Origin of the sequence: Caballeronia zhejiangensis (assembly GCF_000698575.1) — a bacterium.
Lineage (GTDB): Bacteria > Pseudomonadota > Gammaproteobacteria > Burkholderiales > Burkholderiaceae > Caballeronia > Caballeronia zhejiangensis.
This window is the reverse complement of record NZ_JFHD01000004.1, coordinates 1-57019: the sequence shown is the minus strand read 5'-3', so window position 1 is coordinate 57019 and position 57019 is coordinate 1. Positions and strand designations below refer to the sequence as shown.

Here is a 57019-nt window from a genome sequence, read left to right as displayed (position 1 = left end):
TCGGCGCGCAGCCGGATCGACGTGAACGCGGCATACGCGCGGCCGCCTTCGTCGGAGATGAAGTCGCTCGCCGTTTCGCGTGCGAGCGCGTCCCAATGCCGGTCGCCGCACTCTTTCAGCAGCCAGTTCTCCGAGAGCCCCGCGCAATTGAGCTGCGGCATGCCGGCGCGATACGTATCGTCGTGACGAGGCATGAGCTTCCTTTACGCGCACGCGATCGACGCGCGCTCCGGCGCGTTTGCCCGCTCGGCGCACACCGCATCGACGATGTATTGCGCATCGCGCGCCACGCCGGAGAAGCGGCCCGAGCCCCACGTATGCAGCCACGGCAAGCCGACGAAATAAAGGCCCTTCACCGCCGTCACGCCGCGCGTATGCGATGGATAACCGCGTCCGTTGAACACCGGCGCATCGAGCCACGCGAAGTCCGGCGTGAACCCTATGCACCATACGATCGATGTGATCCCGCTCGCCTGCAGGTCGAGCTCCGCGCGCTCTTCCTGCGGCTGCCAGATGGGTACATAAGGCGCGGCGGGAGGCGCGTCGATGCCGTGCTTCGCGATGAAACCGTCGATGCTCGCGTTGATGCGGTTATAGGTATCGTCGGCGTCATCGAGATTCGCGCGCAGGTTGGTCGCGAAACGCAGCTTGCCGTCACGGAAGTCTTCGAGCCGGCCAAACAGTTCCATGCCTTCGAGCGCGAAGCGGCGCAGATCGATGTCGCGTCCGCCGTCGCGGCCCGTGACGTAATGATTGGTGTTGTCGCGCACGCCTTCGCGCAGCGGATGATCGGTCACGGGCATGTCGTAATAGCGCATGTCCGCGAGCCAGTCGACGACATCGCGACCGCGATGAAACCGCGCGCAACGCGGCGCCTCGCCGACCGCGAGATGAACCTTGCGTCCCGACAGATGCAGATCTTCCGCGATCTGCGCGCCTGACTGACCCGAGCCGACGACGAGCACCGCGCCGGGCGGCAGCGCACCGGCGTTGCGATATTCCGATGACTGCACCTGCACGATGTCAGCGGGCAGACGCTCGGCCATGCGCGGCACGATCGGCGTGTGATAGCCGCCCGACGCGACCACGATCTGATCCGCCGTGAACGCGCCGCGCGTGCTCGTCACGGCGAAGCGTCCTTGCGCGTCGCGCGTGACGCGCGTGACCGCCGCGTCCTCGAGCACCGGCGCATTCACCTTGGCGATGAACGCATCGAGATAGTCGATGATCTCGTCCTTCTTCATGAAGCCGTGCGGGTCCGCGCCCTGATACGGATGCCCCGGCAACGCGCATTGCCAGTTGGGCGTCACGAGGCAGAACGTGTCCCAGCGCTGCGTGCGCCATGTGTGCGTGACGCTGTGCTTTTCCAGCACGAGATGATCGATGCTGGCCTGCTTCAGGAAGTAGCTGGCCGAAAGCCCGGCCTGTCCGCCGCCGATGACGATCACGCTGTAATGCGCCGGCGCGGTCTGTGCTGAATCGATGTTCGACATATTCAATCCCTCTACCATTCGACAAGTGAGTCAATCGAGCGCCAGCACGGTGACGCGTGCCTCGTGCGCTTCGCTGAAGCGGCTCGCATCCTCTTCGATGCGCGCAAGCTGATCGAGCGCGGCCGAGCACGCGAAGCCGTATTTCTCCCGCACGCGCTCCGAGCCGATGTGCAGCGCCTCGCGCGAACGCGCGACGAAATCGCCGACGCTATAGCTTTCGCCTGCCGCGAAATACTCGCCGACGACCGTCGAAGGCGAATAGCAGTTCGCCTCGACGCCGTCGGGCCAACGAATCAGAAAATGCATCACTGGCATGGTGTAGCCTCGGTTGCGGGGTTCATCGCGCGCATATGAACGGCTCCTCGTGCAGGTTCCATAGCAACGCGGCATCGCCGTCGCGCGTCAACACGACTTCACGCGATGCATCCACTTGGCCGATCACCGCGCTCGCGAGGTCGCGCGAAGCAAAGCGCGCGAGCACTTCATCGACCTGTTCGGGACGCACGGACAGCACGAAGCCGAAGCTCGGAAACGCCGTGAGCCAACGCTCGAAATCGACGCCTTCGGGACAGGGCAACGCATCGAGATCGATGCGCGCGCCGGCCTTCGAGCATTCGAGCAACATCAGCGCGGTGCCGAGCGCGCCCGCCATGCTGATGTCCTTCGCGGCATCGCACAGGCCGTCTTCGGCTAGCGCGGGCAGCAGTTCGTAATCGCCGCGCGCGCGGCCAGCAGGCGCGCTCACCGATGCGTTCCAGAACGGATAAGGCTCCTCGAAACGGCCGCGCAAATCGACGGCCATCACGAGCGCATCGCCGGGGCGCGCGTCGAAGCTCGTCAAAAGCTTCCTGGCCCGCCCGACGATCGCCACCGCGAGCTGCGCGCGGTCGCTGCGCACGTTGCTATGGCCGCCGACGATCGGCACGCCATACGCCGACGATGCCGCCGCCATGCCCGCGAGCACCTCGGATGCCGCTTGCGCGTCGCCGCTCCACAGCGCATCGACGACGGCGAGCGGACGTCCGCCCATCGCGTAGATATCGCTCACGTTCACCATCACGCCGCTGTAGCCCGCGAACCACGGCATCGCGCGCACGAAGTCGCTCACCAGCCCTTCGATGGCGAAGAGCAGATAGCCGTCGCCATCGGGAATCGCGGCGCAGTCGTCGCCTATCGGCACGGCCTGAGCGCCTTCAGGCAGCCGCGACAACACGCCCGAGATATCGCTCTTGTGACGAAAGCCGCGACTCTCGCGCAAGCGTTCGACGAGACCGGCCAGCGCGTTCACGACGGCCTCCGCGCCAGCGCGACGAATCCGCTTTGCGGCGTGACGCACGGCGGATACGCATCGAGTTGCGCGCGCATCAGATGATGCGGGCGGCCGAAGAGCGTCTCTTCCCGCTGCGTGTCCCAGCGCAGACGCCGGAAAAGCGGCACGTTCTGCGCCTGCACATGCGCGAGAAAAGTCTCGCATCCGAGCGCGTGTGCGCTCGACACCGCGAGCCGGATCAGCGTCGAGCCGATCTTGCCGTGCGAACGGAAAGCGGCGTGCACGGCGAGCCGCGAGCCGAGCCACACGCGCGGCTGCGTCTCGTGGATGCGTACCGTGCCGACGACCTGCTCCGGCATGCCCGCGACGCAACTCAGCGCAACGAGCAGTTGCGCGCGTTCGTCGATCTCGTCGCGATCGTCGCCGACGAACACGCCCTGCTCGATGCAGAACACCGCGCGGCGCAGCTTGTACGCTTCATCCGCTTCCCACGGCAGCGTTGCCCACTTGACGCGATATTCGACCGGCGTATAGGCGAGATCGAATGCATCGCCCTCGATGGCTTCGACGAACATGTCACACCTCGTACGAAGAAAGCGACGAGCACGCGCCGCATTTGCCGCAGCCCGCTTTGATATCGGCGGAACGCATGTTGGCGTTTGCGAGCATCGCGCCGATGGGCGCCAGCACCGAGCGCATGAATTCGGGCGTGGGCGCGGGATGATCTTCGAGCGGCGTGCCGCTGATCGGCACGAAGGGCACGACGAACGGATACACACCGAGCGCGATGAGCTCGCGCGCCGTATCGACGATGGCCTGCGCGCTGTCGCCGAGCCCCGCGAGAATGTACGTGCTCACCTGTCCGCGTCCGAATACGGCGACCGCCGCCTCGAAGGCTTCCATGTAACGCGCGACCGGCACCGTCGCCTTGCCCGGCATGATGCGTTCGCGCACGGAAGGCGTCACCGCTTCGAGATGCATGCCGAGCGTGTCGATGCCGCTTGCCTTCATGCGCTCGAACCAGCGATCGTCGTCGGGCGGCTCGCATTGCGCCTGGATCGGCAGATCGACCGCGGCCTTGATCGCGAACGCGCTTTCGCAAAGGATCTGCGCGCCGCGATCGGATGTGGGCGGCGTGCCGGTCGTGAGCACCATATGCTTGACGCCATCGAGAAGCACGGCTGCGCGCGCGACTTCGGCAAGCTGCTCCGGCGTCTTGCGCGCGATCGTGCGCCCCGCCGCGAGCGACTGGCCGATCGCGCAGAACTTGCACGACTTGCGCCGGCTCTCGTAGCGGATGCAGGTTTGCAGCACGGTCGTCGCGAGCACGTCGGCGCTATGCAGCGTCGCGATGTGCGAGTAAGGCACGCCGTCGAGCGTCTGCATCGCATAGAAGCGCGGCGCCTTCGGAAAGCTGATGCTCGCGATCGGAATGGTGTTGCGCATCAGCGCGCTCTTGCCGTTCGCATCGGGCTCTCCGGCGACGAACGGCGATTCCCACGCGGTGCTCGTATGCACGGGCACCATGATGGTCACGCCATCGACCGTGACCGCCTTGTGATCCGACGGTCCCGCGCCGCCGCGCCGGCTCGACACGCCCGCGCGCGGATCGACGAGCCGCAGGCCCGTCGACTGAAGCTCAGTCATCAATTGCCGTGTCGATGCCGGCAGGTTCTCTCGGGCGCTCATCGTGTTCGGTGTCCTTGAAGGAGGTGACGGGCGATGCCGGGCGATCGTTGATCGCGAGGCTCAGCAGTTCGGGCCGTGCGTAATGACCGACCGAATCCATCATGCGTTTGCGCTTCGTGATGAGCGCCATGTCGAGATCGGCGATCACCATGCCCTCGCCTTCGCGCAAAAGCTCGGCGAGATGCTGGCCTTCGGGCGAGACGATCGCCGTGTTGCAGCCGCCGCGCAGCGCGCGTTGCAGATTCGGGTCGGGCGTGACGGCTTCGATCTGCGCATCGGTGAGCCAGCCCGTCGCGTTGACGACGAAGCAGCCCGATTCGAGCGCGTGATGGCGGATCGTCACTTCGATCTGCTCCGCGAAGATCGGACCGACCAGCGAGCCGGGGAACTGGCTGCAATGGATCTCTTCATGCTGCGTCATCAGCGCATAGCGCGCGAGCGGGTTGTAGTGCTCCCAGCACGCGAGCGCGCCGACTCGTCCGACGCCCGTTTCGACGACCTTGAGACCGGCTGCGTCGCCTTGTCCCCAGATCATGCGTTCATGAAACGTCGGCGTGATCTTGCGGCGCTTGAGCAGCAGCTTGCCGTCGGTATCGAAGATGAGCTGCGTGTTGTACAGGCTGCCGTGATCGCGCTCGTTCACGCCGAGCACGACGACCATGTTCGCGAGCCGCGCGTGTTCGGCCACCGCCTGCGTGACCGGCCCCGGCACCACGACCGCTTCCTCGTAGAGCTTCATGTGATCGGCGCCCGATGCCACCGGCGCGCGCACGAACGAGAAATACGGGTAATACGGCACGAAGGTCTCGGGGAACACGATGAGCTGCACGCCCTGCGCCGCGGCTTCGTCGATGGCCGTGCAGACGCGGTCGAGCGTGCCGTTCGGACGCTCGAAGTCCGGCGTGATCTGCACGGCGGCGGCGCGCACGATGCGCTTTTTCGAAAGGGCATCGGCCATGATCGTCACACGGTCCACGTATGGATGACGAGCGCATTCTCCTTGCGATGAAGCAACTGGAGATCGAGCACGTCGAGCGGGTTGATCGGACGAATGCCTTCGATCAGCGAGGCTTCGCCGTGTCCGTAAAGCGCCTGCAATGCGAAGCGGCACGCGTACACCTTGCCGCCTTCGGCCATGAACTTCTGCAGTTGCTTGTTGAAGTTGAGATGGCCGGGGAAGGCTTCGTCGCCGAGCGTCGGAAAACCGCGTTGCAGACCGAGCGTGACGCCGGGACCGTAGAGCAGCACCGACGTATCGAAACCCTTGCGTTGCAGACGCGTGGCCTGCAGCATGTTCACGAAGCCGATCGAGCCTTCGAACGCAACCGTATGAAACGTGACGAGCGCCTTTTCGCCGGGTTCGGCCTTCACATCCTCGAAGACTTTCTCTTCGTAGTCGACCAGAAAGTCGCCGTTCTTGTGAAGCGGTTGATTGACTGCGGGCATGGCATTCTCCGATGTATGGGTTCGCGAACGAGCCGTCGCTCTCGATCGTGGTCGATCGCATTCATCGCGACGGCGAACGCTAAAACGCAACGGATATGCCAATGATTGGCCCGCGAAATGCAATCACTTTGCAATCAAGCAAAACGATCTTGCATGCGCGAAGCGAAAATTTTTTGCGGAAGCCTTGATTCACGGGCCTTCGCGACGCGCCGCCTCGCTCATGCCCGCCTACCCCACGCACGATTTCAGCGCAGAAAAGCGTGTGCATGGTGCGCGGCACACCGAAGCCGTGCATCGATGCGATCAATGCAATCAAGTGCGATCAGCGCATGCGATCTCTTTTCGATCGATTGTTTTGTCATGCTAAGGTCATCCGAACCATCGCCGGAGACATCGCGGTCATGAATCAGCTTGCGCATCACTGGGTCAGGAAGCTTGAAGACAGCAGAAAGCCCGCTTATCTGACGATTCCCGATCTGATCGAGGAAGACTTGGCGAGCGGCCGGCTTCGTCCGAGAGACCGGCTGCCCGGTCTGCGCGACCTCGCCGATCTGCTCGGGCTCAACTACACGACCGTCGCGCGCGCGTATGCCGAAGCGCGCAAACGCGGCCTGCTGGATTCACGCGCGGGCAGCGGCACGTTCGTGCGCGGCAGGACGCAGACCTTGCCGCTCGCGGGCGGCAGCAGTGTCGAGATGTCGATGAACATGCCACCCGAACCGCCCGCGCTCGCGGCGCGGCTGCGTGCATCGGCGGCGAGTCTGATGGAACGCGCCGATCCGTTTCAGTTGCTGCGCTATCAGGACTTCGGCGGCACGACGGCGGATCGCGTTGCGGGCCGCGAGTGGCTCAAGGCGCGCATTCCCGATGTCGATGTCGATACCGTGCTCGTCTGTCCCGGCATTCATGGCGCGCTCGTCGCGCTCGTTTCGCAGCTTGCGCGGCCGGGTGAAATGATCTGTCTGGATTCGCTCGCTTATCCGGGGATCAAGGCGATCGCATCGCAACTGGGCGTGCGTCTGCAAGCCGTGTTGCGCGACGATGAAGGGCCGCTGCCGCATGCGTTCGAGGCATTGTGCCGAACGGAAAAGCCCGGCGGCTTCTATTGCAATCCGACCTTGCAGAATCCGAGCACGTTGACGTTGACGCGGCAGCGGCGCGAAGCGCTGGCCGATGTGGCCTTGCGTTATAACGTGCCGATCATCGAGGACGAGCCTTACGGCATGTTGCCTTGCGATGCACCCGCCACCCTTGCCGAACTCGCACCCGAACTGACGTATCACGTAACCGGCTTATCGAAGACGCTTGGCGCGGGGTTGCGTGTCGCGTATCTGAAGGCGCCGACGTCGCGGCAGACTCAGCGCATCGCGGGAGCGTTGCGGGCGACGTCGGTCATGCCGAGCCCGTTCACCGTGCTGCTCGCAACGCAATGGATCAACGATGGCACCGCCGGCGACGTGCTCGATTCCATTCGCGATGAAGCGGCGGCGAGGCAGGCTATCGCGTCGGCGGAGCTTCGAGGTCTCGCCTTCGACGCGGATCCGCAAGGGTTTCATCTCTGGCTGCCCGTGCCTTCGATGTCCGACTGGAGCGCGCCGGAACTCGCGTTGCAGTTACGCAATCAAGGCATCGGCGCGGTGGCCGGCGCCGCGTTCTCTACCGATGGCAATCCGCCGAATGCGCTGCGGCTGTGTCTCGGCGGGCCACAGGATCGCGAGGATTGCCGCGAAGCGCTAAGGCGCGTGGCGGACATGATGGCCGATCCGCATCATCTGCATATGCCGATGCTTTGAAGCGATGCGTACCCTCACGCGTCGGTCGCGTAACGGCGGCAATGCTCGAGGTAGCCCGCTTCGTGGCTGCTCACCAACTGCACGATGCTGTTCCAAAGCCATAGCGGCGCGTCGATGGTCTTCGATCGATTGCGGCCGAGTTCGGCTCGCCACTCGCGCTTCGTTGCGTCGTCCATCTGACGCGCATGCGCCTTGCCTACGACACCCGCGAGATAATGCGCGACGTGCATCGCGTCATCCTTGCCGAGTTGCTCGATCTCGAGTTTCATGTCCTGCGGCAACAACTCGCGGATCACCACGCCGCGATCGAGCAGGCGGGCCGCGCGCATGCGTTCACCGAGAAACGGCGACAGGTTTCGCGCGCCTTCGAGGACGCGCAAGGCGTTGTCGCGCGGCATCGCGACGTCGTCGTAACGGGGCGCGGCGGCCTTCACGCCTTCCTTGATGTCCATCAGACACAGGTCGTCGCCTTCGACGACGCCACCATCGACATCGAGCAGGACCGCATAACGCAGACGGCCGAGCGAGCTGCAACCCTTTACCCAGTACGCCGCGTCCAGCACGACGATCTCGCCCGAATCCTTGCGTCCCTTCAGGCTCGTCGGCAGGCTTGCGATGTCCTCATCGGCGAAGAGCGCTTCGATCGCCTTTCGCTCGTCTCCGGCAAGCGGCCAGAAGCGTTTGCCCAAGGGAATCGTCGGATGCAGGTCCTCGATGCGCTCGCGCGCGAGATGCTGCCACGATCGATGCACGGCTTCCTTCATCGTCACGTGAACGGGTTCGGGACGCCTGATGTCGATGACTTCATCCGCGAATGCCGATTCATATCCTGCGGCCAGCGCCTCGATCATTCGCACGACGTTCAGCCCCGACAACGATGATCCGCGCGCAGCCGTCGCAAGCGACAAGCCCAAACGAACGACGTCATGCACCGGGTTGCCGATCACCGTCTGATCGAGGTCGCGAATCTGGATTTCCACTTTGCCTTTGGCATTGGCAATCGGTCCGAGATTGCCCGTGTGGCAGTCGCCGCAAATCCACACCGCCGGGCCGCGAGGCAACGAATCGCCGTTCGCCTCCATCACCCACTCATAGAATCGTTCGGTATTGCCCCTGACGTACGCGTGCGGCGAGCGCGCCATTTTGCAACGGCGCAGTTCGGTCAGAAGCGCCTGCCGGTCATCGGGCGCGGGCATGCCTTTGTTCGCTTTGCTGTTCTTGCTCATATCCGATCGCCGTAGGTGGTCGGAAGACAGAGCAGATGGTGTGCCGTCGTCTTGCAAACGGCTTACGCGGATCGATCGAAGCGTGTTTCCAGCACGCCGGCGATATTCGCGAGATTCGCCTTGATCTGTTCCAGTGCGAACGACAGCGTCGACAACGCCTGCAACTGCCGTGAGTCGTTCGCGTAGCCGAGAATCACGTTCGCGATATCCGATTGGACGGCAGCGGACGCATCGTTCAGCGGCCCGAGGAAGCGTTCGGCAGGCGGCAGCGGTGCGCCGCCGCGCATCCATGCAGCCAGTGCCTGCAGATAGCCGCTTGCGCAATCGCGCACGGGTTCGATGCGCTCCGCGAGCGGCTCCGTTTCCTCGTTCGTCAGCCAGCCGCATTGCGATTGCCCGATGCGATCGAGCAGCACCAGTCCATGCCATAGCGTTTCGAAAGCGACGAGCGCGGCGCCGAGCGACGATCCGGTTTCGAAGCGCGCACGCACGCGCGTCTCGCCGCAGACCGCGCGCGCTTCGACGAGATGGCGCAGAAAGCGCTCATGCAGCGCATCGACGCGTTCGCGGTTTTCGAGCGGACCGAGGATCGGCATCGTCGCGAGCAACGCACGGCAGTCATCGAGAAGCTCGCCCATGATCTCGAAGGCGCGCGAACGCGACAGTTGCGGCCACACGCTCGACGACACACCGATGCCGATGGCCGCGCCCAGCGCGATCGCTTCGGCGCGCGACACCGCGCCTGCAACGCCCGCCGATGGTTCGAGCGCGAGCGCCGCCGCCACGACGATGCTGTAGTTCGTCGTCGGGAAGAGCGTCGACGCAAGGCATGTGACGAGCGTCGCGAGACCGAGCCGCGGGAAGGCATCGGCGGCATCGGGAAAGAAATGCAGCGTCGCGAGGCCCACCACGGTGCCGATTGCCGCGCCGATCATCTGGCCTACGCCGTACTTGAGGCTGCGGTCGAAGCTCACCTGCAGCGCGAACAGGCTGGAAAAAACGCCCCACGTTGTACTCGATGAACCGATGAAATTCATGCACGCATACGTCAGCACGCTCGCGATGAGCGATTGCACGCACATGCGCAGCGCATCGAACCGGCCGATGCGTCGGGGGCGTCTTCGTATGATTGTCAATTCGGCTTGAGTCGCTGAGAGGTTTGCACGATGCGAGCATCGCCTGTGCCCATGCCACGGCATTGCGATTGCTGAAATGGCGCATCCCCGAATCGGAGCCGATCATGAGACCGCTCGTCAAAACCCTCCTCGTTCTGAGCCTCGCCGCCCTCTCGCCGATGGCCAGCGCAGAGGAAACCGCCAGCCGACACGACCGGCAACGCGGCGATGCCAGGCTTCAGCTCGTCGCGACCTTCGAGCATCAAGTGACCGGCGTTACCGTGACGCCCGATGGCCGCACCTTCGTCAACTTTCCGCGCTGGACGGAAGACGCGCCGATATCCGTCGCCGAGCTCGGCAGCACCGGCGACCTGCGACCCTATCCCGATGCCGATTGGAATAGCTGGCGCAATTCACGTCGCGATGAAGTCACGCCGCAGGATCACTGGGTCTGCGTTCAGTCCGTCGTCGCGGACAAGCGCGGCAATCTGTGGGTCATCGATCCGGGTGCGCCGGCGCAGTCGCTCGTCGTGCCGGGCGCGCCGAAGCTCGTGCAGATCGATCTGGCATCGAACCGCGTCGCGCATGTCTATTCGTTCGATGAAACGATCGCACCGCAAGGCAGCTATCTCAACGATGTCCGCATCAGCCCGGACGGCCGCTTCGTCTATATCACCGATTCGGGCGTGCGCGGCGCGATCGTCGTTGTCGATACGGCGTCCGGCTCGGCGCGCCGCGTGCTCGACGGCGACCCGAGCACGCAGGCCGACAAAAGCGTGACCGTGATGGTCGACGGCAAGCCGCTGCAGCAGACCGACGGACGGCGCGTGAGCTTTTCCGCCGATGGCATCGCGCTGACGCCCGATGGGCGCTATCTGTACTGGCAGGCGGTGAAGGGCAAGACGCTGTATCGCATCGCGACCGACGCGCTTCAGAACGCGCAGTTGAGCGCGCAGCAGGTTTCGTCGCGCGTCGAAGCGGTCGGCATCGACGGTCCCGCGGACGGTCTCTGGTTCGACGAGCGCGGACGCCTTTACGTGTCGTCGGTCGAACATCACGCGATCCGCGTGCGTGACGGCGATCGCTTCACGACGCTGCTGCGCGACAAGCGTCTCGTCTGGCCCGACACGTTCTCGGAAGGCGCGGACGGCACGATCTACGTCACGGATTCGCGCATTCCCGACATGAACTGGTTCGATCCGCAAAGCCCCGTCGCGTTACCGACGCGGCTCTATGCGATCAGGGGACGCTAGCGAATGCCGTCTTCGTCGCTAGCTGACGAAGACGATCTCCTGAACATATGAACCGCTGCAAGTGAAATGGGCGATGCGTCCGATGCGCAAGTGAAGAAGCACTTGCTCGAGTCCGTGGACTTCCGTGCCGTCCTTCTGCTGGCCGACGACGTTCGCGCGGCTCGCCTCGGGCCCGTTGCGCTTCAGATCGATGATGCGGCGGATGGCGCCCTGCGTGTTGGTGAAGTATCGGTTCATGAAGGCAGCACGTGCGTTGTCGTGCTGCGATCGTAGCGTCGCTCACCTCAAGCGAATGTTATGCAGGATACGTAGCCGCGCGATCCGCGCAACGTCGCACGCACGGCGCCTCAGCAGCTTCGTATGACATCCGTGAGTTCCGATGCGGTAACGGGCTTGCGCAGATAGCCGTCGAATTGACGCGATGAATCCATGTCGAATCCGCGCGTACCGGTCACCGCGACGATGCACGCCTCCGTCGATGCGCCCGCGCAGCGCACGAATTCGCAGAGCTTGCGTCCGTCGATATCCGGCAAGCCGATATCCATGAACACGGAGTCGTAGCGAGTCTGGCCTGTCATGCGCAGCGCCTCGCCGCCGGTACGCGCGACGTCCGCGTGATGGCCGAGCGAGGCGGCCAGTTCGGCGAAAGCCGCGGCGACGTTTGCATCATCTTCGACGAACAGAAACAGCATTGTCGATTCCGGCCGATTGCGGCCGGCTCCCGGTGTTTGAAGGGACGCGCATCCTGTCGCAACGCGAGCAAATCCCGTACCGCTCGGACGGACTTCGACACGACGCTATTTCGGTTCATCGCGACTCGGCACGGACGGCGTCGATATCGCGCCGAGCGTCGACGCAACTTCGCCGTCCGACCATGTCGCGATATCTCCCAGCGCAAGCATCCCGACGAGTTGCTTTTCTCCGTTCACGACGGGCATACGGCGTATCTGCAACCGTTCCATCCGGCGCATCGCGTCTTCGATATCGTCGCTCTCGAAGCACCATTCCACCGGCTCGCTCGCCACTTCCTGCACGGCGCACGAAGCATCCTTGCCCGCCGATACCGCGCGAACCACGATATCGCGATCCGTCACGACGCCCTTGAGCCGCGTGCCGTCGCATACCGGCAGCGCGCCTACGTTCAATTCGTCCATCAGCTCGGCCGCGCGGCGAATCGTGTCGCCCGACGCGATCGCCTGCACGTCTCGTGTCATTACATCGGCTACCTTGGTCATGACATTCTCCCGTCTGAATCACGCTGTTCTCGCGATGAGAGAAACAGCATCCGTCATGCCCTCGTCTCGCGTCAGCGTGCGGCACGCCGATTGCTAATCAGGTCGCACGTCCGCTTTCTGTCCATAGAGACGATGCACCCATGCAAAGCGCATTGACGCCCGCGGGCATTCAAGCCAGCCGCATTCTCGACCTGTGGCATCTGACGCTGGCCGTCTGCTGCGTTGTGTTCGCGGCGATTCTGCTCGCGTGTCTCATCGCGATGATGCGCGCGCCTCGCGCGAATCGCGCAACGCCTGCGGATCTCTCCGCCGTCGGGCATCGCGAGCCGCGCGTGCGCTTCTGGGTCGTCGCCGCGACGGGCGTGTCCACGTTTCTGCTCTTCGGTCTCGTTCTCGCCGATGTCCTCACGGACCGCGCGCTCTCGCGCCTGCCCGTCGACAACGCGTTGCGCATCGAGATGACGGGTTATCAATGGTGGTGGCAAGTGCGCTACGCGAACGATGGCGACGCGCCCGGCTTCACGCTCGCCAACGAACTCCATGTGCCGGTCGGACGGCCGGTGGTCGTGTCGCTGAAAGCCGCCGATGTGATCCACACGTTCTGGGTGCCGAATCTTCATGGCAAGAAAGACATGATTCCCGGCCGCGATGCGACCATCGAGTTTCGCGCGGACAAGGCGGGCGTGTATCGCGGACAATGCGCCGAGTTCTGCGGTTACGAACACGCGTTGATGGCGTTTCAGGTCATCGCCGATCCGCCTGCGCAGTATGAAGCGTGGGCGGCCCGTCAGCGCCAGCCGTCCATCGCGCCATCGGACGACATCGCCGTGCGCGGCCGCGACGTGTTCATGAGCCAGGACTGCGCGCGCTGTCACACCGTGCGCGGCACCGAAGCGCAAGGCACGATCGGCCCCGATCTCACGCATGTCGGGAGCAGGCAGTTCATCGCGGCCGGGACGCTTTCCAACAATCGCGGCAATCTCGCCGGATGGATCGTCGATCCGCGCGCGCTCAAGCCCGGCACCGTCATGCCGCCGACGCGCCTGCCGCCCGCCGATCTGCAAGCGCTGCTCGTCTGGATGGAGACGCTCAAATGAGTGAAGCACCGCTGACAGACGGTCCGCACGCATCGCCCGAAGTGCGCGATGCGCTCGCGAAAACCTGGAGCGATCCGCCGGGCTTCATCGGCATGTTGAGCGCGGTCAATCACAAGACGATTGCGCGACGCTTCATCGTGACGACCTTCGTGTTCTTCGTGCTCGCAGGCTTGCTCGCACTCGCGATGCGCACGCAGCTCGCGCGTCCGGATCAGCGGCTGATCGGCCCGAACCTCTACAACGAACTCTTCACGATGCACGGCACGACGATGATGTTCCTCTTCGCCGTGCCGGTGATGCAGGCCGTCGCCGCGTACCTCGTGCCTTTGATGATCGGCGCGCGCAGCATCGCATTTCCGCGCATGAATGCGTATGCGTATTGGGTGTTCCTGTTCGGCGGCTTGCTGCTGTTCGCCGCGCTCGCCGTGAACACCGCGCCGAACACCGGCTGGTTCAGCTACGTGCCGCTCGCCGGTCCCGACTACTCGCCGAACAAGGGCACGGACATCTGGGCGCAGATGATTACCTTCACCGAGCTTTCCGGCCTGCTCGAAGCGGTGGTTCTCATCACGACGATCTTCAAGCTGCGCGCGCCCGGCATGTCGCTCAACCGCATGCCGCTCTTCGTTTGGGCGACGCTCGTGACGCAGTTCATGGTGATCTTCGCGATGCCCGCCGTCATGCTGTGCAGCACAGCGCTGATTCTCGACCGCCTCGTCGGCACGCATTTCTATAACCCGGCGAAGGGCGGCGACGTTTTGCTGTGGCAACACCTCTTCTGGTTCTTCGGCCATCCCGAGGTGTATCTGATCTTCATTCCGCCGCTCGGCTTCATCTCGTCGATCATTCCGACGTTCGCGCGCCGCCCGATATTCGGCTATCCGGCGATGGTGCTGTCGCTCATCGCCACGGCGTTCCTCGCCTTCGGGCTGTGGGTGCATCACATGTTCGCGACGAACATTCCCGAGCTCGGCAAGAGCTTTTTCACGGCGGCGAGCCTGATGATCGCGATTCCATCGGCGATACAGATCTTCTGCTGGATCGGCACGCTATGGACCGGCAAGCTCAATCTGCGTGTGCCGCTATTGTTCGTCCTCGCGTTCTTCTTCATCCTCGTGATGGGCGGCATGACCGGCATCATGGTCGCGTCGGTGCCGCTCGACCTCCAGGTTCACGATACGTACTTCGTCGTCGCGCATCTGCATTACGTGCTGCTCGGCGGCGCGGTGTTTCCGCTCTTCGGCGCGTTCTTCTACTGGTTTCCGAAATTCGCGGGACGCTTGCTCGACGAGCGGCTCGGCAAGTGGCAATTCTGGCTGTTCTTCATCGGCTTCAATGTGACCTTCTTTCCGATGCATCTGCTCGGACTCGAAGGCATGCCGCGGCGCGTGTGGACGTATCCGCACGGCATGGGCTGGGACGGCATGAATTTCACGGCGACGATCGGCGCTTACATGATCGCGTTGAGCGTGCTGCTTTTCATCGTCAATGTCGTGAAGACGATGCGCAGCGACGAACGCGCCGCCGCCGATCCGTGGGGCGCGGGCACGCTCGAATGGAGCGTGCCGTCGCCGCCGCCGCCGCACAACTTCGATGCGATTCCGGTCGTGCACGGACGCGATCCGCTGTGGGAGCCGTCCGCGCAACCGGCCTTCGTCGCGGGTCTCGCCGCCGATGCGCGCGAAGTGCTCGTGACGAGCGTGCTCGATGCGCAGCCCGATCATCGGCCGATGTTTCCGACGCCCTCTCTGTGGCCGTTCGCAAGCGCCGTCGCCACGACGATTCTGTTCATCGGCTCGATCTACACGCCGTGGGCGATCGTATGGGCGTCGCTGCCGGTCGCCGTGGCGATGATCGGCTGGTTCTGGCCGAGTCGCGGCGAGAACCGGCTCGCGGTCGCGCGGGAGCGCCGGCCATGAACGCCGAAACGCGCCGCGAAGCGCACGGCACCGGCGAGCTCGTGCTCGACGTGCGCGCGTTGCCGACCTTCGCCTTCAGTCACCGCAGCCTCATGTGGTGGAGCACGGCCGGCCTGATGCTGATCGAAGGCACGGTGTTCGCCATCGCGGTGATGATGGTCTTCTATCTGCGCACGCGCGCCCCCGCCTGGCCGATGGCGGCCGAGCCGCCGCGTCTTTTCTGGGGCACGCTCAACACGGTCGTGCTGCTCGCCAGCCTGTGGCCGAACCAGCTCGCGAAGAACGCGGCGGAACGTGGCGATCGCCGGAAAGCGGCGATCTGGCTCGCGGTGTGCCTGGGCGCATCGGTGATTTTCCTCGTGATACGCGGATTCGAATTCGCATCGCTCAACGTGAGCTGGTACGCGAACGCGTATGGCTCGGTCATCTGGCTGCTGCTCGGTCTGCACACGACTCACCTCATCACCGATACCGTCGATACGGCCGTGCTCACGGTGCTGCTCTTTACGGGGCCGTTCGAGGGCAAGCGGCTCGTCGATGTCAGCGAAAACGCGCTCTATTGGTACTTCGTCGTGTTGAGCTGGCTGCCGATCTACGGCGTCATCTATTGGGCGGCGCGGCTATGAAAACCTGGCTCGCGCTGCTCGGCGCTCCGTTCATCGTTCTCGCCTGTCTCAGCTTGAACTACGCGCTGGTGACGCCCGCGTGCCGGCTCGGAGGCCATGCGTTGCTCGACGGCGTGAGCGGCGCGAGCGCGATCGTCTGCGTGGCCGCGACGCTGCTCGCATGGCAGCGCTGGCGCGACGCGCGGCGCAAACTCGCCCTGCCGACGCCCGATACCGGCGACCGTCCGGCACGCGCCGGTTTCATCGCGGCGGTCGCAGCCGGTGTGGGCGCGCTGTCGGTGCTTTCCGTGATCGCGATTTCGATACCGCAATGGCTACTGTCCGCCTGCTGAAATGCGCGCTGCCTTGCGTGCTCCTGTCGTCCGCCGATGCGTATGCCCACGTCGCAGCGACGGAGGCATCGCCGCTCGCGTGGACGTTCGAGCCGTGGATCGTCGCCGTGCTGGCGGCGAGCCTGACGCTCTATCTCGCCGGCTATCTGAAGCTGAACAAGCGCGGCGCGCAAGGCCGTCGCGAGCGGACCGCGAAGCTGATCGCGTTCGCCGCCGGATGGTCGACGCTCGTCGTCGCGCTGGTTTCGCCGCTGCACGCATTGAGCGAATGGCTCTTCTCCGCGCACATGCTGCAGCACGAGCTCTTCATGCTCGTGGCCGCGCCGCTGCTCGTCATCGGCCGGCCGCTCGCCGTGTGGCTCTGGGCGTTTCCCGCGAACGCGAGAGCGCGCATCGGCGCGGCGACGCGTTCACGCTGGATCAAACTGCCATGGCGCTTCCTGACCTTGCCCGTCGTCGCGTGGACGTTGCACGCCGCCGCGCTGTGGTGCTGGCACGCGCCGCGCTTCTTCGAGGCGGCGCTCGCGCGCCCCGGCATCCACACGCTTCAGCACGCCAGTTTTCTGGCGAGCGCGCTGCTGTTCTGGTGGACGGTGTTCGGCCGCGCATCGGAGGCACAGGGCGCATCCAATGCCCACGCGATGCTTTCCCTCTTCACGACGATGGTCCACACCGGCGCGCTCGGTGCGCTGCTGACGCTCGCGCCGGGTGTCTGGTATCCGTCGTGCATCGAGACGACGCGCGCCCTCGGCTTCGATCCCTTGCAGGATCAGCAACTCGGCGGTCTGGTGATGTGGGTTCCGGGCGGGCTTGCGTATCTGATCGGCGGATTGCTCGTCGGCGCGCGCTGGCTGATGCGGCGGCCGCCGCCGCGCGCCGTCGCCGACGTGGCCAGCGAAGGATGAGCACATGCACACGACTCCAATCGCGCTCCTTCTGATCGCTACGCTCGCCGCTTGCCAGGGCAAGCCGCCTTCGGCCGACGCGATCACCGGCGGCAATCCGCGACACGGCCTCGATGCGATCCAGCGTTACGGCTGCGGCGCGTGCCACCGGATAGACGGCGTGCCGGGCGCTTACGGCAAGGTCGGACCGACGCTGCAAAACATCGGCGAGCGGGCTTATGTCGCGGGCAAGCTGCCGAACACACCGGAGAATCTGCAGACATGGATCCGTTTTCCGCAGCGCATTTCACCGCAGAGCGCGATGCCCGATCTCGGCGTCGGCGAAATCGATGCGCGTGACATCGCCGCATACCTGTATCACCAATAACGATGAACGTATCCCGCATCCTCTCCGTTCTGCTTCTGTGGCCGCTCGCCGTCATGGCGGACGACAGGGCGTCGCCATCGCCCGAACTGATTGCGCGCGGCGCGTATCTCGCCAAAGCCGCCGACTGCGCCGGATGCCATACCGCGCCCTCGAACGGCGCGCCGTATGCGGGCGGGCTCGAGATGACGTCGCCGTTCGGCACCATCGTCAGCAGCAACATCACGCCGGATCGCGAGACGGGCATCGGCACATACAGCTACGAGGACTTTGCGAAGGCGTTGCGCGAGGGCGTCGCGCCGGGCGGCAAGGGGCTTTATCCCGCGATGCCGTATCCGGCGTTCGTGAAGATCAGCGACGACGATCTGCGCGCGCTCTACGCCTACATGATGCATGGCGTGCCGCCCGTGAATCACCGGCCGCCGGAAACGAAAGTACCCTTTCCGTTCAACCAGCGCTGGGCGTTGCCTCTGTGGCGCATGGCGTTCGCGCCGAAGCAGCGGTTTGAACCGCACGCCGATCGCGATGCGAGCTGGAATCGCGGCGCCTATCTCGTGCAGTCGCTCGGGCATTGCGGCTCGTGCCACACGCCGCGCGGGATCGCATATCAGGAACGCGGATACGACGAGTCATCGAAAACGTTCCTCTCCGGCGGCGTCAACGACAACTGGTTCGCGCCGAATTTGCGCGGAGATTCCGGCTCGGGGCTCGGGCGCATCGCACAGGACGATATCGCCGCGTTTCTCAAGACGGGCCACGGCGCGGGCATGGCCGCATTCGGCAGCATGGTCGAAACGATCGAGGACAGCACCCAATACCTGACCGATGACGATCTGCGCTCGATCGCCGTCTATCTGAAGACGCTGCCCGCGACCGGCGCGGCGGACGGCGTGTTCGATCCGTCGCTTGCGTCGCCGGGACGTCTCAAGACGCGCGCGCCCGACGTTGCGCCCGAACAGGGCGCGGCGGTCTATGCGGGGTTTTGCGCACAGTGTCATCGAAGCGATGGCAAGGGCGTGCCGAATGCGTTTCCCGCGCTGGCGGGCAATCCCTCGGTCATCAGCGAAGATACGACCTCGCTGATCCGGCTGCTCGTCGAAGGCGGCAACAGCCCCGCGACGATCCACGGCCCGCCACGTCAGGCGATGCCGCCCTTCGCCGGACGCCTCACCGACGTACAGATCGCGCAAGTGCTCACGTATGTGCGCGCGTCGTGGGGCAACGACGCGCGCCCGGTCACGGCCAACGACGTGGGATCGTTTCGCGCGACCATCCACAAATGACGTGCGTTACTCCGGCGTGCCCGCGCCCTCGTTCGGCTTGACTTCGGAAAGGTCGTCCTTCCGCACTTCGGCTTCGCGCACGGTCGTGCCTTCGTCGTCCGTTTCGGAGACATCGGTGGTGAAGGTTTCGTCGTCGGAGGGCTTCTGGTCCTGTCCGCTTTGCTGGGATGGCGTGCTCATGTTCGATGCTCCTTACGGTTACGGCGGCCGCACCATACGGCCACTCTTGTTTCAACGCTTGCGCGCTATCGATTACTCGTTGGTCGGATCGCCCGGGTCTTCCACGCCCTTTTCGATGTTGTCCTTCTGATCGCCATAGTCCTTGCGATTGGCGCCGTTGGTAATTTCGACATCGCCTTTCACCTTGCGATCTTCATTGCCCGTCACGGTGCCGATGGCCGTATCGGTCCAGCCTTTGATCTGTTCCTTGATCCCTTCCCTTTGATCCTTGTTCATCGTGTGCTCCTGTGTGATGGACAAATGGCGATGACAGCCGATGCCTTCAGCGTGCCGCGCGTCCGCGAATCAGCGCCGCGATCGCGAAGCCTGCGCCGAGCGCGACGTAGGTCATCGCGAGCGAGCGCTTCGACAGATGAGCTTCGAAGCCGGGCGTGACTCGTTTGGGCACGGCGTGGTAATCGACGACATAGGCGACGAGCGCGGTCGTCGCGGCGGCGGCGACGATCGTCGCTGGCCGGGAACGCGGTCCGCATAACGACTCGAACAACACGCCCCAGAAAGCCGCGCTTCCCATGTGAATGGTTGCGCCGAACGCGCTGTATCTGAAGCTCGGTTCTTCATGCCAGATTGCTCTCGGCCATAAGCAGTGGGATACGGCGTTGATCGCCGCGTATGGCTCGTGTCCCGCGCGAACGGCCGCGGTCGACGCGGCGCAAGCCGAAGCCAGTCCCGCAGCGGAGCCTGAATAGATGGCCCGCTTCATCAGGTCGTCGAAATGCCCTTGCATGTGTGGCTCCTTGCCGAACGCTCACGCGTTTCGCAGCATCCGCCGTGCCGAAGTTGCTCAGGAACGTCTTTCCGTGTGATGTCGATGTCCGCCCCTCGCGAACACGAAGAGCGTCGCGCCTGCCGCGGCGATTGCGAATCGACTGGGGTTCGCTTTTACCGCACCGATTACCTTCGCGATCACGGGCGAACCGTTCGGCGCGACGCTCGGGCGCGTTTGCATCGCGGGCGCGGTTTGCGGACGTGTCGTGGCGGGCACGTTCGTCGCCGGCGCTGCATGAGGCTCGCGCTTCTCGTTCGATTCGTCGGTCTTGCCTTCGCGCGCCTCGACTCGCGTTGCAGCGGCTTCCGCGCCCAGCAGCATGACGGCTGCCGCGAAATACAGCCACATCAGGAGCACGGCGAGCGAGCCGGCCGCGCCGAATGCGCTCGCGGTCCCGGCATGCGTGAGATAGAGCGCGAACAGCTTCTTGCCGACCGAGAACAGCACCGCGGAGATAACGCCGCCTACGAGCGCATCGCGCCACGGTACGTGACCATCGGGCAGATACTTCAACAGCGCGGCGAAAGCGCACGAAAGGATCGCGAGACCGAGCACGAACTGCACGATGTCGCCGATGACGACGAGCGGCGATTCCCCGAACACCCATTTGCCCGCGGCCTGCACGGCGGTGTCCAGCACGAGCGACACGATCAGCAGGAACGCGACGCCCATCACGAGACCGAAGGAGATCAGCCGAACCTTGACGAGCGTGGCGACGCCCGATTTTTCTCTGCCGCTTTTCGGCCAGATGATCGATAGCGCCGTGTTCAACGATGAAAACGTCGCCGATGCGCCCACGGCCAGCAGTACGAACGAGATCACCGCGGCAATGCCGCTTCCGCCGCTCTGATGCGCGTGCTCGACGATCGCCTGCACGCTCGCGGCGGCATCCTTGCCGAGCATGCCGTTGATCTGATGAAAGAGCTGACCGCGAGCGGCCTCCGCGCCGAACACGAGGCCCGCGACGGCGATCACCATGACGAGCGTCGGCGCGAGCGAGAACGCTGAATAGAACGCGATGCTCGCGGCCATCGGCGCAGCACGATCCGCGCTGAAACGTTTGAACGTGCGTGCGGGCCACGCGAAGGTTCGTCCCATAAGCGACTTGACGTTCATGGTTGTCTCCGTTGATTCATCCGCTCGGCATCAAGCATCGTCGATGCCCGCTCCTTCGAAGTCAGTTGGATCGCGTGGCATACGCGTTGCTGATTCCCATTCAGGCCGATGCCGCGGACTTCGATCCGGACAGCCGGCCTTCCATTCCACGACGCGGCTTTCCCCCGCGATACGCCAGCGCGATGCATCGCGCTGAGGCTTGCAGCAGCATGACCGTAACCGACGCCTTCGACGTCCTCTTGGTCGCTGCGAGCATAACCGTCCAACCTTGATGATTCGCGCCGGGACCGTGAAGGGTTTCGTGCGCCCTAAAAGGAGCCATGCAATGTTCGTGCATAACAAGCGTCTGCAATACACCGTCCGCGTGAGCGCGCCCAATCCGGGTCTCGCCAATCTGATGCTCGAGCAGTTCGGCGGGCCGCAGGGCGAACTGGCTGCCGCGTGCCGGTACTTCACGCAAGCTGTCGGCGAAGACGATCCGGGCCGCAAGGACCTGTTGTTCGATATCGCCACCGAAGAACTGAGCCATCTCGAAGTGATCGGCTCGATCGTCGCGATGCTGAACAAGGGCGCAAAGGGCCAGCTCGCGGAAGCAGTGGAATCGGAAGCCGAGTTGTATCGCTCGCTCACGGGCGGCGGCAACGATTCGCACACCACCGCGCTGCTCTATGGCGGCGGCCCTGCCCTCACCAACTCCGCGGGCGTGCCCTGGACCGCTGCCTATATCGACACCATCGGCGAACCGACGGCCGACCTGCGCTCGAATATCGCCGCTGAGGCACGCGCGAAGATCGTCTATGAGCGTCTCATCAACGTGACGGACGATCCGGGCATCAAGGAAGCGCTGGGCTTTTTGATGACGCGCGAAATTGCGCATCAGAAGTCGTTTGAAAAGGCGCTTCATTCGATTCAGCCGAACTTCCCGCAAGGCAAGCTGCCGGGCGAGCCGGAGTTCACGAGCGTGTACTTCAACATGTCGAAGGGCAATGACGCGCGCGGGCCGTGGAACGAAGGCGGCGACTGGAAGTTCGTCGAAGATCCGCAACCGGCCGTCGATGGCGGCGACGGAGCGGCCACCGTGACCGTGACCGAACGCGATGTCGAAGTGCTGCAGGCGATGGCATCGCGCACGGCTTCGGATCCGTCCGCCGATCCGACCACCGGCGCCGACCTGGGCGCTGGAAAGGCGAACGAAGTGTAAGACCGGCGGCGCTGCTCCGGTTCGGGGCAGCGCCGCTCGAGCGTTATCGATGCGCCAACGAATCATGAGTGCCGTGAGCGAATACCTGGTACCGAAATGCGCGATCTGGACACGTAGAACGAAAACCGCGCCCGGCACGCCGCGCGTGCTCGTCGTCGACGACTATGTGGATACGGCCGACGCCATCAGCATGGTTCTGGCCGTGTGCGGATTCGATGCCGATGCCGTCTACGGCGGCCTCGGCGCAATCGACGCGACCACGCGATGCAAACCGGAAGTCGTCCTGCTGGATATCTGGATGCCCGACATGTCCGGGCTCGAAGTCGCCGCCCGCCTTCGCGCGGACGCGAACACGTCCGGGACCATTCTTATCGCCCATTCGGCGGCAGCAAGCGAGGCCGATCTGCAACGCGCGAAGCAAGCGGGATTCGACGCGTTTTGCGCGAAGCCGACCGACGCGATGACCTTCGCGCCGTTGCTTCGTTACTTCGTGCACGGGCCCGTCGCATGACGAGACGCGCGGCACGCTCGATGCGCGATGCGCGGAACATCGACATCACTGACGCACAGAGGAAAACATGAGCATCTTCTCGAACATATTGAACAAGATCTTTCCGCACGACCATCCGGCGGCGACCGCTTCCGGCGGGACCGTGCCGCCTGCGGCACCCAATGCGGCGCCGCCATCGAGCACGACCTCTTCGGGCAATCCGACCAGCACGCCTCTGGGTTCGGCGAGCGGCGCCGCCGGCACGCCCGCAACGCCCGGCGTCGAGCCTGCACGGCCAGCGGTCACGCCATTGCCCGAAGTGGACGTCATTGCGATCCTCACGCAAAAGCAGCAGCAAAACGGCGCGGCGCTGAGCTGGCGATCGTCCATCGTCGATCTGCTGAAGCTGCTCGATCTCGATAGCAGTCTCGAATCGCGCAAGGCGCTGGCGCAAGAACTGCACTACACCGGCAACACCGACGACTCCGCCACGATGAACATCTGGCTGCACAAGCAGGTCATGACGAAGCTAGCGGAGAACGGCGGCAAGGTGCCGGCCGATCTGAAATGAGAACCCGCTTTTCCCTGATCGATCCATGAACGAATCTCGACACAGCATGCGACGCGCTTCGTCACCGGCCGCCGCAAGCGTAACTTCTACTTCGATTCGTTGAACGACTTGGCGTAGAGCTGCGCGCTCCGGTCCAGATCTTCCGTCGCGGCATAGATCAACGGCTGCGCTTCGGGAGAAAGCACCGCACCGTCTATCACGCTGCCTGTCACGAGGCGATGATCCCCGGCTTCGATATCGCCGATAGCCTGACAGTCGAAATACGCCAGCGCATCGGGCAGTATCGGCGCGCCGCTTCGGCCGGTTTTCCAAGGCGTCGACGACAGCTTGTCGATCGTGCGGCCCGATTGTGTCCCGAAGTGCGCGGCCAACGTCTGCTGATCCGAACGCAGCACGTTGATGGAGAACGCGCGTCCGCGTTGCAGTATCCGATAGGACGCATGCGCCGGATTGATTGCGATCGCAACGAGCAGCGGGTCGAACGAGACCTGCATGACGGAGCTCGCCGTAAACGCGTTCTTCGTCGCGCCGTCCGCCACGCCGATCACATGGACGCCTGCCGTCAGACGCCGGAAGAGGTCGGCCATACCGTTTGTCATCGCGCTTTACCCTTGATGTCGGAGGAATCGTTCAAGCGTGCATGTGCATGTGCCATGCCTCGGCGGGAATACGCGTTGCGCAAGTCGAATGGCAGCGACGACGCACCTATCCGACAATCGGATCAATCCGCAGGAGGCGACCTTGAAGGCACTCATCTGGCATGGCAAGAAAGACATCCGTTACGACACCGTTCCGGACCCCGTGATCGAGCACGGCCGCGATGCGATCATCAAGGTATCGACTTGCGCGATCTGCGGCTCGGACCTCCATCTGTTCGATGGCTTCATGCCCGGCATGGAATCGGGCGATGTGATGGGTCATGAATTCATGGGCGAAGTGGTCGAAGTCGGCCGTGATAACACCGCCCTCAAAGTGGGCGATCGTGTCGTGGTGCCGTTCACGATCATCTGCGGCGAATGCGATCAATGCAAGCGGGGCAATTTCTCCGTTTGCGAACGCTCGAACCGGAACAAGGACGCCGCCGACAAACTCTTCGGTCATACGACGGCCGGCCTCTTCGGATACACGCATCTGACAGGCGGCTATGCGGGCGGACAGGCCGAATACGTACGCGTGCCGTTCGCGGACAAGACCCATATCAAGATCCCCGATGGCCTTTCCGACGAACAGGTGCTCTTTCTCGGCGACATCTTCCCGACCGGATGGCAGGCCGCGGTCAATTGCGAAATCGAACCGACCGACACCGTCGCGATCTGGGGCGCGGGCCCCGTCGGGCAGATGGCGATCCGCAGCGCGATATTGCTGGGGGCGCGACAGGTCATCGTCATCGATCACGTTCCCGAGCGGCTTGCGATGGCGCAGGCGGCGGGCGCGATCCCGATCAACTTCAAGGACGAAAGCGTGCTCGACCGCTTGCGCGATCTGACACAAGGCAAAGGCCCCGAGAAGTGTATCGATGCCGTCGGCATGGAGTCGCACGCGACGCGCTCGTTCGACGGCATCTACGATCGAATCAAGCAGGCCGTCATGCTCGAATCCGACCGGCCGCATGTGCTGCGCGAGATGATCTACGTGTGCCGTCCGGCGGGCGTGCTCTCGGTGCCGGGCGTGTATGGCGGACTGATCGACAAGATTCCGTTCGGCGCGGCGATGAACAAAGGTCTCACCTGGCGCATGGGGCAAACGCACGTCAATCGATGGAGCGACGACTTGCTCAAGCGCATCGAAGAAGGACAGATCGATCCGTCCTTCGTCATCACGCACCGGATGAATCTGGCGGACGGGCCGCAGATGTACGAAACCTTCCGCGATAAGCAGGACGGGTGCATCAAGGTGGTCCTGAAGCCTTAGTCGACGCACCCGCGCAGGGTGAGGACGCGTCGCTTTGCGTTTGGATGCGCGCTCGGGCCGGCGAAGCGGCGCGCGAGCGCGCGGACGCCGAAAGCGGCGCCTCTGCGACGTGCGTGATCATTGCGCGCATCCATCGCATTCAAGGACCGTGCTCGATGCGATGAAAGGCGCGCGCAGACAGCATGCCGACGCGTGAACGTCAGTCGTGGCGATGATGCTTGTGATGCTTGCCGCGATGGCCGTTATAGCCGCGGCTGTAGTCGTCCGCGTACGAATTCGAGCGCGAAACATTGCCGCCCAATGCCGCGCCCGCGCCGCCGCCGAGCGCCGCGCCGATCAGACCGCCGCCGCGGCCGCCCATGGCGTTGCCTGCCGCCGTGCCCGCACCGCCGCCGAGCGCGCCGCCGATGATCGCGCCCGTGCGCTCGCGACGGTTCGACGTGACCGCGCCGCCGGCGCCGCCACCTACCGCCCCGCCGAGCACCGCGCCCGTGCTGCCGCCCACCGCGCCGCCCAGCGCCGCGCCGGCTACGCCGCCGAGCGCGCCGCCGAGCGCATTGTTCATGTCGCCGGCCATCGCCGAAACCGACGCAGCAGCCGTGAGCGCTGCGATTGCAACGAGTCGAATGATTCGCTTTGACATAGTTCGGATGATTGTTTTTGAGACGGGCCGAGTATAACCGCGGCTTACGAAAACCTTCGGTAAAACTGCCGCACGTCGGCGGTAAGACTTGTAACAAAGTCCGATTGCCGACGTCGCGCGACCGCAGCCGACGCCTCGTCGATGGCGACGTTAGAATCTAATTCCGATTCGTCGAATCGTCCGCTACAGGAGGCCAGCGTGCCCGCGTTACTCCCTGACGTCGATCGAGATGGACTTCTCGAATACTCGGTCGTCTTCACCGACCGATCGATCAACCATATGTCGCAGCGCTTTCAGGGCGTCATGCGCGACATCTCCAACACCCTGAAGAAGGTCTACAACGCCAAGGCCGTCGCGGTCGTTCCCGGCAGCGGGACGTTCGGCATGGAAGCGGTCGCCCGGCAGTTCGCGACGAACAAGAAGTGCCTCGTCATCCGCAATGGCTGGTTCAGCTACCGCTGGTCGCAGATTTTCGACATGGGCGGCATTCCGTCCGAATCGACCGTGCTGAAGGCGCGCCCGGTCGCGCAAGGCAGGCAGGCCGCATTTGCGCCGCCGCCGATCGAAGAAGTCGTCGCCGCGATCAAGCAGAACAAGCCCGATCTCGTCTTCGCGCCGCACGTCGAAACCGCAGCCGGAATCATCCTGCCCGATTCGTATCTGCGCGCCGTGGCCGATGCGGCTCACGCCGTGGGCGGCATGTTCGTGCTGGACTGCATCGCCTCGGGCACCGTCTGGGTCGACATGGAAGCGAGCGGCGTCGATGTGCTCATCAGCGCGCCGCAAAAGGGATGGAGCGCGTCGCCGTGTTGTGGACTCGTCATGTTGAGCCCGCTCGCCCGCGAAAGAATCGACGCGACGACGAGCACGAGCTTCGCCTGCGACCTTCGCAAATGGCTGCAAATCATGGAAGCCTACGAGAACAACGGCTTCGCGTATCACGCCACGATGCCCACGGACAGTCTCACGACACTGCGCGATGTCATGAAGGAAACCGAGGCGTACGGCTTCGACAAAGTGCAAGCGGAGCAATTCGAGCTGGGCAAGCGCATCCGCTCGCTCTTGGCCGACAAGGGCTTCAAGAGCGTGGCGGCCGAAGGTTTCGAAGCGCCGGGCGTCGTGGTCTGCTACACGGACGATGACGGCATCCGCACCGGCAAGAAATTCGCCGATGCCGGCGTGCAGATCGCGGCGGGCGTTCCGCTTCAATGCGACGAGCCGGCAGATTTCAAGACCTTCCGCATCGGCTTGTTCGGGCTGGACAAGCTTCACGACATCGAAGGCACGGAGGCCCGATTCGCGAAGGCGCTGAACAGCATTCTGTAACGCGCGCGGCTAGCGTTGCGGCAGGGCGCGCCGCGTGAGATTCAGCACCAGCAGGAAGCCGATGAACATGACGATGCCGCCCGCGATCAGGCTCGCACCGATCGCGCCGCGATAGACCGCGACGATCTGCGCCTGCTGCGCCGCGCTCATCTGCGCGATCGCGGCGATACCGTGATCCAGCAGCGCCTGCGTATCGAGGGACGCAGGCAGCCCGCTCATCTCGCGCTTGAGCACGAAGGTCATGATGCCGCCGGACAACGCCACGCCCAGCGACGCTCCCAGCGAGCGCACGAATCCCATCGTCGCGGTGGCGGCGCCGAGCACGCGCTCGGGCACCGAGTTCTGCACGATGACCGTCGCGTTCGGCATGCCGATGCCCATGCCCGCGCCGAGCACCGCCATCGCGCAGAGAAAGAGCGGCACGCTCGCGCCGATATGCGCAAGCAAGGCGAGCGAGGCGAGACCGAGACATTCGAGAAAGACGCCGATCGACAGGAGCGTCGCGATACGCCGCATGCTGCCGACGGAAAAGCGTCCGCCGGTCACGGACGTGACGAGCATCATCGCGACTTGCGGCAGCATCATCGCGCCGGACTGCTCGGGCGTCTCGCCCAATACGAGCTGGAAATAGAGCGGCATGAAGACGAGCGAGCCCATCATCGCGAAGGCCATGATGCCGGAAGCCGCCACGCAGGTCGCGTAAGGCACGTTGCCGAAGAGCTTCAGATCGATGATCGGTTCCCGCGCGCGCCGCTCGACGAAGAACAGGGCGACGAAGCACGCGAGCGCAAGCACGCACGACAACGGCAAGCGCATGCCCGACATGAACGACGCGGACGCCGAATTGAACACCAGCAACAGCGCCGATGTCCCGATGCAGACCAGCACCGCGCCCGCGTAATCGACGGCGTGCTCGCCGCCGCGCTCGACCTTCGGCAGCGACATCATCACGAGCGCGAGCGACAGCGCGCCGATCGGCGGATTGATGTAGAACACCCATCGCCATGACGCGTGACTCGTGATGAAGCCGCCCAGCAACGGCCCCGCGACGCTGCTCACCGCGAACGCGCCGGTGAAGAGGCCCTGATAGCGCCCGCGCTCGCGCATCGGCACGATGCTGCCGACGAGCGTCTGCGACATCGTCATCAGCCCGCCGGCGCCGAATCCTTGCAGCGCGCGAAACAGAATGAGCGCGTTCATCGATCGCGCCGCGCCGCACAGCGCCGAAGCCACGAGAAAAATGCCGATGCTGAGCGCGAAGAACGGCTTGCGTCCGTACATGTCGGAGAGCTTGCCGTAGAGCGGCGCGCTGACCGTCGACGTCAGCATGAACGCGGTGACGACCCACGTAAGATGGTTCAGGCCGCCGAGTTCGCCCGCGATGACCGGCAGCGCGGTCGCCACGATGCTCTGGTCGAGCGCCGCGAGGATCATCGCGAGAATGAGGCCCGCGAACACGCGCCGGCGCTGGTTTAACGGGATCGGTGAAACGGCAACGTCGATTGTTTCTGTGGACATCGTGTAGCGAAAATTGGATGGAAGAACGCACTACGCGCGCAGCAGGATGCGTGCCCTTTCGGATAACATTCCTTGGTTAAGCAGGCCGGAGCGAGCGATGACAACCGCAACCGTATTCAACGAGCACGCCGATCACTGGCTCGCCGCGCGGCGCGATCCGGAGACGGGTATCGAAGGGCTGCGCGCGCATTTCAGCGGTCACGCCTACGATCCGCACGATCACGACGACATGCTGATCGGCTACACGGAACAAGGCGTGCAGCGCTTTCAGTGTCATCGGTCTTTGCATACGAGCGTGCCGGGCCGCGCGATATTGATCGAACCCGGCGCGCTGCACGACGGTCATGCGCCGGAAGCCGGCGGCTTCACCTACGCGATGCTGTACCTGCCGCAAGCATGGGTCGAACGCGCGGCGCACGAACTGAATCTTCCGGGCCTGCGCAGCGTCGAGGCGGCTTTCAGTCGAACGCTCGTCGACGATCGCCGGCTCGTCGACGTCATCCGCACGGCGTTCCACGCCATCTATCACGACGAAGGCAGGCTCGCGCGCGATCAGGCGTTCGATCGCCTGCTGACGCAACTCAGCGGCCAGTTGCGCGACGCGCCGTCGATCGGCGGCGTCACCGCGCCGCTCGCCGCCCTTCGCGCGCGCGATCTCCTGCATGAACAGATGGACGGCAACATCGGACTCGATGAGCTCGCGACCGTTGCGGGCATCGACCGGTTCCGCCTGACGCGCCTCTTCAAGCGGGCGTTCGGCACGTCGCCGCACGCGTATCTGGTGCGCTTGCGCCTGCGCGCCGCGCGTCGCTTGCTGGCGGCCGGTCATCGGCCCGCGCAGGTTGCCGCGATCGTCGGATTCTCGGATCAGAGCCACCTCGGCCGCTGGTTTCATCGCGCGTACCGGATGACACCGGCCGCGTATCGGCGGATGTGCACAAACGTTCCAGACTGAACGCCGCGAATCGCGCAACATGAATGTTCCAAGGAGGAACCTTCATGTTCGACACCAAAGTGGCGCTCATCGTGCGCGATGATCTGCCCGTCTGGCAAAAGCTCAATGTCGTCGCCTTTCTCGCGACCGGCGTCGCGGCCGCGGTGCCCGAAGCGCTCGGCGAGCCTTACGAGGACGCCGCCGGACATCGCTACGGCCGCATGCTGGGCCAGCCGATGCTCGTGTTCGCCGCCGATCTGTCCGGCCTGCAAGCCGCGCATCGACAGGCGATCACGCGCGAACTCAGAATCGTGCCGTATGTTCACGCGATGTTTTCCACCGGGCACGATGCCGCGAATCGCGAGGCATTTCGTGCCGAGGACGCGGCGAATCTCGATCTCGTCGGCCTCGCGCTGCACGGCGCCAAAAAGGCCGTCGACAAGGCGGTAAAGGGACTGGCCTTGCACGGCTGATTCGAGCCGCCTTGTCGGTCAATGCGACGACACGATGATGCTCGAAATGACGCCCGTGGCGATCGCCGCCAACACGAAGTCGCCGTTCACCTGCACCCACTGATAACCCGAGGGCGGAGCGTGCAGGTCATGCGCGCGCCAGTCCTTCACGACGTAACGCGATCCACGATACGAATCCGGCAGACGGTCGCCCGAATGCCAGTCCTGATGCGGCACCGGACGGCGCGCATCGTCGTGTCCGCGTGCTTCGGGTCCGGCGTTTCGCGGCTTGCCGGGCCCTTCCTGTTGTCGATGATCCGGGCCTGCATCCGGTCCGGCCGGTTGAGCGAACGCGGCCGTCTGTCCAAAGGTGATGACACAAAGAAGGGAAGCAATCGCAAGTCTGTTCATAGGCATCTCCATAAAACCAATGAGAGCGATGGCGCGCTCATTGATTCAATGCGATGCCTTTCGTTTCCTTACCGCAGGTCGCATCGGCGCGTGTGAATCGTTCATCGACCGAGCACCGTCACGGCGGGAAAGCGCATCAGATTTTCAACGTCCCACTCGTCGCCCAGATAGCGCGTATCCGGCAGCGCGCGAGGCGAGACGAGATCGGCGGACATGCCGCGCGCGATCAGACGTTGAAGAACGTCGTCACGCAGCCAGAACAGCGACCCGTCGTATATGGCGGGCCTGTAATCCGCCTTGAACGCGGCAAGCGAGTAGATGTCGCTGTCCCCGCTCCATACGCCATGCGTTTCGATGACTTCGGGACGTTCCGTGCTTATGTAGTCGCCCAGCTTCGCATACCCCTGACGCGTCAGCGATGGATTCGTCAGCAGCCCCAGATCCAGGATGTTCAGGCGTTCGCAGCACAATGCCGTGCCGCCGACGTCCGGCGTCAGGAACTTGAGCGTCGGCTGCCCGAGATGCTCGCGCAAGCGATCGACCGACGCGCCGGTCATCGCGAAGTTCTGTGGCGTTACGCCTCGCCAGTCGCCGGGCGATTGATTCCACACCCTCTTGCGAACCGCGCTTCCCATTGCATCCATCGAAGCCGGCAGCGCGCCGCGCATCGCCGCGCCGACGATCATCGTGTCGACGTTTTCGCGCAGCACCTTGGCGTTGAACACGAAGGTCCCGGCAAGGCACAGCAAGAGCCAGCGCAACACGCGCGGCCGACGCATGTTCGCGAAACGTTCCGCGAGCGATAGCACGAGGATCGGCAGCACCGCCACGAACATCCGGCCGGTATAGCCCCAGTTTCTTCCCGATATTAGTGCGAACACGCCAAAGGCCGCTATCAGAAGCAGCGGCATCGGATCGAGACGGCGCGCCTGACCGCCCTTCCAGCTCAGGACGATGCCAGCCAGCAGCGCGGCGTTCACGAAGAGAAAATCCTTGAGGCCGCGCAGCTTCTCCAGTAAGCCGTCCCAGCCCTTCTTGCTGTATGGCGCGTGAAGCTTGGCCAGAATGGTGTTCGGCAACAATACGCCGAAGACCCAATATCGCCAGAGCGTCATCAGCAGAAAACAAAGCATCAGGCACACGCACATTCGAAACGCGCGCGAGCGTTCCTGCGGGCAAAACACGACCATCCAGCCCAGCGCGAAACCCAGATAGAACACCGCTTCGAAGCGAGTCAGCATCAGAAGCGGCACGAGTGCATACGCGAGCGTCGATTGCGCGCGCCAGTAGAGCACGAACGCGAGCAGCAGCAACGCGAAGACCGTCATCTCCATGCCGTTGACGATCTCGGCCTGACACATCGGAAGCAGCCCGAGCAAGGACACGACGATGAGCCGATGCGTCGGGCTCGGCAATGACGGTTGAAGCGCGCGCCACATCAGCACCAGCGTAGCGCTGAGCGCGATGAACGAAAGCAGTTGCGCCGCCCTGATCGCTTCGAGAAAGCCCGGATGGAACAGCCAATGCCCGATCGCGAGCATCGCCGTCATGAGCAGCGTCGACGTACCTTCGCCCAACGGCGACACCGGGGTCAACGCAAACAATCCGTGCCGCCCGAGCGTCTGTGCATACGCGACGGTGATGGCGCCGTCGTCCCATCCGTATGGGCCGGCCAGCGCGATCGCCGTCAACGAAAGTACCGCGTACGCCACTGCGAAGAGCAACCCGGTGGCTTTCTCCTTCGCCTCGATCCTGTGCGTGACGTGTTCGGTCATAGGCAGACAGCGCTATTGCGACCGCAATCCGAACACGGCGACGCCATTCTTCGCGCCCACATACACCTTGCCGTTCGCGATCATCGGCGTGATGAACTTGTTGCCCGCACCGAACTGGTCGCGCGCGCCCGCATCGACGCTGCTGTAGAGCTGATGATTGAGATTGGTCGCGTCGTAGGCGCGCAGCACGCCGATCGACCCGTTCTCCGCCGCCCACAGAATCGCGTTCGACGTGCCGTTCGCCGAAATGCTCGGCGTCGCGCCCGGGAAGCCGAACGAGTTCAGCGTCTGACTCGACGGCGTGCGCGACAGCGCGGCGTTCGTTACCGTGAACGCCTTGATGTTGTCGCCGACCGAGCCGAAATAGACCCTGCCGTTGAAGTACGCGGGCGCGCCGAACATCGGTCCGCGTATCTGGCCGACGAGCTCCTGATAGATGTGATCCGCGTTCGAATCGAACTTGCCCATCGACCAGCGGTTGACGACATAGATCGTCGAGTTCTTGCCCGCGCCGACCGCGAGACGCCAGACCTTGCCGTTCGCATCGGTGAAATCGGGCAAGACCATCGCGCCGCCGGAACCGAGGTCTTCGTCCTCGTTCGATTGCTGCACCGTGTTCGACGGCTGGAAGTAGTCCTGCACTCTCAACGGCCCGAGGTTCAGCCGCAGGAAGCCGTTGCCGAAGTTGCCGTTGATCGGCATCTCGTGCTCGTTCTGCGTCGGATCGAAGGTGCCGTTGGCATCGAGGAAATAGATCGATTCGCCGTCCGACGCAGGGCCCGCGCCGCTCATCCAGATCGAGCCCATCTGGCCGTTCGGCGTGACGTTCAGCACGCTCGCCTGCTGCAGCGTGTTGGCGTCGTAGCCGATCACCCAGCCGGTGTACGGCATGAAATCGCAATGCGATGTCCACGCGGTATAGATGACGCCGTTCAACTGCAGCAACGCCGCGCGCTCGGCGTACTGACCCGGATCGAACGTCAGCGTGCCGTTCTGGCTGCCCGCGCCGTTGCCCGGATAGGTCGCGCGGATTTCGGTCGGACCGTTGAAGAGCTCGGCGCCCGTCGTGATATCGAGCGCGTGGATGCGCTGGTGATAGCCGCCCGACGCGTCCTTCGACATGCCGACGACATACATCGCGCCGTTCGGTCCGCGCCCGCGATCGATGACGGGCGTCGCCGTCACACCGATCGTCGGCGTGATCTGGTGGCACTTGTGATCGTCGCTCGGATTCTCGCCGCTGCCGAGCGTCGAGACTCTCCAAAGCGTCGCGCCGCTGTCGGCATCGAACGCGTAGACGCTTCCGTTCTCGGTCGCGACGTACACGACGTTGTGCGTGGCGCCCCCGATCGGAACGTTCGCGAGAAAGAGCGGCTGCGCGTCGACGGCGCCATCGACGGAATAGAAAGCCACCTTGCCGAACGTGTTCTGGTTGACGTTCGCGAGCGTGAGGGTCGTTTCGGCGAGTTGCTGTCCGGTGCGGGCGATGTCGTTGTGCCAGGTGACGACGTCCATCGCGTTGCTGGGCGACGTTGCCTTCGCCACGCTCGACGCGGCCCGGCTCGCCGCGGCCGATGTCGCATCGCCGCCGGAGTCGCCGCCACTGCACGCGGCGATGATTGCCGCGATCAGCACGGCGCCGAGTGCGGCGGCATAAGCGGAAAAACGCGCATTCATTTGCATTCTCCTTCTCCGGAAGGGGCCGGAACGGACAACGCGGTGTCGGGCGACATCGGTGCTGCAACAGAGCAATCGTGATGCCCCATAGCAGCGTGTACCCGCAAACCAGCGCATCAGCGAAGCGAGGAAGCCGTCGAGCGCCCCGAGGGACGCAATTCGGCCGCTATTGAACATCGGGAAACGGAGGGCGAGCGACGAACCTGGCTTACAAAAGAGCGCGTCAGCTTTGCTCGCGACTCGCGCGCCTTCGCGGAATGGTGACGGAGAACCAGAGCAGTCTTGTCACCGAACGTTCGGGCGTAACGGGGAAGGCTCTTTACCGACTGAAAGCTATCGCAAATCGCGGAGTGAATCAATCGCGCAGGCTTTACATTGCACTTTTCGAAATCGTGCGCGTCGTTGATGACATGTTGCCGGGGCTGTAAAAACGAATGTGGGGGAGTGCACATATCTACCTACTTATTTCGCGTCTCGAACTTTTTTTGCCGATTTGGGCTGCTAATCTTTGGGCCAATGGTCATGCAAATCGCAAGGCCGTCTGTCCGGATGTCCGACATGCAAGTCTCACCTTGAGAGCCCTCGCCGGGACCAGGAACGTGCCGATGACGACGATTTCGGAAATCCGCGAAACGATGCCCGACCGAATGACATCCGGCATGCAGGCGCCCCCGCGCTCATCGGCTCGCCGCTCGCTGCTTCGCCACATGGCCGCGCTCGCTCTGGGTGCAGTGTCGTCGCCCTCCTTCGCGCAGCATGGCGATCTCGGACTCGTCACGCCGCCAGTCCGTCTCGACGATACATGGCTCGTCGATCAGACCGGCAAGAAGCGTCTGCTCAGCGACTTGCTGCATCAGCGCGTGACTGCAGTGCAAACCGTCTATACCGGCTGCGGCACGATATGTCCCTTGCAAGGCGCGTTGTTCAACGCGGTTCAGGAACGGATACCGCAAATCCGCGCGCGTCGTCCGGTGCAATTGCTGTCGGTCGGGATCGATCCGCTTTCGGATTCGCCGTCGGCATTGCGCGCGTGGCTCGCGCGCTTTCAGGCGGGTTCCGCCTGGAATGCAGCGACGCCGGCACTCGCCGATGTCGACCGGATGCGCGTGGCGCTCTCGGGCAGCAACGCGCCTCTCGGCGACATCGCTGACCATTCCACCCAGGTCTATTGCTTCGATGCCAACGCGATGTTGCGCTGGCGAAGCGCCGATCTTCCTCGCGTCGAAGACATCTGCGATGTGCTCGGCGCGCTCGCACGTACGTAACCCGCTTCATGTACGGGGTGCAACCATGCCTGGAATCCGTTCGACGAGCCACGCGTCAAGCCTGTTCGTCCGATGCATGCGCTTCTTGCTGCTCGTCGCGTTGCCGCTGGCATTGGCGGGCATGCCGCACGCCGCGCGCGCGCAAAGCTCGGCGCCCATCACGCTGAGCGGCACCAGCCTGTGCGCCGACGTGAGCGGCGAATCGAGGGCGCCGGGCGCGCCCGTGATTACGTGGTCCTGCTGGGGCGGCGCGAATCAGCAGTGGTTTCCGTCAGCGACCGGCACGCGCTACAACCTCATCAATCAGAACAGCGGCCTGTGCATGGACGTCTCGGGCCAAAGCCAGAGTCCGGGCGGCCCCGTCATCCAGTGGACCTGCAATGGCGGCGCGAATCAGGCGTTCTCGTTGACGCCGCAAGGCGCGGGCTACGCGATCGTCGCGGGACATAGCGGCTTGTGCGTGACCGCATCGAGCACGACGTCGCAAGGCAATCAACTATCGCAGCAAGTGTGCAACGGAAGCGCGACGCAAACGTGGCAAGTGGCCGGCCTGCCGGTACAGCAAGCCGCATTGCCGTCGAAGTGGACGACGCCGTATCAGTTGCCGCTCGTCCCGCTGCAAGCCGCCAATCTGCCCAATGGAAACGTGCTCGTCTGGTCGGCCGACGCGCCGCTCGACTTCACCGACAGCGCGAATCCGCCGGCGAGAACCTACACGGCGATCTTCAATCCATCGAACGGCACGAGTTCGCAAGTGATCGTGACCAATACCGCGCACGACATGTTCTGCCCCGGCATTTCCAATCTCCCCGATGGCCGCATCTTCGTGACCGGCGGATTGAGCGTGCGGCAGACCAGCATCTATTCGCCGACGACCAACACATGGACCGCGGGCAATCAGATGAACATCCCGCGCGGCTATCAGGGCAGCGTGACGCTGAGCAACGGCAACGTGTTCGTCATGGGCGGATCGTGGAGCGGAGGGCTCGGAGGAAAGTCCGGCGAAACGTGGACCTCGGGTTCGGGCTGGCGGATCAATAGCGCGATTCTCGACGATTACATCGTCACGAACGACGCGAGAGGCGTGTTCCGCTCCGACAATCACGCGTGGATGTTCGCGGTCGGCAACGGACGCGTGTTCCATGCGGGACCGAGCAAGGCGATGCACTGGTTCGATACGGCGGGCAACGGCAACGTGAGCCCGGCCGGCAACCGTGGCAGCGACGGCGACGCGATGAACGGCAACGCGGTCATGTACGACGTCGGCAAGATTCTCGCGGTCGGTGGCGCGCCGAGCTACGATCAGTCGCCGGCCACGGCCAACGCGACGCTCATCGACATCAGCAGCGGCAACGCGACGACGCGGACCATCCCGCCGATGAGCTACCGGCGCGCGTTCAACAACAGCGTCGTGCTGCCGAACGGACAGGTCGTCGTGATCGGCGGACAGACCTTCGCCGAGCCTTTCTCGGACAACAACGCGGTCCTCACCCCGGAACTCTGGGACCCCGCGACCAACACGTTTTCCCCGCTCGCGCAGCAGGCCGTGCCGCGCACCTATCACAGCGTCGCGCTGCTGCTGAACGACGGACGCGTGCTGAGCGGCGGCGGGGGTCTGTGCGGATCATGCTCGACCAATCACACCGACATCGAGATCCTGACGCCGCCGTACCTGCTCAACTCGGACGGTTCCGCCGCGTCGCGTCCGACTCTCAGCTCCGTTCCGAGCGATGCGCAGCTCGGCACGACGATCGTGGTGACGGCCAGCCGGAGCACGCGCGCATTCGTGCTGATGCGCTCGTCTTCGGTTACGCATTCGCTGAACAACGAGCAACGACGCGTGCCGCTCACGTTCAGCGTCGGTACGGCGGGCGAATTCCAGTTGAACATTCCGTCCGATCCGGGCGTCGTCGTCCCCGGCTATTACATGCTGTTCGCGCTGAACGCCAACGGCGTGCCGAGCGTTTCGCGCGTGCTGCGCGTGCGTTGAATGGCCCGACGCCGCTTCCTCGAGGCGCGGGCCGCGGCGATGCGCGTCGCATTCGTCGCGGTCGTCGCATTCGTCGCGGTCGTGGCAATTGCGCCGCTTGCGCGCGCGCAGACCGCATGCGACCCCGCCGACATGGGCTGCGCGATCTTCAACGGACAACATCCGATGACCGCGCATCTGCGCGACGACGAGCGCCCGTTGCCTTCCTTTGCGACGCGATGCGTCAATTGCCACGTCGGCACATCGACGAAACCCGCGTTCGCGCCGCCGCTGACGCACGACGCCCTGCTCGGCGTCGCAAGCCGCCGTGGCGGGCCGCTCAGTCACTATGACGCGACGTCCTTCTGCCGCGCCGTGAAGGACGGCATCGATCCGGCGGGCGTGCTGCTGCGCAAGTCGATGCCCCACTACCGCATCGCCGATACCGAATGCCAGGCGCTTTGGCAATACGTCATGCATCGATGAGCGCGGGCGCTACGCGTTCCGGCGAGAGGTATTTATTGCCTCAACCGTCAGAAGAATCATTCCAATAAGGGCTTAACCCGCTAATGAGCTTTCGACGAAGGTCGTAAAACATGCAAACCGTGTACAGGATTGATCATGTTTCACCTTCGCCTCAGAACCTTGATCTCGTGGTCTCGCCGGCGTTTCGCGACCACGCTGGTTCTGGCGACGCTGTCGGCGTCCGGGCTGTGCCTCGCCGCACTCGCCGCCGTTTCCATCACCGTCGATCGCGACATCGGCGAGCGGGAATTGCGCCGGGCGCTCGACGTCGGCTCGGAGCTCGAACTGCTCGTCGATCTGCATCTCGCCGCCAACACCGACTTCCTCAAGGGCGTCGGCTCGGCCACGTTCGAATCGCGCGCGTGGCCCATCGCCCGCGCGGTGATGGTGGCGCGCGCCTATAACCATCTCGATGCGCTGCTCGCCGATTCGCCCGCAGCCGCCGAAAAGCTCGCGGAACTCAGACGCCTGAGCGGCGAATGGCCCAAAGCGCTGCAGGATGCCGCGGCGAACGTCGCGCTTGCGTCGCATGGCACCGCAGTCGACTCCGGACGGTTGCTCCTCGCCAACGCGTCGCTGAAATCGATCATGGACATTCTCGCCCTGCTGCGCAGCGACGAGCGGGAGCTGATCGCCAGCATGCAGGAGAAAGCGCAATCGCAGATTCTGAAGCAGCGCATCGCGCTCATCGTGGGTCTCGCCGCCGGCATGCTGCTGCTCGCGTTCGCGGCGTCGAGCCGGCATCGCTCGGCGCTCGCGAAGAACGCGGCGCGCATCGTCGCCGATGAAGCACAGAAACGCTTCAGCCAGTACTTCGACCAGCATCCGGTCGCGATGCTGATCTTCGATGTCGGGAACGGCGCGATTCTCACCGCGAACGCGGCAGCGCAACGTCAGTACCGGGCGACGCTGGAACAGCTCAACGCGCTGACGATCTTCGATCTGCGCCCCGCCGAAGAAGTCGCGAACTTCCGGCTCGATCTCGCGGGCTACGTGCAGTCGGGAGCCGGTTCGGGCGCGGGCGGCATCCGACGTCATCGCAGGCTCGATGGCGATGTCATCTTCGTGGACGTGTCGTTTCATCTGCTTTCGTTCGGCGGTCACGAGGCGTGTTTCATCACCGCTCACGACGTCACCGCGCACGAGAACGCGAAGGAACAACTGCACCTTCGCAGCCGCGCGCTCGAAGCGACGCGCGACGCCATCGTCATTTCGCATCTCTCTTGCGGCTCGCACCGCATCACGTATGCGAACACCGCGTTCGAGCGCCTGACGGGCCGCCGCGTGGCGGATGTGCTCGGCGCACAAACGCAGGCGGCGCTCGGCTGGGATCGCGCGATGCCCGAGACCGGATCGCTGACGCACGCGATGCGCGGCAATGTCGAAGCATCGCGACTGCTGAAGATGTCGCGCAGCAACGGCTCGACGTTCTGGAGCGATACCTACGTCGGTCCGATTCTCGACGACCACGGACGCGTCACGCACAGCATCACGGTGTTGAGCGACGTGACGGAGCGCGTGCGCCATCAGGAGCAGTTGAAGCGCCAGGCGCTCGAAGATCCGCTGACCGGTCTGCCGAACCGGCTCGCGCTCGGCGAACTGTTCGACCACGCCGTGCGGATCGCGCGGCGCAACGGCGACCGGCTCGGATTCATCTTCCTCGATCTGGACAACTTCAAGGACGTCAACGACAGCCTCGGTCATGCGGCCGGCGACGATGTGCTTCGCGAAGTCTCGCGACGGCTCGAATCGAGCGTCACGCCGCCCGGTTTCGTCGCGCGTTACGCAGGCGACGAGTTCGTCGTGCTGCTGCCGGGCCGGAGCCAGGACGAATGCCTCGCCCATGCCCGGCAGATCGCGACGCTTCTCGCGCAGCCGATGAAAGCCGCCGATGCCACCGTCGTCTCCGTCGCGAGCATGGGCGTCGCGTTCTTTCCCGATCACGGCAGCGACGCCGAGACGCTGCTGCGCGCCGCCGATGCGGCGATGTATCGCTCGAAGTCGCTTCACGCCGGTTCGATACAGGTTTTCGATCCGGAGATCGCGGCGGCGGAGACGGCGCGCAGCGCCATGGTCAAGGCGCTGGGACTCGCCATCGCGAAGAACGAACTGTTCGTGCTGTATCAGCCGAAGATCTGCCTGCGCACGCGGCGGGTCGAAGGCTTCGAAGCGCTGCTCCGATGGCAGAGCAAGGAGTTCGGCCTCGTGAATCCCGCGCAGTTCATCCCGCTCGCGGAGAGCACGGGGCTCATCGTGCAGATCGGCGAATGGGTGCTGGAGCAGGCGTGCCGGCAGGCCGGCGAATGGGCGAGGCTGTCGCCGTTCGTCGTGGTGGCGGTGAATGTCTCGCCCGTGCAGTTCGAACGCAGCGACGTCCCGGCGATGGTCGCGCGCGTGCTCGAACGCTCGCGTGTCGATCCGCGCAATATCGAACTGGAGATCACCGAAAGCACGCTCATGGCGCCCGGCGCGCTGCCTTCGCTGCAAGCGCTGCGCAGGCTCGACGTGTCGATCGCCATCGACGATTTCGGCACGGGCTTTTCGAGCCTGGGCTACGTGCGCAGCTTCATGGTCGATCGGGTCAAGCTCGATATGTCGTTCGTGCGCGGCATCGGTTGCTCGCGCGCCGACGAAGTCATCGTGAAGGCGGTCATCGCCATGGGCCAGGCGCTGGACATACGCGTCGTCGCGGAAGGCGTGGAAACGGCGGATCAGCTCGATTATCTGATCGACAACGGCTGCGACGAAGTACAGGGCTTCTGGCTGGGATGCCCGATGCGACCGGAACTGGCCGAAATATCGCTGATGCAATCGGCGCTCGCGCCGAGCGTCGCCTGACGGCGTTTGCGCCGATTCCCAATGCCACGCGAATGCGCTAGATTCTCCGTCGCGAGCGCTTCGCCGAATCGTGTCAATTCAGACACATTATGTGAATGTCGATATGAATCAAAGACTTAGTTGATTTCGGCGCGCGCTGCGATTATCGTTGGGCCCTCGGCAATACTTCGCGCTGTCTCTCCTGATCGACGCCTGCAATCCGCGTCGCGACATCCTCTCGTCACGTTGTGAACCGCCCTTCGGCTCGTCCGATGCACGGCGGCGGGAACCGCATTCCCCGATCAAGCGATGAACTCCCGCGCGACGCCAGCCCTTCCACTTCCGACATGCCAGACAACGAATACGCTTTTGCCCCGCCGTTTGCCCATGCCCCGCTCGCGCGAATGCTCGCGCTCGTCGCGGCCGCCGCCTTCGCGCTGTCCGCGTGCGGCGAGAAATCCGCCGCCGCCGGCGCGCCACCCGCGGCGAATGCGCCCGAAGTCAGCGTGATGACGCTGAAGGCGCAGCGCATCGACATCGTGGACGATCTGTCCGGACGCCTCTCGTCGGTCGAAGTCGCCGACGTGCGCCCGCAAGTCGATGGCATCGTGACCAAGCGGCTTTTCGTCGAAGGCTCGACGGTCAAGGCCGGCCAGCCGCTTTATCAACTCGATGCCGCGAGCTACCAGGCCGCGTACGACACCGCGCTCGGCACGCTGCAAAAGGCGATCGCCACGTCGAAGGCCGCCGACGTCACGGCGAAGCGCTATCAGGAACTCTTCAAGATCAAGAGCGTGAGCGCGCAGGACGTGGAGAACTACGCCGCCGCCGCCGACGAGGCACGCGCCGATATCGTCACGGATCGCGGCTCGCTCGAAACCGCGCGCGTGAATCTGGCGCGCACGCGCATCGTCGCGCCGATCAGCGGCAAGATCGGCAAGTCGGCGGTGACGGTCGGCGCGCTCGTCACGTCGGGACAATCGACGGCGCTCACGACCATCCAGTCGATGGACACGCTCTACCTCGACGTCACGCGTTCCAGCACCGAAGCGCTGCGGCTCTCGAAGGCCATCGCGTCCGGCGCGCTGAAGCCCGGCACGAGCAAGGTCACGGTGCAGACCGAAGACGGCGCGACCTACGCGCATACCGGCACGCTGCTCTTCTCCGATGTCACCGTCGATCAGACCACCGGCTCGATCACGCTGCGGGCATCGATTCCGAACCCGGAGCATCAGCTTCTGCCGGGCATGTTCGTGCAGGCGCAACTCGACGAAGGCGAGCAGGACGCGATTCTCGTGCCGCAAACGCTCGTGAATCGCGGCGCGGGCGGCACCTCGACCGTGCTCGTCGTGAACGCGCAGAACGTCGTCGAAAGCCGCACCGTCACCGCCGATACGGCGCACGGCAACGACTGGATCGTGACGCGCGGCCTGCGCGCGGGCGAGCGCATCGCCACCGACAATCTGCAGGTGGTGAGCGCGGGCATGAAGGTCTCGCCCGTCGAACGCGATGCGCAAGCGCAGCTCGCCAAGGGAGACTGACGCACGATGCTCTCCCGTTTCTTCATTCACCGGCCCGTGCTCGCATGGGTCATCGCCATCGTCGTGATGCTGATCGGCGCGCTCTCGATCCGCACGCTGTCCGTCGAGCAATATCCGAACGTCGCGCCGCCGTCGATCCGCATCACCGCGACCTATCCGGGCGCATCCGCCGATACGCTCGCCACCACGGTCACGCAGGTGATCGAGCAGGACATGACGGGCATCGACAATCTGATGTACATGTCGTCGACGAGCAGTTCGGCGGGCACGGCGACCATCACGCTGACGTTCAAGTCGGGCACCAACGCGGACGTCGCCGCGATGCAGGTGCAGAACAAGGTGCAGGAAGCGAACGCATCGCTGCCGAGCGCCGTTCAGCAACAGGGCATTCAGGTCAGCAAGACCGCGGGCAACATCCTGATGGTCGTATCGGTCACGTCCACGGACGGCCGCATGAACACCGTCGATCTCGGCAATCTGCTCGCGACGCGGGTGCAGGATCCGCTCACGCAGATCAGCGGCGTCGGGCAAGTGACGCTCTTCAGCGCGCAGCACTCGATGCGCGTGTGGCTCGATCCCGTCAAGCTGCGCAGCGTCGGCCTGATGCCGAGCGATGTCACGACCGCCATCGACAGTCAGAACGCGCAGCTTTCCGTCGGGCAGATCGGCGGCGCACCGCAGACGAAGACGCAAGCCATCAACGCGACCATCGTGACGCGCGGCTTTCTCAAGACTTCGGACGAGTTCGCCAACATTCTCCTGCGCGTCAATCAGGACGGCTCGCGCGTGTATCTGAAGGATGTCGGCACGGTCGAAGTCGGCGGCGACTCCTACGACATGACGTCGCGTCTGAACGGCAAGCCCGCCGCCGCGATGGGCATCATGCTCGCAAGCGGCGCGAACGCGCTGTCGGTCGCGAAGGCCGTGCGCGCGCAACTCGCGGTGTTGCAGAAGCAGATGCCGGGCGGCGTGCAACTGAGCGTTCCGCACGACACGACGCCTTTCGTATCCGCGTCCATCTCCGAGGTCATCACGACACTCTTCGAAGCCGTCGTGCTCGTGTTCCTCGTGATGTACCTGTTCCTCGGCAACCTGCGCGCGACGCTCATTCCGACCATCGTCGTGCCGGTCGCGCTGCTCGGCACGTTCGCGCTGATCGCCGCGGTCGGCTTCACCATCAACGTGCTGTCGCTGTTCGCGCTGGTGCTGGCCATCGGTCTTCTGGTCGATGACGCGATCGTCGTGGTCGAGAACGTCGAGCGGTTGCTGAGCGAAGGCCTGTCGCCGCTCGATGCGACCATCAAGGCGATGGGCGAGATCGGCGGCGCATTGATCGGCGTCACCGCCGTGCTGACGGCCGTGTTCATTCCGATGGCGTTCATGTCGGGCTCGACGGGCGAGATCTATCGTCAGTTCTCGCTCACGATCACGTCGGCGATGGTGCTCTCCGTGCTGCTCGCGCTGACGCTCACGCCCGCGCTGTGCGCGACGCTGCTGCGCCCGGTCGATCCGCAACATCAGCGGCGCGGCTTCTTCGCGTGGTTCGAGCGCACATTCGAAGGCGGCACGCGCCGTTACGAGCGTGTAGTGACGCGCCTCGTTGCGCGCCCGCTGCGCTGGATGGCCGCGTATGCGGCGATCTGCGGCGTGGCCGCGCTGCTGTACTGGCAGCTTCCATCGTCGTTCCTGCCGGATGAGGATCAGGGCACGCTGATGACCATCGTCAATCTGCCCGCGGGCAGCTCGAGCGTGCAGGCGAACGTCGTGGAGAAGCAGGTCGAGTCGTATTTCACGGCGCTTCCCGAAGTGGAGAACGTCGTCATGCTCGATGGCTTCAGCGTGTCGGGCAGCGGACAGAACATGGCGATGGCCATGGTCAAGCTCAAGGACTGGAAGGATCGCAAGGGCAAAGGCCAGTCCGCGGCGGAGATCGTCGGCGCCGCGAACGCGCACTTTCGCAGCTTGCGCGCCGGACAGGTCTTCGTGATGAATCCGCCCGCCGTGCAAGGTCTCGGCAGTTACAGCGGTGTCGATTTCGAACTGAAGGACATGGCCGGTCTGGGTCACGATCAGCTTGTCGCCGCGAGAAACAAGCTCTTGGCTCTTGCCGCGAAGGATCCGAAGATCACCGGTATGCGTCCCGCCGGCATGGCCGACGTGCCGCAGTACGCCGTGGATATCGATTACCTGAAGGCGTCGGCGCTCGGCGTCAGCGCATCCAATATCAACGACACGCTGCAGACCGCGTTTGGCTCGACCTACGTGAACAATTACGTGGACACGGGGCGCATCCAGAAGGTCTATGTTCAGGCGCTGCCGCAATACCGCATGATGCCCGCCGATATCGGCAAATGGTTCGTGACATCGAGCAATACGACGACGAGCACGACCAGCTACGACGGCAAGATGGTGCCGTTCTCGTCGTTCGCCTCGGGCCACTGGACGACCGGTTCTCCGCAAGTCGAACGCTACAACCGCAGCCTTTCGATGGAGATGACCGCGCAAAGCCCGCAAGGCGTCAGCAGCGGCGACACGATGAACGCGATCGAAGCGCTCGTCGCGCAGTTGCCGCAAGGCATTGCGATGGAGTGGACCGGCCAGTCGTATCAGGAGAAGCTCGCGGGCTCGCAGGCGACGTATCTCTATGCGCTTTCGCTGATCGTCGTGTTCCTCTGTCTCGCGGGTCTGTACGAAAGCTGGTCCGTGCCGTTTTCGGTGATCCTCGTCGTGCCGCTCGGCATCGTCGGGGCACTGGTCGCGGCGCATCTGCGCGGCTTCACCGACGACATCTATTTCAAGGTCGGCTTGCTGACGACCATCGGACTCGCGACCAAGAACGCGATCCTGATCGTCGAGTACGCGAAGTCCCTGCACGAGCGCGGTCACAGCGTGCGTCAGGCGGCGATCGAAGCGGCGCATCTGCGCTTGCGGCCCATCGTGATGACCTCGCTCGCCTTCGGCTTCGGCGTGCTGCCGATGGCGTTCGCGAGCGGCGCGGGCGCATCGAGCCGCGAGAGTCTCGGCAACGGCGTGCTTGGCGGCGTGATTGCCGCGACGCTGCTCGCCATCGTCTTCGTGCCAGTATTTTTCGTGCTGATTCGGGGCTTCGGAAACAGGAAGAAGGAAGGAGCCGCTCATGAATAAGCGCTTCGCTGTCTGCCGCATCGTCGCGGCGACGCTGACGGTTTTCGCGCTCGGCGCGTGCACGCTCGAGCCTCACTACGAGCGGTCCGCCGCACCGATGCCCGCGTCCTATCCGCAGTACGAATCGACGAGCGCGCAACAACAGGCATCGGCTGCCGACCTGCTGTCCGACTGGCGCTCGTTCGTGCGGGATCCGTATCTGCGTCAGTTGATCGAGCTTGCGCTGACGAACAACCGCGACTTGCGGCAAGCCGCGCTGAAGGTCGCGCAATACGAGGCGGAGTATCGGATCGTGCGCGCCGAACTGGGGCCGTCGATCACGGCGACGGGCACGCATAGCGCGTCGCACCAGTCGGGCGTGACGACGAAATCCACCAGCCTCGAACTCGGCACGAGCGCGTGGGAAATCGACTTCTTCGGCCGCATCCGCAGCCTGAAGGATCAGGCGCTGGAGCAGTATCTGTCGACGGACGCGGCGCGCCGCAGCACGCAGATCAGCCTCATCTCGACCACGGCGGGCGACTATCTGACATGGCTCGCGGATCGCGCCCTGCTCGACGTGACGGAACGCACGGTGGCTTCGTATCGCGACACCTACGAGACGACGCTGCGCGCGGCCAATCTCGGCAGCGGCTCGATGGAAGACGTGCAGTCCGCGCGCACATCGCTGACGAGCGCAATGGCGAATCTCGCCGCGTATCGACGCGCGGTGGAGCAGGATCGCAACAACCTGATCGCGGTGATCGGCTGCCCGTTGCCCGACGGCTTCCCCGACGATCGCGCCTTGCCCGACGAACCGCTGTTCGCCGCGGTGCCCGAGGGCCTGCCTTCGACGCTCTTGACGGAGCGGCCCGACATCATCGAGGCGGAACATGCGCTGAAGTCCGCGAACGCGTATATCGGTGCGGCGCGCGCGGCGTTCTTCCCGACCGTCTCGCTGACCGCGACGGGCGGCGTCGCGAGCAACGGGCTGTCGTCGCTCTTCAAGGCGGGTTCGGGCGCGTGGGCGTTCGAGCCGTCGATCAGCGTGCCGATCTTCCAGTTCGGCAGTCTGCGCGCCTCGCTCGACTCCGCGACGATCTCGAAGAACATCTACGTCGCGGCGTACGAAGGCACGATCCAGACCGCCTTCAAGGAGGTGTCGAACGCGCTCGCGGCGCGCGCCACGTATGTCGATCAGACCGCCGCGGACCTTCAGTATGTCGATGCCGCGCAGCAGTACTACGACATCGCCAATGCGCGCTATCGCGGCGGCCTGGACAGCTTCCTCACTTTGCTCACGGCGCAGCGCACGCTGTTCAGCGCGCAGACCCAGCTCGTGACCGACCGCGCCGCGCAACAGACCAACATGGTGACGCTCTACACGGCGCTGGGCGGCGGCTGGCGCAAGGATGCGCAAGTGCAGGAGACGGCGGCGAAATAGTCAGAACGCGCTTCATTCGTGCTGCGAGGGCCGTCGCCTGTCGCGCTCGGCTATATCGCGACGCAGTTCTCGTTCGGCGTGAGCTTTCTGCTCGTCGGCGCGGTGTTCATTCCGAGCGGCATCGGCACGTTGTTCATTCCGGAACGTCTGTACGACACGAGCGATTCCGGCCCATCGACGCCCGCGCGATCACGCCGATGACGGCGCCGTCGCGCAACCGCTCATCGCGCGCTGATCGTCGTCGGCGCTGACGGGCGCGAGCGCCATCAGCCGCGCGAGCACCGGCCAGCGCGTCACCGCCGCGCGCAATTCCTCGTCGGCTTCGGCATCGAAATAGCGCGCGGCGTCGAGACCGGCGACGCGCTCCGCAAGCGCGACGACATCATGCCGGTCGCGCGCTTCCTTGTTCAGCGTGTTCATTTCTGATCCACCCATACGCCGTCCGGCGTCTTCACGACATAGCCCGTCGCGGTCTTCATCGTGACGGTGCCTTCGTTCTCGCCGATCATCGGCGTCTGCGGCAGATTGGCCGCGTATTGCGACAGCGTGACGCCCGCCTTGAACGGACTGTTCGACACGAGGTTCGACAGCAATTGCGCGATGGCGAGATGCCCGGTCGGCTGATCGATGACGGTCGTCGCGCCGTGATTGCCCGTGAAGCCGACGAGCCGCACGCCCACCGGCCCGTGGATCACGCTCGGCGTCGGAATCTCGCGCAGGCCCGCGACCTGATTGGCGTCGCCGCGCAGCGCCGCGCCGTGCTCGGGCACGAACACGATCACCGCGCGCCGCCCCGATTGCTGGATCAGATCGGCGAACTTGTCGAAATCGCTCATCAGCTTCGCCACGCGCAGCGGATACGACTCGAGGCTCGTCATCTTGTTGTTCGGCAGGCGGTTGCCGTCGTGCAGGCTGATCGTGTTGTAGTACAGCGCGACCGGTCCCGGCTCCCGCGCGCGCTCTGCGTACCAGTTCGCGAGCGTGCCGTAATCGTCCATGATCGGCGAGCCGTCGAACGCGTGCATCGCGACGGGCGCGGCCGTGTTCGGCACGAAAGGCACGTTCGGCACGCCGATGTTCTCCTTCACGAGCTGCGTGAAGTTGTCGAAGTGGCCGTCGTGATTGAACGTGACCTGCGGCGTGTAGCCGGCCTGCGCAAGATCGGCCATCAGATGACACTGCGCGGGCGCATCCTTGTACAGATCGGCGTGCGCTTCCTGTCCGCACGACGCGCGCAGCACGCGAATCGCCGCCGGGCCGCTGTAGCTCGCCGCCGTGCTGAAGTTCGTGAACAGATAGTCGAAGTGCGACAGGAACGGATGATTGCGCTCCTTCGATACATCGAGGTCGTCCCACGACAGCGAGCAGATGTGCAGCACGATCACGTCGAACTGCTCTTTCGGATCGCTCGACAGATGACCGAAGCTCACCTGTCGCTGCGACTCCTTCGCCCTGAATGCCGCGAGCGTCGCGTTGTAATCCAGGGGGTCCGCGGATTGACGGTTAGTTGCGGCAACGGCATTGCCCTGCGGCTTCGCCTCGATGCGCGCGAGCACCGCATTCGCGCCCTGCCACACCGGCAGCGCGACGAGCGCGATCATCACGAAGGTCGCGACGCGCAGCCAGCGATTGACGACGAGATACGCGACGAGCAGACCGAGCGCGACGGCGAGCAGCATCGGCGGAAGAAAGCGCGGCAGCAACTCGAGCCAGTAGCCGAAGCTGAAGGTCGTGAGATTGCCGAATTCCTCGACGATGCGGCCGAACGGCGGCACGTTCGCCTCGCGATACATCAGCGGCAAACCGATGCCGAGCCCGGCGACGAACCGCACCGCCCGCCAGATGCGCGAGCGCAGCGGCGAGCTCGCGGCGAGCGCCACCGCGAACGCGATGTTCGCGAGCCATATCGGCTTCAGATGCCCCGTCGAAAAGAGCGCGATCTTGATGATGAAATACAGGTTCCAGAAGGTCATCTTCGTTCTTCTTGTCAGTAGCGGCGGCCATCGAGCGCGAGCTTGTCGAGCAGCGCGCGGCGCGCTCCGCCGAACAGCCGCGCATAGCCTTCGAAGCCCATCAGCAGCACTTCCTTCAGGCCCTTGAGCGGCGCGTCGTCTTCGGTGCGCTCGTCCCATTCGATCCACGCATCCGCGCGGCCGAACGTGCATTGCACGAGACGGCGCTCGTCTTCGAGCGTGAGCGAATCGAAGCGCACGCCCAGATGCGTGCCGGAAAGGCGCGTCACGCGCACCGGAAAGTGAAACTGCCGCTCGCCGCGGCTCACGACGACGCCGAGCGTGTCGCCGGTTTCGAGCGAGAGCAATCCTTCGCCGACGACGAGCCCGAGCCCGCCTGTCGAGTAATCGCTCGTGCTGCACGCGATGCTGCTGCCGTCGTTGAGCACGAGCGTCGCGGGCATGTTCATCGCGATGCGATGCGTGACGCGCACCTGCTTCGCCTCGCGCGCGACGCTCACCGCCGCGCCGAGCATCACGAGGTTGTAGAGCGTCCAGAACACGTTCATCAGGATGGTCGCGTCTTCGTCGCCCGCGCCGGCGATCAGCTTCACGATGCCGACGGACATCGCGAACGCGTTCAGGCCGAGCAGCACGAGATACGGCTTGCTCATCGCCCAGTCGATATACGTCTCGTCGATGCGCCCGCCCTTGTCCGTCACGTTGAACTTGCCATGCTTCGGGCTGAAGAACGCGATGGTCGTCGGCAGCGCGATATACCACGCGAGCACCGACTCATAGACTTCGGCCCAGAACGAATGCCGGAACTTGCCCTGCATCCGCGAGTTCGCGATGTTCGCGATGACGATGTACGGCAGCACGAAACCCGCGATGGTCGTCGCCGCCGCGTTGATGAAGTACATCTGGAAGAAGAGGTACCACATCGGCATGGTGAGGAACACGAGGCGCGGAATGCCGTAGAAGAAGTGCAGCATCGCGTTGCCGTAGCACAGGCGCTGAAAGAAGTTCAGCCCGCGCCCGAAAAACGGATTGTCGATGCGAAAAATCTGCGCCATGCCGCGCGCCCAGCGCGTGCGCTGCTTGATGTGGCTCGCGAGGCTTTCGGTGGCGAGACCGGCGGCCTGCACCGTCGGCAGATACGCCGTCGTATAGCCGCGCCGATGCAGCTTGAGCGCCGTGTGCGCGTCTTCGGTCACGGTTTCGACCGCGATGCCGCCGACCTCTTCCAGCGGCGCGCGCTTGATGACCGCGCACGAGCCGCAGAAGAACGTCGCGTTCCAGAGATCGTTGCCCGCCTGCACGAGCCCGTAAAACAGATTGCCTTCGTTCGGCACGCGGCGGAACGTGTCGAGATTGCGCTCGAACGGATCGGGCGAGAAGAAGTGATGCGGCGTCTGCACGAGCGCGCATTTCGGATCGGCGAAGAAGGTGCCCATCGTCGCTTGCAGGAAGGAGCGCGTGGGGACGTGATCGCAATCGAAAATGGCGATGTATTCGCCGTGCGTCTTCGCGAGCGCGCGATTGATGTTGCCCGCCTTCGCGTGCTGATTGTCGTCGCGCGTGATGTAGCCGATGCCCGCCGCCCGCGCGAGCGCCTCGAACTCCGGACGATGGCCGTCGTCGAGCAGCCAGATATTGAGCTTGTCGCGCGGCCAGTCGATGCCTTGAGCGGCGAAAAGCGTCGGCTTCACGACCGACAGCGGCTCGTTGTAGGTCGGAATGAAGACATCGACGCTCGGCCAGTCGGCGGGATCGTCGGGCAGCTTCGACACGGCGCGTTCGAGCGGCCACGCGGTCTGCACGAAGCCGAACAGCAGGATCATCCACGTATAGGCTTCCGCGCCGAAGAGCGCGTAGCCGACGATCGCCTCGCCGGGCGTGCGGAAGTCGAGCGTCTCGGTCGTGCGCCACCAGACGTAGCGCGCGGTGACGAGCAGCGCGAGCGACGCGAGAATCAGCACCGGCATGCGCCCCGGAATGCGGCGGATGACGAGCGCCGCGATCATCAGCACGGCGAAGAACACGAACTGGCTTCCCGACGCGAGCGGCGACGTGCCGACGACCGCCCACAGCAATCCGCCGATCACGACGAGCGCGGGCAGCATCCAGCGCTTCTTGCCGATGACATTCGCGCCGCCCTCGAGCCGCGCGCCGAAGCGCGCCCACGGCAGTCCGTCGATGGCGGCATCGATGCGGCGCTTCATCCACATCAGCGCGAGAGCGAGCGGCGTGAGCGCGCGTTCGATCAGGCCGAGCGCGGCCCGCGCATACGCGGCGAGCGGCTTCGCGTTTTCGCGCGGCGGGCGCACGAACGCGCGCAGCAGCCACGCCCAAGGATTGCGCACGTCGATGACGCCCCACTCGCGCGCCCACGCGAGCACGAACGCGCGCAGCATGTCCCGCGCGATGTCGCGCTTGCCCGCGCGCGGCGGCTTGAAGAAGAGACGCACGCACCAGTCGAACGCCGAGCGCGTGTCGGGCACGCCGAGCCCGCGCGCGATCCAGCCGATCGCGCGGTTCGAGCGGGAGCCTGGTTCGCGCTTCATGCCGTCTCGCTCGCGGTGAGCGCGGGCAGCCACGCATCGACGTGCTGCGCGAGACCGTGCAGATCGTGCGACGCCTGCAGATGCGGCGCTTCGTCGAAAATCCACGCGCCGCGCGAAAATGCCTCGGGCATCGACGCTTCCAGATGAATGCGTTGCGCGAGCGGCATGTTCCCGGTCGCGCCGCGCAGCATCGCGAGCGCGTCGCGCTGCATCGCGCGGGCGGGATTCAGGCGATTCACGACGAGACGCACATCCGCGCACGATTCCCGCAGCGCGGGCAAACGCGCGACGAGCGTCGCGCACGCAGCCGGCTCAGGCGGGCACACGGCGAGCACGAGATCGGCGGCGCGCGCGGCGTGATCCGCATGCGAGCACGGATAGCGCGGCGTATCGATCAGCACGACGCCGGTCTCCGGCAAGCCGATCTCGCCGATCGTGCGTTCGAGCCATCGCGGATGCTCGCAAAGACGCGCTTCGCACGCGGCGGATCGCGCGGGCGTGAGACCGCCGTGCGGCACGAACAGCACGCCGTCCTCGTTGCGCCAGGTCGATTCGTGCCACTTGCGCGACGGATCGGCGAGCGCGCCGCCGATGCCTTCCGCCGCGAACGCGTCCAGCCCGAGATACGCGCCGAGCATGTTCTGCGGATCGAAGTCGAGCGCGACCACGGCACGGCCGCGCCGGGCGAGCAGCGTCGCGAGCGATGCGGCGAGCGTCGTGCGGCCCGCGCCGCCCGCCGTCGAAATGAGCGCGATGGTTTTCATGGGCGGGAGGCGTCCTTCGGCGCGGCATCGACATCGGGGACGAGACGCGCGTTGAGCACGACCGGCTCGATGCGGCACGGCACCGCGTCGCGCGGATCGTAACCACGCGCGGCTACGAGACCGCGCCGCGCGCCCGCGCGCTGCCAGACGATCCACGCGGGCACGCCGGCCAGCACGCCGATCAGCATCGAAATGAGCAAGGTGTCCATCGTTTCAGTTTCCCGGTTCGGCGAGCGGCATATGCGCACGCACGGCGCGGCGCGCGGGCGGATGCAACGGACCTTCGTCGGTCGCGTTCCTGCGCGCTTCTTGGTTCAGCACGGCGTCGAGCGCGTCGAGTTCCGCGCGCGAGCGGCGCACGGATTCGCTTTCCGTAGCCGCATCCGCCTTGTCTTCCATCGCGATGACGGGCGCGGTCGCGGCGAACAGATCGCTGTAATCCGCCGACGGCGCGCGCCGGTTCTCCGCTTCGAGCGCCTGCAATTGCGCGCCGATGCCGTCGTCCGACAGATACGTGACGTCCTTCGCCACGCGCTCCACCGGCACGGTGAAGATGCGCGCGAGCGCGGCGTCGGCATCGGCGAGACGGCAGCCGAACAGGAACACGTACAGATGCGACGCGTCCGCCGTGAAGACATCGCCCGCGCGGCGCGGACGGCACCACGCGAGCGCATCGACGTGAGCGAGCGCAGGCGGCAGCGTCAGCTTCACGAGCACATGCGGCAGACGCAGCACCGCGCCGCGTGCGAGCGCGCCTTGCGTCTGCGCGCAGAACGCCGCCACGTTCTGATAGCCGAGCGCGGCATCGGCGAGCGACGCGGCGAGCGCCGTGCGGTAATCCGACAAAAGCGGACGCGTGTAGAGCTGGCCTTGCAGCGACTGCAACAGCGATTCGAGCCGCGAGAACGGCACGTCGCGCCCGACGACAAGATTCGCGCCGAGGCTCAGCATCAGCAATTCATATTGATGACGCAGCACTTCGCCGCGTTCGACCACGGCGATTTTGAGCGCGCGTCCGCAGCGGCGGCGCAGCGTGTGCACGGCGGCGCACAGCGCTTCGAACTGCGCGCCGTTGCGATGCGCGAGCACGACGGTCGCGCCGCGCGCGCCATCGCAGGCGGCGACGACGGCATCGCGGTCCGCGAGCACTTCCCAGTCGCGCGGCACCCAAGCCTCGTCGCCGACGACCGCGCGGCTCACGACGACGCGCGCTTCGTCCGGCGCGAGACGCGCATCGCGGCGCGCATCGCCCGCGCGCTCGGGCGCGGCGATGCTCAGGCGGCCGGCTTCGTTGAAGCGCAACGCGTGCACGTCGCCGGTGGCGAGCGCGCGGCCCGCGCGCCAGAAATCGACTTGCCACAGCAGTTCGCCGTGCGAGCGCCGCACGCGCGCAACGCCCGCGCACGCGCCGTTCAGTTCGCTGCGGCTTGCCGAAGCCTGAGTTTCGTCGATGTCCAAATCGTCATCGCTGGCGGCGTCGCCGAGCAGCAGGATCATCGTGATGCCGCGCGTCTCGCACCAGCTCGACAACAGCCGTCCTTCGCGCGCGAGCGCCGCCGGATCGCGCCACGAGAACCAGCGCTCCGCGCCTTCGACGATATACAGCGCGTTCGCGCGAAAGCCGAAGCGCTTGAGCGCGCGCAGGCCGCCGTAAAGGCGCGCGAGCGCGAGAGCGGGCGGTTCAGAATCGGCATCGGCGGATGCGGCTTCGTTCGGCATCGCGAGCACGTTCAGTCGGCGCGGCCAGCCTTGCGCCGCCGCGCCCGAAAAGCCCAGTTCGCGCGCACGCGCCGCCGCTTCCGCACGCTCGCGCGCGAGCACGACGCTCACATGGCGCGTGTTCGCGGCCCGCGCCGTGGCCCAGATGAGCGCATCGCATTCGGGCGAACGCGGCGCGACGTGCACCGCGTAGAGCGCGCCCGGCGCGAGCACGGCGAGATCGTCGGGAAGCGCATCGACGCCGATGCGGCCCGGCGCGGCATCGCGGCCCGCGACGCGCGCGCGCACGAAGCGCGCAAACGCGGCGATGAGGCTCGTTGCGCCACTGGATCGGTTCGATTCGTCGTTCACGGCAATCCGTTCCTCAATAACTCGAATACAGCCGCACCGGCTGCGGGCTGATGCGGTAATCGTCCTTGCGCGGCGAGAACGCGAAGCGCGCGTAGATCATCCCGGCGCTCGGCGCATAGTCGTGCGAATGGTCGATGGACACGCGCGCGCCCAGCGCCAGTTGCGGATTCAGCCGATATTCGACCGTCGCCCCGAGTCCGTACGAAAAGCTCACGCCACGCGTCGAGCCGCCGGGATAAATCAGGCTGCTCGTATCGACCGGCGAGAGTCCCGCTACCGCCGGCAGGCCGTTCGGGAAATACGGCGAGTTCTTCTCGTACGAATTCGAGACGCCCGCCGTCGCCGCGATGTCCCAGGTGAAGCCGTTACGCTTGCCCATCCATTCGATCGGCACGCCGAGCGACAGATAGCGCTGCGGGCTGTAATAGCCGCCCTGCCCGAACGTGTAGTAGCGCAGGTTGTCGGTGTAATGCCAGGCATTGCCGACGAGGCCGGTCTGCACGCGCATCGTCGCGCGCCGATACACCGGCACGGTGAAGCCCGTGCGCAGCGTGAATTCCTGATTGCTCGCGACGTTGCGCCCGCTCAGCTCGGCCACGCCGATATCGGCGAATACGTTCGTCCTGCCGACATCGACGCTCACATGCAGGTCGATGCCGTCGCGCCGCACGCCGCCCCAGACGACGTGCGTGAGCGGATCGGTGAGACCGGCGTAGGACAGCTCGCTGCTCGTGACCGCACGCCGCGACGCCGCTATCGACAGGCTCGCCGGACCGGCATCGAACCTGTAGCGCGCGCCGCCGACGAGGTAATGCACCGGAAAGCCGATCGGCGTCGAGCCGAGATCGACGCGCCACGCATCGGACAGATAGCCGAAGCCGCCGCCGAGACCGTTCGCGTGCTGATGCAGATCGCCGGTCGTGACGGGCGAGTTCGTCAGATATTGGCGCAGCGCGTTCGCCGACGCCGCCGTGCCGTCGTAGAAGCCCGCGTTCGTGCCGAAGGTCTGAATGGTGTACGGCAGGCTCGGCGCCGAAGCGCCGGCCTGATCGGTGAGTCCGCTCACGTCGAGCGTGCCCGCGTCGAGATGCACGGCGTCCGCGTGCACGAAGAAATGCCCGTCGTAGCGATACGGAATCTGCACGTAGAGCGGCACCTGCTGCGCGTGATACTGCGACACGCCCGCATCGCCGGACTTGTACGCCGGTATCCACGCCGTTTCGACTTCGGGATTGCGGCGCTGATCGAGATCGTCGAGTGCGGATCGCGCGGGCGTGGCGGACGTTGCGGGGGTCGCGCGTGCCGAGCCGGCCGGCACGCTGAACGCCGGCGCGATGCCCGACGCGCGTTCCTGCTCCATCGACAGCCGATACAGCGACGCCGCCTGCTCGTACTCGCCGAGGTCCTCCGCGACGCGTCCCGCCTGCACGGTGACGTCCGCGCGTTCGGGATAGGCGACGCGTAGCGGCTGCGTCAGCGCCTGCGCATCGAGCGGACGGCGCAGCGCGGCGAAACGGCGCGCGGCAGAGAGGCGCGTGTCGATGTCGTCGGGCGGCGCGGCATCCGCGACGCGGCGGACGATCGCGAGCGCTTCCTTGCGCGCGCCGATGCCGCCGCTGTCGTCGAGCACGCGCGCGAGCATGAGCTGCGTTTCGGGATCGTCGGGCGATGCCGCGAGCATCGGCGCGAGCGCGGCGCGTGCGCTGTCGTAATCGCCCTGCGCGCGCGCGAGATCGGCGAGCTCGAACGCGTAGCGCTTGTCGCGCTTGCCTGCGTCGCTCACGGTATCGAGCAGACGGCGCGCACGCGCGTAATCGGCGGCGTCGATGGCATCGTCGGTCTGACGCAGCACGCTGCGCAACGCCTGATCCTCCAGACGCTCTTGCTGACGCGGCGTGAGCTTCGGCTCCGCGCGCACTTGCGCGAGCGTCTGCGACAGCGCATCTTCGCGACGCGCGCCGCCGAGCAGATCGCCGTAGCGCAGGCGCACGTCAGCATCGGTTTCTTCGGGATGCGTGGCCATCCAGTCGCGCAGCAGCGCGAGGCCGCGCTCCGCGTCGCCTCGATCGATATACAGCGCACCGATCGACGCGAGCAGGTTGGGATCGTCCGCGGCCAGCGCTTGCGCGCGATCGAGCGCGGCGGCGGCGGCGTCGGCGTCGTTGCGCGCGAAGGCGGCGCGGGCATCGGCGAGCGACTGTTGCGCGTCGAGATTGCGGGCGAGCGCGCGCATGGCGTCAGTGCGATCGGCTTGCGGCACGGCATCGAGCGCGGCGCGCGCGCCCGCCAGATCGTCCATCGAATTGCGATACAGCGCGGCGGCGTAAGCCATCGGCGCGGCGTTCGGCGAGCGCGCGAGGCCGTCGTCCATCACGGCGCGGCCGAGCTGCGGCAAACCGATATCCCGATACAGCCGCGCAAGCGCGAAGCGCGTCCACGGCTGATCCGGCTCGATGCGCAACGACGCCTCGTATTTCTGCGCCGCCGGCCCGTTCTGGCCGCGCGCGGCGAGTTGCTGCGCCTCGTTCGCGACCATATCGGCGCGCATCGCGATCAGGCTTTGGCGATCGTCGGCGGCGGTGAAACGGCTTTGCAACGCGGCGATGAGCGGCTCGACTTCATCGGCGCGTCCGGTCGACTCGAGCAGCGCACGCGTGCTCTTCAGCGCCGACAGGCTCGGCTCGCGGCCCGCAAGCTGCGCGCGCAGCATCGGTTCGGCGGCGCGCCAGTCGCCTTGTGCGAGCAGCGCATCGGCGAGAAGCAGCTTGGCATCGGCGCTATCCGGCTCGATGGCGAGCGCCTCGCGCGCGTAGCGTTCGGCGTCCTTCGGCTTGCCTGCGTTCGCGGCGTCACGGCCGTGCGCGAGCGTGCCCCAGAAGCGCGCCGTGCGCGCGAGGCCCAG

At 65.1% G+C, this 57019-nt stretch carries 54 protein-coding genes (1 of these 54 cut by a window edge); 24 read left to right on the top strand and 30 right to left on the bottom strand.

All coding sequences use genetic code 11. The features are described 5' to 3' along the window. The 8 genes in view from BG60_RS08160 to BG60_RS08125 are tightly spaced (at most 30 nt apart) and all read right to left on the bottom strand, a layout consistent with a single transcriptional unit that may run on beyond the window. Window positions 1-194, bottom strand: the 5' end (the start) of a protein-coding gene (locus BG60_RS08160; RefSeq protein ID WP_008345713.1) for a Pnap_2097 family protein. 631 nt of this gene lie to the left of the window's left edge; 194 of the gene's 825 nt are visible here — the first part of the coding sequence; the start codon lies at window positions 192-194; the stop codon falls past the left edge of the window. A gap of 9 nt (window positions 195-203) precedes the next feature. Further along, a complete protein-coding gene (locus BG60_RS08155; RefSeq protein WP_008345715.1) occupies window positions 204-1493 on the bottom strand; it encodes an MSMEG_0569 family flavin-dependent oxidoreductase in 1290 nt (429 codons plus the stop codon). A 30-nt stretch (window positions 1494-1523) separates the two neighbouring features. Next, window positions 1524-1808 carry an MSMEG_0570 family nitrogen starvation response protein gene (locus tag BG60_RS08150; RefSeq protein WP_008345717.1) on the bottom strand — a complete coding sequence of 95 codons (285 nt, stop codon included), beginning with the start codon at window positions 1806-1808 and terminating at the stop codon, window positions 1524-1526. Window positions 1809-1830: 22 nt separating this feature from the next. After that, entirely contained in the window at window positions 1831-2781 is a 951-nt protein-coding gene (locus BG60_RS08145; protein WP_008345719.1) for a sll0787 family AIR synthase-like protein, read from the bottom strand. Next, entirely contained in the window at window positions 2778-3338 is a 561-nt protein-coding gene (locus BG60_RS08140; RefSeq protein ID WP_008345722.1) for an MSMEG_0567/Sll0786 family nitrogen starvation N-acetyltransferase, read from the bottom strand. The genes BG60_RS08145 and BG60_RS08140 overlap by 4 nt, the downstream gene beginning before the upstream one ends. A gap of 1 nt (window position 3339) precedes the next feature. Beyond that, a complete protein-coding gene (locus BG60_RS08135; RefSeq protein ID WP_008345724.1) occupies window positions 3340-4410 on the bottom strand; it encodes an MSMEG_0568 family radical SAM protein in 1071 nt (356 codons plus the stop codon). Beyond that, window positions 4403-5410, bottom strand: coding sequence for a Nit6803 family nitrilase (locus tag BG60_RS08130; protein WP_034471147.1), 1008 nt, complete (start codon window positions 5408-5410; stop codon window positions 4403-4405). Before BG60_RS08130 ends, BG60_RS08135 begins: the two co-directional genes overlap by 8 nt. A gap of 5 nt (window positions 5411-5415) precedes the next feature. Next, entirely contained in the window at window positions 5416-5898 is a 483-nt protein-coding gene (locus BG60_RS08125) for an MSMEG_0572/Sll0783 family nitrogen starvation response protein (protein ID WP_008345727.1), read from the bottom strand. 401 nt (window positions 5899-6299) lie between these two features. Between BG60_RS08125 and BG60_RS08120 the strand changes: the two genes are divergently transcribed. Further along, window positions 6300-7691 (top strand): aminotransferase-like domain-containing protein, encoded by a 1392-nt coding sequence (locus tag BG60_RS08120; RefSeq protein WP_034471145.1) that lies wholly within the window; start codon window positions 6300-6302, stop codon window positions 7689-7691. A gap of 14 nt (window positions 7692-7705) precedes the next feature. Here the strand turns inward: BG60_RS08120 and BG60_RS08115 are convergent, their stop codons facing one another. Together BG60_RS08115 and BG60_RS39230 are read right to left on the bottom strand one after the other, a co-directional pair. Further along, window positions 7706-8917: a DUF2252 family protein gene (locus BG60_RS08115; RefSeq protein ID WP_008345732.1), complete on the bottom strand. Its 1212-nt coding sequence runs from the start codon at window positions 8915-8917 to the stop codon at window positions 7706-7708. A gap of 62 nt (window positions 8918-8979) precedes the next feature. Beyond that, complete coding sequence (locus tag BG60_RS39230; protein WP_008345734.1) at window positions 8980-9999, bottom strand: FUSC family protein; 1020 nt, start codon at window positions 9997-9999, stop codon at window positions 8980-8982. Between the two features lie 158 nt (window positions 10000-10157). On the opposite strand from BG60_RS39230, the gene BG60_RS08105 reads away from it, so the two are divergent. Beyond that, window positions 10158-11285, top strand: a complete 1128-nt coding sequence (locus BG60_RS08105; protein ID WP_051078957.1) for an L-dopachrome tautomerase-related protein — start codon at window positions 10158-10160, stop codon at window positions 11283-11285. Between the two features lie 18 nt (window positions 11286-11303). On the opposite strand, the gene BG60_RS08100 is transcribed toward BG60_RS08105, so the two are convergent. The 3 genes from BG60_RS08100 to BG60_RS08090 all read right to left on the bottom strand — a co-directional run bounded on the left by BG60_RS08100 (window position 11304) and on the right by BG60_RS08090 (window position 12520). After that, complete coding sequence (locus BG60_RS08100) at window positions 11304-11522, bottom strand: hypothetical protein (protein ID WP_008345738.1); 219 nt, start codon at window positions 11520-11522, stop codon at window positions 11304-11306. Window positions 11523-11632: 110 nt separating this feature from the next. Next, the gene (locus BG60_RS08095) at window positions 11633-11977 is read right to left on the bottom strand and encodes a response regulator (RefSeq protein WP_008345740.1); all 345 of its coding nucleotides are present in this window, start codon (window positions 11975-11977) and stop codon (window positions 11633-11635) included. A 105-nt stretch (window positions 11978-12082) separates the two neighbouring features. Beyond that, window positions 12083-12520 carry a CBS domain-containing protein gene (locus tag BG60_RS08090; RefSeq protein ID WP_033535648.1) on the bottom strand — a complete coding sequence of 146 codons (438 nt, stop codon included), beginning with the start codon at window positions 12518-12520 and terminating at the stop codon, window positions 12083-12085. 140 nt (window positions 12521-12660) lie between these two features. On the opposite strand from BG60_RS08090, the gene coxB reads away from it, so the two are divergent. The 7 genes from coxB to BG60_RS08055 are packed head-to-tail and all read left to right on the top strand — an operon-like array spanning window position 12661 to window position 19046. Continuing rightward, window positions 12661-13617 (top strand): cytochrome c oxidase subunit II, encoded by a 957-nt coding sequence (coxB, locus tag BG60_RS08085; RefSeq protein ID WP_008345743.1) that lies wholly within the window; start codon window positions 12661-12663, stop codon window positions 13615-13617. Next, window positions 13614-15536, top strand: a complete 1923-nt coding sequence (gene ctaD / locus BG60_RS08080; RefSeq protein WP_034471079.1) for a cytochrome c oxidase subunit I — start codon at window positions 13614-13616, stop codon at window positions 15534-15536. Before coxB ends, ctaD begins: the two co-directional genes overlap by 4 nt. Continuing rightward, window positions 15533-16162, top strand: a complete 630-nt coding sequence (locus tag BG60_RS08075) for a cytochrome c oxidase subunit 3 (RefSeq protein WP_008345745.1) — start codon at window positions 15533-15535, stop codon at window positions 16160-16162. The genes ctaD and BG60_RS08075 overlap by 4 nt, the downstream gene beginning before the upstream one ends. After that, window positions 16159-16494 carry a hypothetical protein gene (locus tag BG60_RS08070; protein WP_033535647.1) on the top strand — a complete coding sequence of 112 codons (336 nt, stop codon included), beginning with the start codon at window positions 16159-16161 and terminating at the stop codon, window positions 16492-16494. The genes BG60_RS08075 and BG60_RS08070 overlap by 4 nt, the downstream gene beginning before the upstream one ends. Beyond that, a complete protein-coding gene (locus BG60_RS08065; protein ID WP_008345747.1) occupies window positions 16473-17399 on the top strand; it encodes a cytochrome c oxidase assembly protein in 927 nt (308 codons plus the stop codon). The genes BG60_RS08070 and BG60_RS08065 overlap by 22 nt, the downstream gene beginning before the upstream one ends. A gap of 4 nt (window positions 17400-17403) precedes the next feature. Further along, window positions 17404-17766, top strand: a complete 363-nt coding sequence (locus BG60_RS08060; protein ID WP_008345748.1) for a c-type cytochrome — start codon at window positions 17404-17406, stop codon at window positions 17764-17766. Between the two features lie 2 nt (window positions 17767-17768). After that, the gene (locus BG60_RS08055) at window positions 17769-19046 is read left to right on the top strand and encodes a c-type cytochrome (protein WP_008345749.1); all 1278 of its coding nucleotides are present in this window, start codon (window positions 17769-17771) and stop codon (window positions 19044-19046) included. Between the two features lie 6 nt (window positions 19047-19052). On the opposite strand, the gene BG60_RS38965 is transcribed toward BG60_RS08055, so the two are convergent. The 4 genes from BG60_RS38965 to BG60_RS08040 form a co-directional block, all read right to left on the bottom strand. Beyond that, window positions 19053-19226, bottom strand: a complete 174-nt coding sequence (locus tag BG60_RS38965) for a hypothetical protein (protein ID WP_008345750.1) — start codon at window positions 19224-19226, stop codon at window positions 19053-19055. Window positions 19227-19298: 72 nt separating this feature from the next. Then, window positions 19299-19502: a CsbD family protein gene (locus BG60_RS08050; protein ID WP_008345751.1), complete on the bottom strand. Its 204-nt coding sequence runs from the start codon at window positions 19500-19502 to the stop codon at window positions 19299-19301. A 46-nt stretch (window positions 19503-19548) separates the two neighbouring features. Then, a complete protein-coding gene (locus BG60_RS08045) occupies window positions 19549-20013 on the bottom strand; it encodes a hypothetical protein (protein WP_008345752.1) in 465 nt (154 codons plus the stop codon). A gap of 57 nt (window positions 20014-20070) precedes the next feature. Then, the gene (locus BG60_RS08040; RefSeq protein WP_008345753.1) at window positions 20071-21171 is read right to left on the bottom strand and encodes a YihY/virulence factor BrkB family protein; all 1101 of its coding nucleotides are present in this window, start codon (window positions 21169-21171) and stop codon (window positions 20071-20073) included. A gap of 325 nt (window positions 21172-21496) precedes the next feature. Here BG60_RS08040 and BG60_RS08030 point away from each other — a divergent pair, with 325 nt between their 5' ends. From BG60_RS08030 to BG60_RS08020, 3 genes are all read left to right on the top strand, one after another. Next, window positions 21497-22372: a manganese catalase family protein gene (locus tag BG60_RS08030; protein ID WP_008345754.1), complete on the top strand. Its 876-nt coding sequence runs from the start codon at window positions 21497-21499 to the stop codon at window positions 22370-22372. A gap of 49 nt (window positions 22373-22421) precedes the next feature. Beyond that, window positions 22422-22883: a response regulator gene (locus BG60_RS08025; RefSeq protein WP_235366132.1), complete on the top strand. Its 462-nt coding sequence runs from the start codon at window positions 22422-22424 to the stop codon at window positions 22881-22883. 67 nt (window positions 22884-22950) lie between these two features. After that, window positions 22951-23433, top strand: a complete 483-nt coding sequence (locus BG60_RS08020) for a DUF3597 domain-containing protein (RefSeq protein WP_008345756.1) — start codon at window positions 22951-22953, stop codon at window positions 23431-23433. An 86-nt stretch (window positions 23434-23519) separates the two neighbouring features. On the opposite strand, the gene BG60_RS08015 is transcribed toward BG60_RS08020, so the two are convergent. Further along, entirely contained in the window at window positions 23520-24032 is a 513-nt protein-coding gene (locus tag BG60_RS08015) for a flavin reductase family protein (protein ID WP_033535646.1), read from the bottom strand. A 142-nt stretch (window positions 24033-24174) separates the two neighbouring features. Between BG60_RS08015 and BG60_RS08010 the strand changes: the two genes are divergently transcribed. Continuing rightward, the gene (locus BG60_RS08010; RefSeq protein WP_008345760.1) at window positions 24175-25344 is read left to right on the top strand and encodes a zinc-dependent alcohol dehydrogenase; all 1170 of its coding nucleotides are present in this window, start codon (window positions 24175-24177) and stop codon (window positions 25342-25344) included. A gap of 199 nt (window positions 25345-25543) precedes the next feature. Here BG60_RS08010 and BG60_RS08005 read toward each other — a convergent pair whose 3' ends face one another. After that, complete coding sequence (locus BG60_RS08005) at window positions 25544-25987, bottom strand: hypothetical protein (protein WP_008345762.1); 444 nt, start codon at window positions 25985-25987, stop codon at window positions 25544-25546. Between the two features lie 198 nt (window positions 25988-26185). Here BG60_RS08005 and BG60_RS08000 point away from each other — a divergent pair, with 198 nt between their 5' ends. Further along, window positions 26186-27313 (top strand): aminotransferase class V-fold PLP-dependent enzyme, encoded by a 1128-nt coding sequence (locus BG60_RS08000; RefSeq protein WP_008345764.1) that lies wholly within the window; start codon window positions 26186-26188, stop codon window positions 27311-27313. Between the two features lie 9 nt (window positions 27314-27322). Here the strand turns inward: BG60_RS08000 and BG60_RS07995 are convergent, their stop codons facing one another. Then, window positions 27323-28831 carry an MDR family MFS transporter gene (locus BG60_RS07995; protein ID WP_033535645.1) on the bottom strand — a complete coding sequence of 503 codons (1509 nt, stop codon included), beginning with the start codon at window positions 28829-28831 and terminating at the stop codon, window positions 27323-27325. A 97-nt stretch (window positions 28832-28928) separates the two neighbouring features. Here BG60_RS07995 and BG60_RS07990 point away from each other — a divergent pair, with 97 nt between their 5' ends. Both BG60_RS07990 and BG60_RS07985 read left to right on the top strand, forming a co-directional pair. After that, a complete protein-coding gene (locus BG60_RS07990; RefSeq protein ID WP_008345768.1) occupies window positions 28929-29786 on the top strand; it encodes an AraC family transcriptional regulator in 858 nt (285 codons plus the stop codon). A gap of 44 nt (window positions 29787-29830) precedes the next feature. Next, the gene (locus BG60_RS07985) at window positions 29831-30238 is read left to right on the top strand and encodes a DUF2000 domain-containing protein (RefSeq protein WP_008345769.1); all 408 of its coding nucleotides are present in this window, start codon (window positions 29831-29833) and stop codon (window positions 30236-30238) included. An 18-nt stretch (window positions 30239-30256) separates the two neighbouring features. On the opposite strand, the gene BG60_RS07980 is transcribed toward BG60_RS07985, so the two are convergent. The 3 genes from BG60_RS07980 to BG60_RS07970 all read right to left on the bottom strand — a co-directional run bounded on the left by BG60_RS07980 (window position 30257) and on the right by BG60_RS07970 (window position 34080). Then, entirely contained in the window at window positions 30257-30628 is a 372-nt protein-coding gene (locus tag BG60_RS07980; protein ID WP_008345771.1) for an RcnB family protein, read from the bottom strand. Between the two features lie 101 nt (window positions 30629-30729). Continuing rightward, window positions 30730-32403 (bottom strand): hypothetical protein, encoded by a 1674-nt coding sequence (locus BG60_RS07975; protein ID WP_008345772.1) that lies wholly within the window; start codon window positions 32401-32403, stop codon window positions 30730-30732. Between the two features lie 12 nt (window positions 32404-32415). Then, window positions 32416-34080, bottom strand: a complete 1665-nt coding sequence (locus BG60_RS07970; protein ID WP_008345774.1) for an outer membrane protein assembly factor BamB family protein — start codon at window positions 34078-34080, stop codon at window positions 32416-32418. A gap of 605 nt (window positions 34081-34685) precedes the next feature. On the opposite strand from BG60_RS07970, the gene BG60_RS07965 reads away from it, so the two are divergent. The 8 genes from BG60_RS07965 (at window position 34686) to BG60_RS07930 (ending at window position 46965) form a co-directional block, all read left to right on the top strand. Then, the gene (locus tag BG60_RS07965; RefSeq protein ID WP_008345776.1) at window positions 34686-35345 is read left to right on the top strand and encodes an SCO family protein; all 660 of its coding nucleotides are present in this window, start codon (window positions 34686-34688) and stop codon (window positions 35343-35345) included. A 25-nt stretch (window positions 35346-35370) separates the two neighbouring features. Then, on the top strand, window positions 35371-37335 hold the full coding sequence (locus BG60_RS07960; protein WP_033535643.1) for an RICIN domain-containing protein: 1965 nt from the start codon (window positions 35371-35373) through the stop codon (window positions 37333-37335). After that, window positions 37336-37800 carry a hypothetical protein gene (locus tag BG60_RS07955; RefSeq protein ID WP_051996442.1) on the top strand — a complete coding sequence of 155 codons (465 nt, stop codon included), beginning with the start codon at window positions 37336-37338 and terminating at the stop codon, window positions 37798-37800. Window positions 37801-37935: 135 nt separating this feature from the next. Further along, the gene (locus tag BG60_RS07950) at window positions 37936-40677 is read left to right on the top strand and encodes an EAL domain-containing protein (RefSeq protein ID WP_008345781.1); all 2742 of its coding nucleotides are present in this window, start codon (window positions 37936-37938) and stop codon (window positions 40675-40677) included. A 383-nt stretch (window positions 40678-41060) separates the two neighbouring features. Beyond that, window positions 41061-42197: an efflux RND transporter periplasmic adaptor subunit gene (locus BG60_RS07945; protein ID WP_008345783.1), complete on the top strand. Its 1137-nt coding sequence runs from the start codon at window positions 41061-41063 to the stop codon at window positions 42195-42197. 6 nt (window positions 42198-42203) lie between these two features. After that, window positions 42204-45341 (top strand): efflux RND transporter permease subunit, encoded by a 3138-nt coding sequence (locus tag BG60_RS07940; protein ID WP_008345784.1) that lies wholly within the window; start codon window positions 42204-42206, stop codon window positions 45339-45341. Next, the gene (locus BG60_RS07935; protein WP_008345786.1) at window positions 45334-46764 is read left to right on the top strand and encodes an efflux transporter outer membrane subunit; all 1431 of its coding nucleotides are present in this window, start codon (window positions 45334-45336) and stop codon (window positions 46762-46764) included. Before BG60_RS07940 ends, BG60_RS07935 begins: the two co-directional genes overlap by 8 nt. Before the next feature lie 18 nt (window positions 46765-46782). Further along, window positions 46783-46965 (top strand): hypothetical protein, encoded by a 183-nt coding sequence (locus BG60_RS07930; RefSeq protein WP_008345788.1) that lies wholly within the window; start codon window positions 46783-46785, stop codon window positions 46963-46965. Here the strand turns inward: BG60_RS07930 and BG60_RS07925 are convergent. From BG60_RS07925 to BG60_RS07895, 7 genes are all read right to left on the bottom strand, one after another. After that, window positions 46954-47184, bottom strand: coding sequence for a hypothetical protein (locus tag BG60_RS07925; protein WP_008345789.1), 231 nt, complete (start codon window positions 47182-47184; stop codon window positions 46954-46956). The genes BG60_RS07930 and BG60_RS07925 overlap by 12 nt on opposite strands. Then, window positions 47181-48737, bottom strand: coding sequence for a cellulose biosynthesis protein BcsG (gene bcsG / locus BG60_RS07920; protein ID WP_008345791.1), 1557 nt, complete (start codon window positions 48735-48737; stop codon window positions 47181-47183). The genes BG60_RS07925 and bcsG overlap by 4 nt, the downstream gene beginning before the upstream one ends. A gap of 14 nt (window positions 48738-48751) precedes the next feature. Then, window positions 48752-51283 (bottom strand): UDP-forming cellulose synthase catalytic subunit, encoded by a 2532-nt coding sequence (bcsA, locus tag BG60_RS07915; protein WP_008345793.1) that lies wholly within the window; start codon window positions 51281-51283, stop codon window positions 48752-48754. Then, on the bottom strand, window positions 51280-52047 hold the full coding sequence (gene bcsQ, locus BG60_RS07910; RefSeq protein ID WP_008345794.1) for a cellulose biosynthesis protein BcsQ: 768 nt from the start codon (window positions 52045-52047) through the stop codon (window positions 51280-51282). The genes bcsA and bcsQ overlap by 4 nt, the downstream gene beginning before the upstream one ends. Then, complete coding sequence (locus BG60_RS07905; RefSeq protein WP_008345796.1) at window positions 52044-52256, bottom strand: hypothetical protein; 213 nt, start codon at window positions 52254-52256, stop codon at window positions 52044-52046. The genes bcsQ and BG60_RS07905 overlap by 4 nt, the downstream gene beginning before the upstream one ends. Window positions 52257-52260: 4 nt before the next feature. Then, the gene (gene bcsE / locus BG60_RS07900) at window positions 52261-54117 is read right to left on the bottom strand and encodes a cellulose biosynthesis protein BcsE (RefSeq protein WP_034471074.1); all 1857 of its coding nucleotides are present in this window, start codon (window positions 54115-54117) and stop codon (window positions 52261-52263) included. A 13-nt stretch (window positions 54118-54130) separates the two neighbouring features. Continuing rightward, window positions 54131-57019 (bottom strand): cellulose biosynthesis protein BcsC (locus tag BG60_RS07895; RefSeq protein ID WP_034471072.1); only part of this gene is annotated, 2889 nt, incomplete at its 5' end.

Coding starts and splice junctions, on each gene's coding strand:
- BG60_RS08155 (WP_008345715.1), bottom strand. CDS start 1,493: ATGTCGAACATCGATTCAGCACAGACCGCGCCGGCGCATTACAGCGTG.
- BG60_RS08150 (WP_008345717.1), bottom strand. CDS start 1,808: ATGCCAGTGATGCATTTTCTGATTCGTTGGCCCGACGGCGTCGAGGCG.
- BG60_RS08140 (WP_008345722.1), bottom strand. CDS start 3,338: ATGTTCGTCGAAGCCATCGAGGGCGATGCATTCGATCTCGCCTATACG.
- BG60_RS08135 (WP_008345724.1), bottom strand. CDS start 4,410: ATGACTGAGCTTCAGTCGACGGGCCTGCGGCTCGTCGATCCGCGCGCG.
- BG60_RS08130 (WP_034471147.1), bottom strand. CDS start 5,410: ATGGCCGATGCCCTTTCGAAAAAGCGCATCGTGCGCGCCGCCGCCGTG.
- BG60_RS08125 (WP_008345727.1), bottom strand. CDS start 5,898: ATGCCCGCAGTCAATCAACCGCTTCACAAGAACGGCGACTTTCTGGTC.
- BG60_RS08120 (WP_034471145.1), top strand. CDS start 6,300: ATGAATCAGCTTGCGCATCACTGGGTCAGGAAGCTTGAAGACAGCAGA.
- BG60_RS08115 (WP_008345732.1), bottom strand. CDS start 8,917: ATGAGCAAGAACAGCAAAGCGAACAAAGGCATGCCCGCGCCCGATGAC.
- BG60_RS39230 (WP_008345734.1), bottom strand. CDS start 9,999: ATGTGCGTGCAATCGCTCATCGCGAGCGTGCTGACGTATGCGTGCATG.
- BG60_RS08105 (WP_051078957.1), top strand. CDS start 10,158: ATGAGACCGCTCGTCAAAACCCTCCTCGTTCTGAGCCTCGCCGCCCTC.
- BG60_RS08100 (WP_008345738.1), bottom strand. CDS start 11,522: ATGAACCGATACTTCACCAACACGCAGGGCGCCATCCGCCGCATCATC.
- BG60_RS08095 (WP_008345740.1), bottom strand. CDS start 11,977: ATGCTGTTTCTGTTCGTCGAAGATGATGCAAACGTCGCCGCGGCTTTC.
- BG60_RS08090 (WP_033535648.1), bottom strand. CDS start 12,520: ATGACCAAGGTAGCCGATGTAATGACACGAGACGTGCAGGCGATCGCG.
- coxB (WP_008345743.1), top strand. CDS start 12,661: ATGCAAAGCGCATTGACGCCCGCGGGCATTCAAGCCAGCCGCATTCTC.
- ctaD (WP_034471079.1), top strand. CDS start 13,614: ATGAGTGAAGCACCGCTGACAGACGGTCCGCACGCATCGCCCGAAGTG.
- BG60_RS08075 (WP_008345745.1), top strand. CDS start 15,533: ATGAACGCCGAAACGCGCCGCGAAGCGCACGGCACCGGCGAGCTCGTG.
- BG60_RS08070 (WP_033535647.1), top strand. CDS start 16,159: ATGAAAACCTGGCTCGCGCTGCTCGGCGCTCCGTTCATCGTTCTCGCC.
- BG60_RS08065 (WP_008345747.1), top strand. CDS start 16,473: ATGGCTACTGTCCGCCTGCTGAAATGCGCGCTGCCTTGCGTGCTCCTG.
- BG60_RS08060 (WP_008345748.1), top strand. CDS start 17,404: ATGCACACGACTCCAATCGCGCTCCTTCTGATCGCTACGCTCGCCGCT.
- BG60_RS08055 (WP_008345749.1), top strand. CDS start 17,769: ATGAACGTATCCCGCATCCTCTCCGTTCTGCTTCTGTGGCCGCTCGCC.
- BG60_RS38965 (WP_008345750.1), bottom strand. CDS start 19,226: ATGAGCACGCCATCCCAGCAAAGCGGACAGGACCAGAAGCCCTCCGAC.
- BG60_RS08050 (WP_008345751.1), bottom strand. CDS start 19,502: ATGAACAAGGATCAAAGGGAAGGGATCAAGGAACAGATCAAAGGCTGG.
- BG60_RS08045 (WP_008345752.1), bottom strand. CDS start 20,013: ATGCAAGGGCATTTCGACGACCTGATGAAGCGGGCCATCTATTCAGGC.
- BG60_RS08040 (WP_008345753.1), bottom strand. CDS start 21,171: ATGAACGTCAAGTCGCTTATGGGACGAACCTTCGCGTGGCCCGCACGC.
- BG60_RS08030 (WP_008345754.1), top strand. CDS start 21,497: ATGTTCGTGCATAACAAGCGTCTGCAATACACCGTCCGCGTGAGCGCG.
- BG60_RS08025 (WP_235366132.1), top strand. CDS start 22,422: ATGCGCCAACGAATCATGAGTGCCGTGAGCGAATACCTGGTACCGAAA.
- BG60_RS08020 (WP_008345756.1), top strand. CDS start 22,951: ATGAGCATCTTCTCGAACATATTGAACAAGATCTTTCCGCACGACCAT.
- BG60_RS08015 (WP_033535646.1), bottom strand. CDS start 24,032: ATGACAAACGGTATGGCCGACCTCTTCCGGCGTCTGACGGCAGGCGTC.
- BG60_RS08005 (WP_008345762.1), bottom strand. CDS start 25,987: ATGTCAAAGCGAATCATTCGACTCGTTGCAATCGCAGCGCTCACGGCT.
- BG60_RS07995 (WP_033535645.1), bottom strand. CDS start 28,831: ATGTCCACAGAAACAATCGACGTTGCCGTTTCACCGATCCCGTTAAAC.
- BG60_RS07990 (WP_008345768.1), top strand. CDS start 28,929: ATGACAACCGCAACCGTATTCAACGAGCACGCCGATCACTGGCTCGCC.
- BG60_RS07985 (WP_008345769.1), top strand. CDS start 29,831: ATGTTCGACACCAAAGTGGCGCTCATCGTGCGCGATGATCTGCCCGTC.
- BG60_RS07980 (WP_008345771.1), bottom strand. CDS start 30,628: ATGAACAGACTTGCGATTGCTTCCCTTCTTTGTGTCATCACCTTTGGA.
- BG60_RS07975 (WP_008345772.1), bottom strand. CDS start 32,403: ATGACCGAACACGTCACGCACAGGATCGAGGCGAAGGAGAAAGCCACC.
- BG60_RS07970 (WP_008345774.1), bottom strand. CDS start 34,080: ATGAATGCGCGTTTTTCCGCTTATGCCGCCGCACTCGGCGCCGTGCTG.
- BG60_RS07965 (WP_008345776.1), top strand. CDS start 34,686: ATGACGACGATTTCGGAAATCCGCGAAACGATGCCCGACCGAATGACA.
- BG60_RS07960 (WP_033535643.1), top strand. CDS start 35,371: ATGCCTGGAATCCGTTCGACGAGCCACGCGTCAAGCCTGTTCGTCCGA.
- BG60_RS07955 (WP_051996442.1), top strand. CDS start 37,336: ATGGCCCGACGCCGCTTCCTCGAGGCGCGGGCCGCGGCGATGCGCGTC.
- BG60_RS07950 (WP_008345781.1), top strand. CDS start 37,936: ATGTTTCACCTTCGCCTCAGAACCTTGATCTCGTGGTCTCGCCGGCGT.
- BG60_RS07945 (WP_008345783.1), top strand. CDS start 41,061: ATGCTCGCGCTCGTCGCGGCCGCCGCCTTCGCGCTGTCCGCGTGCGGC.
- BG60_RS07940 (WP_008345784.1), top strand. CDS start 42,204: ATGCTCTCCCGTTTCTTCATTCACCGGCCCGTGCTCGCATGGGTCATC.
- BG60_RS07935 (WP_008345786.1), top strand. CDS start 45,334: ATGAATAAGCGCTTCGCTGTCTGCCGCATCGTCGCGGCGACGCTGACG.
- BG60_RS07925 (WP_008345789.1), bottom strand. CDS start 47,184: ATGAACACGCTGAACAAGGAAGCGCGCGACCGGCATGATGTCGTCGCG.
- bcsG (WP_008345791.1), bottom strand. CDS start 48,737: ATGACCTTCTGGAACCTGTATTTCATCATCAAGATCGCGCTCTTTTCG.
- bcsA (WP_008345793.1), bottom strand. CDS start 51,283: ATGAAGCGCGAACCAGGCTCCCGCTCGAACCGCGCGATCGGCTGGATC.
- bcsQ (WP_008345794.1), bottom strand. CDS start 52,047: ATGAAAACCATCGCGCTCATTTCGACGGCGGGCGGCGCGGGCCGCACG.
- BG60_RS07905 (WP_008345796.1), bottom strand. CDS start 52,256: ATGGACACCTTGCTCATTTCGATGCTGATCGGCGTGCTGGCCGGCGTG.